The 57,671-nt window shown below is 58.2% G+C and carries 51 protein-coding genes and 1 tRNA gene (2 of these 52 cut by a window edge); 26 read left to right on the top strand and 26 right to left on the bottom strand.

Annotation, left to right across the window (positions count from 1 at the left end; translation table 11 throughout):
* A protein-coding gene (locus CWI75_RS11360) for a TonB-dependent receptor (RefSeq protein WP_101521608.1) crosses the window boundary here: on the bottom strand, positions 1-346 show its start. The gene continues 1,898 nt to the left of window position 1, outside the view; 346 of the gene's 2,244 nt are visible here — the first part of the coding sequence; it begins with the start codon at positions 344-346; the stop codon falls past the left edge of the window.
* Between the two features lie 174 nt (positions 347-520).
* Here CWI75_RS11360 and CWI75_RS11355 point away from each other — a divergent pair, with 174 nt between their 5' ends.
* Positions 521-1,450, top strand: coding sequence for a DnaJ C-terminal domain-containing protein (locus tag CWI75_RS11355; RefSeq protein WP_101521607.1), 930 nt, complete (start codon positions 521-523; stop codon positions 1,448-1,450).
* Between the two features lie 73 nt (positions 1,451-1,523).
* Here CWI75_RS11355 and CWI75_RS11350 read toward each other — a convergent pair whose 3' ends face one another.
* On the bottom strand, positions 1,524-1,895 hold the full coding sequence (locus CWI75_RS11350) for a VOC family protein (RefSeq protein WP_101521606.1): 372 nt from the start codon (positions 1,893-1,895) through the stop codon (positions 1,524-1,526).
* A gap of 166 nt (positions 1,896-2,061) precedes the next feature.
* On the opposite strand from CWI75_RS11350, the gene CWI75_RS11345 reads away from it, so the two are divergent.
* The 3 genes from CWI75_RS11345 (at position 2,062) to CWI75_RS11335 (ending at position 5,605) form a co-directional block, all read left to right on the top strand.
* Positions 2,062-3,396, top strand: coding sequence for a YihY/virulence factor BrkB family protein (locus CWI75_RS11345; protein ID WP_101521605.1), 1,335 nt, complete (start codon positions 2,062-2,064; stop codon positions 3,394-3,396).
* Between the two features lie 32 nt (positions 3,397-3,428).
* A complete protein-coding gene (locus CWI75_RS11340) occupies positions 3,429-3,689 on the top strand; it encodes a hypothetical protein (protein ID WP_101521604.1) in 261 nt (86 codons plus the stop codon).
* A 110-nt stretch (positions 3,690-3,799) separates the two neighbouring features.
* The gene (locus tag CWI75_RS11335; protein ID WP_146003583.1) at positions 3,800-5,605 is read left to right on the top strand and encodes a hypothetical protein; all 1,806 of its coding nucleotides are present in this window, start codon (positions 3,800-3,802) and stop codon (positions 5,603-5,605) included.
* A gap of 23 nt (positions 5,606-5,628) precedes the next feature.
* On the opposite strand, the gene CWI75_RS11330 is transcribed toward CWI75_RS11335, so the two are convergent.
* Positions 5,629-6,993: a wax ester/triacylglycerol synthase family O-acyltransferase gene (locus CWI75_RS11330; RefSeq protein ID WP_101521602.1), complete on the bottom strand. Its 1,365-nt coding sequence runs from the start codon at positions 6,991-6,993 to the stop codon at positions 5,629-5,631.
* Between the two features lie 207 nt (positions 6,994-7,200).
* On the opposite strand from CWI75_RS11330, the gene CWI75_RS11325 reads away from it, so the two are divergent.
* Positions 7,201-7,563: an SPW repeat protein gene (locus CWI75_RS11325; protein WP_101521601.1), complete on the top strand. Its 363-nt coding sequence runs from the start codon at positions 7,201-7,203 to the stop codon at positions 7,561-7,563.
* Between the two features lie 49 nt (positions 7,564-7,612).
* Here the strand turns inward: CWI75_RS11325 and CWI75_RS11320 are convergent.
* Positions 7,613-7,685 (bottom strand) — tRNA-Thr (locus CWI75_RS11320).
* A 148-nt stretch (positions 7,686-7,833) separates the two neighbouring features.
* Here CWI75_RS11320 and CWI75_RS11315 point away from each other — a divergent pair.
* Both CWI75_RS11315 and CWI75_RS11310 read left to right on the top strand, forming a co-directional pair.
* Positions 7,834-9,315, top strand: coding sequence for a glutamate-cysteine ligase family protein (locus tag CWI75_RS11315; protein WP_101521600.1), 1,482 nt, complete (start codon positions 7,834-7,836; stop codon positions 9,313-9,315).
* A complete protein-coding gene (locus CWI75_RS11310) occupies positions 9,312-10,346 on the top strand; it encodes a M14 family metallopeptidase (protein ID WP_101521599.1) in 1,035 nt (344 codons plus the stop codon). Before CWI75_RS11315 ends, CWI75_RS11310 begins: the two co-directional genes overlap by 4 nt.
* A 38-nt stretch (positions 10,347-10,384) precedes the next feature.
* Here CWI75_RS11310 and CWI75_RS11305 read toward each other — a convergent pair whose 3' ends face one another.
* On the bottom strand, positions 10,385-11,887 hold the full coding sequence (locus tag CWI75_RS11305) for a carboxypeptidase M32 (RefSeq protein ID WP_101521598.1): 1,503 nt from the start codon (positions 11,885-11,887) through the stop codon (positions 10,385-10,387).
* Positions 11,888-12,046: 159 nt separating this feature from the next.
* Between CWI75_RS11305 and CWI75_RS11300 the strand changes: the two genes are divergently transcribed.
* The 5 genes from CWI75_RS11300 to CWI75_RS11280 are packed head-to-tail and all read left to right on the top strand — an operon-like array spanning position 12,047 to position 18,968.
* Positions 12,047-13,849, top strand: a complete 1,803-nt coding sequence (locus CWI75_RS11300) for a long-chain-acyl-CoA synthetase (protein WP_101521597.1) — start codon at positions 12,047-12,049, stop codon at positions 13,847-13,849.
* 52 nt (positions 13,850-13,901) lie between these two features.
* Positions 13,902-15,548 (top strand): peptide ABC transporter substrate-binding protein, encoded by a 1,647-nt coding sequence (locus CWI75_RS11295; RefSeq protein ID WP_101521806.1) that lies wholly within the window; start codon positions 13,902-13,904, stop codon positions 15,546-15,548.
* Between the two features lie 3 nt (positions 15,549-15,551).
* Positions 15,552-16,484: an ABC transporter permease gene (locus CWI75_RS11290; RefSeq protein ID WP_101521596.1), complete on the top strand. Its 933-nt coding sequence runs from the start codon at positions 15,552-15,554 to the stop codon at positions 16,482-16,484.
* The gene (locus CWI75_RS11285) at positions 16,485-17,372 is read left to right on the top strand and encodes an ABC transporter permease (RefSeq protein ID WP_101521595.1); all 888 of its coding nucleotides are present in this window, start codon (positions 16,485-16,487) and stop codon (positions 17,370-17,372) included. It abuts the gene before it with no gap.
* A gap of 6 nt (positions 17,373-17,378) precedes the next feature.
* Positions 17,379-18,968, top strand: coding sequence for an ABC transporter ATP-binding protein (locus CWI75_RS11280; RefSeq protein WP_101521805.1), 1,590 nt, complete (start codon positions 17,379-17,381; stop codon positions 18,966-18,968).
* Between the two features lie 11 nt (positions 18,969-18,979).
* On the opposite strand, the gene CWI75_RS11275 is transcribed toward CWI75_RS11280, so the two are convergent.
* Genes CWI75_RS11275 through sufB form a run of 7 tightly spaced genes read right to left on the bottom strand, consistent with a single transcriptional unit; the run spans position 18,980 to position 25,141 of the window.
* Positions 18,980-19,420 carry a SufE family protein gene (locus tag CWI75_RS11275; protein ID WP_101521594.1) on the bottom strand — a complete coding sequence of 147 codons (441 nt, stop codon included), beginning with the start codon at positions 19,418-19,420 and terminating at the stop codon, positions 18,980-18,982.
* A 13-nt stretch (positions 19,421-19,433) separates the two neighbouring features.
* On the bottom strand, positions 19,434-19,976 hold the full coding sequence (gene sufT, locus CWI75_RS11270) for a putative Fe-S cluster assembly protein SufT (protein WP_101521593.1): 543 nt from the start codon (positions 19,974-19,976) through the stop codon (positions 19,434-19,436).
* A gap of 12 nt (positions 19,977-19,988) precedes the next feature.
* Complete coding sequence (locus CWI75_RS11265; protein WP_101521592.1) at positions 19,989-20,345, bottom strand: HesB/IscA family protein; 357 nt, start codon at positions 20,343-20,345, stop codon at positions 19,989-19,991.
* A gap of 12 nt (positions 20,346-20,357) precedes the next feature.
* A complete protein-coding gene (locus CWI75_RS11260; RefSeq protein ID WP_101521591.1) occupies positions 20,358-21,605 on the bottom strand; it encodes an aminotransferase class V-fold PLP-dependent enzyme in 1,248 nt (415 codons plus the stop codon).
* Positions 21,602-22,894: a Fe-S cluster assembly protein SufD gene (gene sufD / locus CWI75_RS11255; RefSeq protein WP_338152707.1), complete on the bottom strand. Its 1,293-nt coding sequence runs from the start codon at positions 22,892-22,894 to the stop codon at positions 21,602-21,604. Before sufD ends, CWI75_RS11260 begins: the two co-directional genes overlap by 4 nt.
* 11 nt (positions 22,895-22,905) lie before the next feature.
* Positions 22,906-23,652 (bottom strand): Fe-S cluster assembly ATPase SufC, encoded by a 747-nt coding sequence (sufC, locus tag CWI75_RS11250; protein ID WP_101521589.1) that lies wholly within the window; start codon positions 23,650-23,652, stop codon positions 22,906-22,908.
* Between the two features lie 49 nt (positions 23,653-23,701).
* A complete protein-coding gene (gene sufB / locus CWI75_RS11245; RefSeq protein ID WP_101521588.1) occupies positions 23,702-25,141 on the bottom strand; it encodes a Fe-S cluster assembly protein SufB in 1,440 nt (479 codons plus the stop codon).
* Between the two features lie 212 nt (positions 25,142-25,353).
* Between sufB and CWI75_RS11240 the strand changes: the two genes are divergently transcribed.
* The gene (locus CWI75_RS11240) at positions 25,354-25,728 is read left to right on the top strand and encodes a hypothetical protein (RefSeq protein WP_101521587.1); all 375 of its coding nucleotides are present in this window, start codon (positions 25,354-25,356) and stop codon (positions 25,726-25,728) included.
* On the opposite strand, the gene CWI75_RS11235 is transcribed toward CWI75_RS11240, so the two are convergent.
* Positions 25,729-26,166 carry an acyl-CoA thioesterase gene (locus CWI75_RS11235; protein ID WP_101521804.1) on the bottom strand — a complete coding sequence of 146 codons (438 nt, stop codon included), beginning with the start codon at positions 26,164-26,166 and terminating at the stop codon, positions 25,729-25,731. It abuts the gene before it with no gap.
* Positions 26,167-26,169: 3 nt separating this feature from the next.
* Positions 26,170-26,658, bottom strand: a complete 489-nt coding sequence (gene msrB / locus CWI75_RS11230) for a peptide-methionine (R)-S-oxide reductase MsrB (RefSeq protein ID WP_101521586.1) — start codon at positions 26,656-26,658, stop codon at positions 26,170-26,172.
* Positions 26,659-26,758: 100 nt separating this feature from the next.
* On the opposite strand from msrB, the gene CWI75_RS11225 reads away from it, so the two are divergent.
* The 9 genes from CWI75_RS11225 to CWI75_RS11185 all read left to right on the top strand — a co-directional run bounded on the left by CWI75_RS11225 (position 26,759) and on the right by CWI75_RS11185 (position 37,803).
* Positions 26,759-28,450 (top strand): acyl-CoA dehydrogenase family protein, encoded by a 1,692-nt coding sequence (locus CWI75_RS11225; protein WP_101521585.1) that lies wholly within the window; start codon positions 26,759-26,761, stop codon positions 28,448-28,450.
* A 98-nt stretch (positions 28,451-28,548) separates the two neighbouring features.
* Positions 28,549-29,199 carry an ATP-dependent zinc protease family protein gene (locus CWI75_RS11220; RefSeq protein ID WP_101521584.1) on the top strand — a complete coding sequence of 217 codons (651 nt, stop codon included), beginning with the start codon at positions 28,549-28,551 and terminating at the stop codon, positions 29,197-29,199.
* A gap of 9 nt (positions 29,200-29,208) precedes the next feature.
* The gene (locus CWI75_RS11215; protein WP_175580214.1) at positions 29,209-30,732 is read left to right on the top strand and encodes an inactive transglutaminase family protein; all 1,524 of its coding nucleotides are present in this window, start codon (positions 29,209-29,211) and stop codon (positions 30,730-30,732) included.
* A complete protein-coding gene (locus tag CWI75_RS11210; protein ID WP_175580213.1) occupies positions 30,729-31,703 on the top strand; it encodes an alpha-L-glutamate ligase-like protein in 975 nt (324 codons plus the stop codon). The genes CWI75_RS11215 and CWI75_RS11210 overlap by 4 nt, the downstream gene beginning before the upstream one ends.
* Positions 31,704-31,864: 161 nt before the next feature.
* Positions 31,865-33,172, top strand: a complete 1,308-nt coding sequence (locus CWI75_RS11205; protein WP_101521583.1) for a DEAD/DEAH box helicase — start codon at positions 31,865-31,867, stop codon at positions 33,170-33,172.
* 116 nt (positions 33,173-33,288) lie between these two features.
* Positions 33,289-35,016: an alkaline phosphatase D family protein gene (locus CWI75_RS11200; RefSeq protein WP_101521582.1), complete on the top strand. Its 1,728-nt coding sequence runs from the start codon at positions 33,289-33,291 to the stop codon at positions 35,014-35,016.
* A 97-nt stretch (positions 35,017-35,113) separates the two neighbouring features.
* Positions 35,114-35,479, top strand: coding sequence for a hypothetical protein (locus tag CWI75_RS11195; protein ID WP_101521581.1), 366 nt, complete (start codon positions 35,114-35,116; stop codon positions 35,477-35,479).
* Positions 35,480-35,558: 79 nt separating this feature from the next.
* On the top strand, positions 35,559-36,071 hold the full coding sequence (locus CWI75_RS11190) for a hypothetical protein (protein ID WP_146003582.1): 513 nt from the start codon (positions 35,559-35,561) through the stop codon (positions 36,069-36,071).
* A 73-nt stretch (positions 36,072-36,144) separates the two neighbouring features.
* Positions 36,145-37,803 carry an AMP-binding protein gene (locus CWI75_RS11185; protein WP_101521579.1) on the top strand — a complete coding sequence of 553 codons (1,659 nt, stop codon included), beginning with the start codon at positions 36,145-36,147 and terminating at the stop codon, positions 37,801-37,803.
* Positions 37,804-37,821: 18 nt separating this feature from the next.
* On the opposite strand, the gene CWI75_RS11180 is transcribed toward CWI75_RS11185, so the two are convergent.
* Positions 37,822-39,096, bottom strand: a complete 1,275-nt coding sequence (locus tag CWI75_RS11180; RefSeq protein ID WP_101521578.1) for an MFS transporter — start codon at positions 39,094-39,096, stop codon at positions 37,822-37,824.
* 138 nt (positions 39,097-39,234) lie between these two features.
* Entirely contained in the window at positions 39,235-39,915 is a 681-nt protein-coding gene (gene folE / locus CWI75_RS11175) for a GTP cyclohydrolase I FolE (RefSeq protein WP_101521577.1), read from the bottom strand.
* A gap of 240 nt (positions 39,916-40,155) precedes the next feature.
* On the opposite strand from folE, the gene CWI75_RS11170 reads away from it, so the two are divergent.
* The 3 genes from CWI75_RS11170 to ppc are packed head-to-tail and all read left to right on the top strand — an operon-like array spanning position 40,156 to position 44,836.
* On the top strand, positions 40,156-41,178 hold the full coding sequence (locus CWI75_RS11170) for a type I glyceraldehyde-3-phosphate dehydrogenase (protein ID WP_101521576.1): 1,023 nt from the start codon (positions 40,156-40,158) through the stop codon (positions 41,176-41,178).
* On the top strand, positions 41,178-42,176 hold the full coding sequence (gene gap / locus CWI75_RS11165; protein ID WP_101521575.1) for a type I glyceraldehyde-3-phosphate dehydrogenase: 999 nt from the start codon (positions 41,178-41,180) through the stop codon (positions 42,174-42,176). The genes CWI75_RS11170 and gap overlap by 1 nt, the downstream gene beginning before the upstream one ends.
* Before the next feature lie 17 nt (positions 42,177-42,193).
* Positions 42,194-44,836 carry a phosphoenolpyruvate carboxylase gene (gene ppc / locus CWI75_RS11160; RefSeq protein ID WP_101521574.1) on the top strand — a complete coding sequence of 881 codons (2,643 nt, stop codon included), beginning with the start codon at positions 42,194-42,196 and terminating at the stop codon, positions 44,834-44,836.
* A gap of 18 nt (positions 44,837-44,854) precedes the next feature.
* On the opposite strand, the gene CWI75_RS11155 is transcribed toward ppc, so the two are convergent.
* From CWI75_RS11155 to modA, 9 genes are all read right to left on the bottom strand, one after another.
* Entirely contained in the window at positions 44,855-45,559 is a 705-nt protein-coding gene (locus CWI75_RS11155) for a LutC/YkgG family protein (protein WP_101521573.1), read from the bottom strand.
* A complete protein-coding gene (locus CWI75_RS11150; protein ID WP_101521572.1) occupies positions 45,556-46,977 on the bottom strand; it encodes a lactate utilization protein B in 1,422 nt (473 codons plus the stop codon). The genes CWI75_RS11155 and CWI75_RS11150 overlap by 4 nt, the downstream gene beginning before the upstream one ends.
* On the bottom strand, positions 46,974-47,789 hold the full coding sequence (locus tag CWI75_RS11145; RefSeq protein WP_241521181.1) for a (Fe-S)-binding protein: 816 nt from the start codon (positions 47,787-47,789) through the stop codon (positions 46,974-46,976). The genes CWI75_RS11150 and CWI75_RS11145 overlap by 4 nt, the downstream gene beginning before the upstream one ends.
* 92 nt (positions 47,790-47,881) lie before the next feature.
* On the bottom strand, positions 47,882-49,768 hold the full coding sequence (locus tag CWI75_RS11140) for a hypothetical protein (RefSeq protein WP_101521571.1): 1,887 nt from the start codon (positions 49,766-49,768) through the stop codon (positions 47,882-47,884).
* A gap of 11 nt (positions 49,769-49,779) precedes the next feature.
* The gene (locus tag CWI75_RS11135; RefSeq protein WP_101521570.1) at positions 49,780-51,009 is read right to left on the bottom strand and encodes a saccharopine dehydrogenase family protein; all 1,230 of its coding nucleotides are present in this window, start codon (positions 51,007-51,009) and stop codon (positions 49,780-49,782) included.
* 40 nt (positions 51,010-51,049) lie between these two features.
* Entirely contained in the window at positions 51,050-52,600 is a 1,551-nt protein-coding gene (locus tag CWI75_RS11130) for a peptide MFS transporter (RefSeq protein ID WP_101521569.1), read from the bottom strand.
* Positions 52,601-52,667: 67 nt separating this feature from the next.
* On the bottom strand, positions 52,668-53,732 hold the full coding sequence (modC, locus tag CWI75_RS11125; protein WP_101521568.1) for a molybdenum ABC transporter ATP-binding protein: 1,065 nt from the start codon (positions 53,730-53,732) through the stop codon (positions 52,668-52,670).
* On the bottom strand, positions 53,729-54,415 hold the full coding sequence (gene modB / locus CWI75_RS11120; RefSeq protein ID WP_101521567.1) for a molybdate ABC transporter permease subunit: 687 nt from the start codon (positions 54,413-54,415) through the stop codon (positions 53,729-53,731). Before modB ends, modC begins: the two co-directional genes overlap by 4 nt.
* Before the next feature lie 24 nt (positions 54,416-54,439).
* Positions 54,440-55,222: a molybdate ABC transporter substrate-binding protein gene (modA, locus tag CWI75_RS11115; RefSeq protein WP_101521566.1), complete on the bottom strand. Its 783-nt coding sequence runs from the start codon at positions 55,220-55,222 to the stop codon at positions 54,440-54,442.
* A 170-nt stretch (positions 55,223-55,392) separates the two neighbouring features.
* On the opposite strand from modA, the gene CWI75_RS11110 reads away from it, so the two are divergent.
* A complete protein-coding gene (locus tag CWI75_RS11110) occupies positions 55,393-57,051 on the top strand; it encodes a M28 family metallopeptidase (protein WP_101521565.1) in 1,659 nt (552 codons plus the stop codon).
* A 53-nt stretch (positions 57,052-57,104) separates the two neighbouring features.
* On the opposite strand, the gene CWI75_RS11105 is transcribed toward CWI75_RS11110, so the two are convergent.
* Positions 57,105-57,671: the 3' portion of an SDR family NAD(P)-dependent oxidoreductase gene (locus CWI75_RS11105; RefSeq protein WP_101521564.1), read on the bottom strand. It continues 201 nt past the right edge of the window; 567 of the gene's 768 nt are visible here — the last part of the coding sequence; its start codon lies beyond the right edge, outside the window; the stop codon is at positions 57,105-57,107.

Here is a 57,671-nt window from a genome sequence, read left to right as displayed (position 1 = left end):
CGATGAACACGCCATCCAGATAGATGCCAACCGTGGGTTCCCAGGTGACGGCGGGGTTGATGGTAACCGAGCCGCGAATGGCGATGGTGGCGGCCGAGGTGTTGGAGGGTGAGCGGGTAATTTTCACATTGGGTACGGAAGTACCCAGGTCGTCCAGATTTGCCACGCCTTTTTGCTCCAGGTCGCTGGCATCAAAGGCGGCAATGGAAATCGGTGCATCCTGCAGTGACTGCTCGCGTTTCTGGGCGGTAACCACTACTTCTTCCAGCCCCTGTGCTAACAGGGGACCGCTGCCGGCGGCAATGCAGGCGGCTATGGCAAGTGACATGCGGGTACGTAAGTGCATAGATAAACCTCTGTTTATGCAGTTGGGCTATGATTATAGCTGAGCAGCTTAATGTGGTAGCGAAAAGGCGTCATACCTCATTTAAGTGATGCGCACCGGCTGCAGACATTTGCGTTTGCCGAGTGCCTTAACCGCGCCTACATTACTACATGAGCACTAAAGCGGGGCACGGGTATGGAGTTTAAGGATTACTATAAAATACTGGGTATTGAGCCCGACGCCGAGCTCAAGGATATCAAGTCCGCTTACCGCAAGCTGGCGCGCAAGTATCACCCTGACATGAACCCCGGCCCCGAGTCCGAAGAGAAATTCAAGGAAGTGGTGGAAGCGTGGGAGGCTCTGAAAGACCCGGGCCGTCGGGCTGAATATGACGAACTTCGCCGCGCGGGCGGGAGTCGGCAACGCTATGAACCGCCACCAGGCTGGCGCTCCGCCACAGGCGGCTTTGCCGAGTCGAATGGCGAGTTCTCTGATTTTTTCAATAGTATTTTCGGCAACCAGTTCCGGCAGGCGACCGGGGAGAGAAGAGCCCGGGGGCGGCCCGGACAGGATGTGGAGATGGAGCTGCCTGTGTTTCTGGAGGAGACGCTGGAAACCTTCAGCAAACCGGTGTCCTACCAGTTGCGGGGCGATGAGGCCGGTGGCCAGGGGCGTCCTCACCAGAAATCCCTCAAGGTCACCATTCCGGCTGGGGTAGGCGACGGCGAGAGAATCCGGGTGCGCGGGCAGGGTGTGCCGGGTACGGGTGGCGCACCGCCTGGAGATCTGTATCTCAACATACGCCTGGTGCCTCATCCGCTGTTTGATGTCGAGGGTCATAACCTCCTGGTCACGGTGCCTGTTGCACCCTGGGAAGCTGCCCTGGGCAGCAAGATCACTGTGCCCACGTTAACCGGCAAAATCAGCCTGACTGTGCCGGCCGGCAGCCAGTCCGGACAAAAATTGCGGGTACCGGGAAAGGGATTGCATGGCAAGGTTGGGCGGGGTGACCTTTATGCGGTTTTGAAGGTCGTCATGCCTGAGGACAGGTCTGAAGAAGTGACGCATCTTTGGCAGCGCCTGGCGGAGCAAGCTGCATTTGACCCACGGGCACAATGGAATTAGATGAGTTGTATCATTGAAACCGCCGCCGGCGAGGCGCCTGCAGCGGTGTGGAAGGCCAGTACAGGCCGGCTACTCAGCCGAACACGTAAAATGCCATTTTATTGCCATCTGCGTCCAGTACGTAAGCACCATAGAACATGTCCGGGATGCGCTGGCCGGGTTCACCATCACACGTGGCGCCCAGGGAAATGGCTTTCTGGTACATCGCATCAACGTTTTCTTTGCTGCCGGCATTAATGGCAAACATGTTGCCATTACCGGGGTGCGGGTCCGCTTCGTTATAGGGTACGCAAACGGCCAGCATGGGCTGGTCCATACTCTTGCCGATAAATGCGATACGATCCATTTCCATGAGGACAGATGCACCCAGATCCGCCAATAACTCCGCATAAAAGCTCTTGGCTTTGGCGATGTCGCGAACGCCGATAGTGATATATCCGATCATTATATTTTTCCTTTGCTGGTGGTTTGGGCAATCCAGCAGGCACAATAGCGGAAAATCACCTCGCATCCTATGACCTTATCAGGGGGAAGTGGAATTTTTAAGCCGGGATGGCCCGCTAATATGCGTTATCATTGCTATATCGGTTGGCAGGAGAGGGCACTGAATCATGCAAAGCCCAGTGGATATTTACGACAGCGCAAAGCAATTTGTGCTGGGGCGGTTATGGCGCGCGGACCTTGAGACGCTTAGTGCGCCCCGGCAGTACGTCTATCAGCTGCTGCGGTTTCTATTTGTCATGGCCCGGGAAATATCCACAGGCCAGTTGACACTCAGAGCCATGAGCCTCGTTTATACGACTCTCTTGTCCATGGTACCGTTGCTGGCAGTCAGTTTTTCAGTACTCAAGGCCTTTGGCGTCCACAACCAGGTGGAACCGTTGCTATTCAATCTCGTGCAGCCGTTGGGTGAGCAGGGCAATGAAATCGTGGATAAGGTGCTTGGCTTCGTGGAAAACATGAAGGTCGGCGTGCTCGGCTCTGTGGGCCTGGTATTATTACTTTACACAGTGATATCCCTGATCCAGAAGGTAGAACTGTCCTTCAACTACGTATGGCACACAAAATCAGCACGGCCCCTGTCGCGACGCTTCAGCGATTACCTGAGTGTGATCATGGTGGGGCCAGTGCTGGTTTTTTCTGCGCTCGGCCTTACTGCGTCGATGATGAACAGCGAGGTGATACAAGCGGTAATGGGCATAGAGCCTTTTGGCAGCTTACTGGTCTTTCTGTCCAAGCTGATCCCCTGGGTACTTATCGTGCTCGCCTTTACCTTTGTTTACATATTTGTCCCCAATACCCGGGTGAAGTTTTCTTCCGCCCTGGTAGGAGCGCTGGTCGGCGGTGCGCTGTGGCAGGGTACCGGATTGTTATTCGCCGAGTTTGCCTCTTCCTCAACAAAATATGCGGCTATTTATTCGGGTTTTGCGATTCTGATCATGTTCATGATCTGGCTGTACCTGAGCTGGCTGATTCTTTTGCTGGGCGCCCAGGTGGCTTTTTTCCATCAGCATCCGGAGCGAATCTGCCTGACCGACAAGCGCACGCCATTAAACGGCCGGTTTCGTGAGCAACTGGCGCTACTGGTGATGTATCGCGTGGCTTATCGCTTTATCCACGATGAAGGCCCGCTGTCGCTGGACGACCTGGCCGATGTCTTGCACATTCCGGTAGACCGCACTGCCGAGGTGGTCCAGCTATTGCTTGACAGGCATTTGTTACTGGAAACAAACAGCGAACCCGCGATGTATGCACTGGCAACGGATCCGGCGGGGCTGGAACTGGCCGATTTACTGCAGCTCATACGCAGTCCCGGCAATGAGCAGGCAGTACTTGAGAGCCAGATACTCGCAGGCGCTCCGGTTGACGCCGTGCTGGAACAGATGGAACGCGGCGGCCGTGAGCAACTCGGTGGCCAAACCCTGCGGGATCTGGCAGCCGGATAGCGAAAATCCGACGTTCGCTTGAGGGAGGCTCCATGGAAACGTCCCAACAACGCAAAATCCGCGAGCTGCTGGAGGAGCATGAGGGCAAAAACGAATCCAGTGATACGTCATTGCGTGCTCATGCCCTGGAGCACACCGCGGAAGACTATGTACCAAAAACACTGACACCCTACGAGTGGGAGCAATGGTACGCGGAACATGGTGTACCGGAAAGTCACCGCAAGCCGATGCCCGCAGCAAAAACGAGATCATCACTCTGGCAGCGCGCGCTGCGTTTTTTTGCCCGCCGCTGAGCTGTCTTATTGCAATTCGGGATATGCCGCTATCAATCTGCCGTAGTGGTACTTATTGAGAGAGTTGGGTATTCTGGCGCCCAGGCGTTCACAGGAAAAACCGGGTAGCTATGACACGAAATACGCCCTTGAAAATCAGGATTCCTCAGCAGCATATCAGCCGCTACTCACTGTTCAGTGCCACCGAATCGGCTGCGCGACAGTGGTGTCAGGAGCTGCCAATGGGAGATGCTGGTGGTCTGGCTCGGCAACTTGTCTCGGCCGTGGACGAATTCAACCGCGTGATCCTGCCCTCGCAGCCCCGCTACGCAGTTCTCGAAAGCCTGCGCCCTGTATTGCAACAGGCCTTGTCGCTGCTGTCCGCGCGGCTTACCAACCAACCGTTGGTGCTGCCGCCGGCCCAGCAAAAGCTTGCGGACCTTGTGGACCGGCTGTCAGGGCTGGCCAGTACTGCCTATTCACTGGCGGCAATTCATGCATTGCAGGAAACTGCTGATGCAACCGATACCCTACCGGCGAACCTGGTAGCTGAGGCCCTGCAGCGTAGTATCGGTTTTGCCGGCCATAAAATCATTCACGCTCACCAGTTGCATCAGCCGCTGGACCCACGGGCCTGGTCGGGTTTGCATAAACTCTATGCGCTGGCAGAGACCCAGCATCTTGAAGATAGGCCTGTAGAGGATGCCCCCTCCACGACGACCATAGCAGCGACTTATCTGAAACCCGTGCTGCTGTCCTGTTGCCAGCCAAATCAGCTGCGGCAACAGGATATTGTTGTGATTTGCGCCAGTCTTGATAGCTGGCTCCTGCGCGTCACCCTGAGGCAGGCCACAAATGCGACGGGTCTGTTTGCTGTGAATCTTGCCGGCGAGCGGCCTCCGGTATACACGTCAACCGTGCCTTCGTCGGCGCTTGTAGACCACAGGATTATCGACACCGCTCCTCTCTGCAGGCACCTCGAATCATTGCTGCGGGATGCCCGGCAAGCGAAACTGCCCAACGTCCTGATAGGTAAAAGTATCCGGCTACCGGTGCCGCTACTGGACCATGTAATCCAGTCATTGGAATCAGAGCGACTCCGTGGTGAAGAGCGCACACGCACGCGACAGTCGGTTGAAGTTGCGCTGGGTTTTCGGAATAGCCACTTTCATCTGGCGGGTCAACGTGGATTTGAAGAGTTACTGCAAGGCAACTGTGAAATAGCGGGTACACGCAAGCCCGTCTCCGGTAATCTTTTTCTGCTGGACCCGGATGCCGATGACGCCTGGTCGGTTGCGGTAGGCCGCGATCTCGATCGCAAAATAACGGGCGTGGCTGAGCCTGCGGCCGAAGCTGTCGTTGAATTTTCGGAAGAGAGTCCGGCAACGCCGACGGAGAGACCCGGGACAGGTGAGGGGTTTCCCCTGCAGCGTGTTACCGCCATTGATGCCAGCGCTGGAGGTTATTGCCTGGAATGGACCTCGGAGTTTCCAGAAAGAATCGGTAATGGCCATATTCTCGGCCTCCGCGCTACAGGAACAACGGAATGGAGGCTTGCTACGATTCGCTGGATCATTCCCCGACGTCATCAGGCTACGATGGCTGGCATTGAACTTCTGAGTTCCTGTGCGAGCCCTTGGGGCGCTTCGGTGCAGCGCAATACGCCGGAAAAACCGGTGCCGGTGCGTGTCTTTCTGTTGCCGGCGACAGCGCAACCTGCAGTCGGAGAAACGCTCGTTACGCCTCGCAGTGGGTTTGCCGAGGGGCAGCGGGTCCTGCTTGTGCGCGAGGGCGAAAGCCGGGTTGTGACCTTACTCAAGCATGTTGCGATGAATGCGGCATTCAGCCAGTTTGAACTTGTTACAGAGACTCCGCAGCCTTCCGACACAGCCTTTATGCAAAATACGCCAACCGATATCGATTTCGATTTCAGCTGACAAAAATCCTTCGGTACAGCTGTTCAGGTTGTCTTCCGCAATGCCTGGTAACTGGTTTTGATAAGGCCAGACAGGCTTTCTATTCCCGGTTGTGTCGAAGGGCAGCCCACGATGCCGAAGCAGAGCTTGCTTTGATGGCTGACCACGGTGATGTTCAGGCCCATGCCATGGGTAATGATCGACAGGGGATAAAAAGTCTCCATTTTTGCGCCTTCCAGATAGAGCGCGCTGCTGGCGCCGGGCACATTGGAAAAAATGGCGTTGATAACAGCGGGAATCCTGCCTGCATTACCCGTTAATGTAAGCAGTACGGCGGGAACCATCAGTAAGGCATAGAAATCCTCGGCAGCGGCTGTCGACACTTTGGCCATTTCGGATTTGGCGGCACGTGTTGTTTTGATAACGCGTTGCAGGCGTCGCAAATCGTTGGCTTCATCGGTAAAGAACGGACTCAGGATGTAGCTCAGTCGATTACCCGGTTCGTCCGGGGCGGTTTTAAGTGATACCGGCATGCCGCCTATCAGTGAGTCGCCGGGAAGCGTGCTGTGGGCCTGCAGGTAACGCCGTAGCGCGCCACCGCAAATGGCCAGCAATACATCGTTGATGGTGCCCCCGTTCCGGTGGGCGATCCTCCTGACGGTATTCAGCGGCAGATCACACACCGCCAGGGTGCGCCTTGAATCGAGCTCGGTGTTGAAAACGGTACGCGGCGCAGTGAACGGTAGTCGCATGGCATCGGGGTTGCCCTTGATGGCATCCGTAGCCATGTGCGCGAGCAGTCTGGATAGCTGGGGTAGGGCCCTGGATTGAGTGACTATGCCTTTTGCGTAGCTTCCGAGTTGGGCAACCAGTGACGGGTGGTGACGGTGCTTGCTGAAATCCCGATGGCTCTTGCGCAGATCAATTATCTGCTCCGGGTCGGTACTGAACAGGCTCTGGATCATTTGCATGGCGCCAATGCCGTCGACCAGTGCATGGTGTGTTTTGCAATACAGTGCGAAACGATTCCGTGGCAGCCCTTCAATAAGATGCAGCTCCCAGAGCGGGCGCGACCGGTCCAGGTGGCGCTCGTGCGCCCGGGCGACCAGGTGCATCAGGTCCGCCATGCGTCCGCCTTCGGGCAGCGCGTAGTGGAGTACATGGCTGTCGGGATTATAGTCATCTGCCGTTATCCATGCAGCCTTCAGCAGATTATCGGGGTTCTCCAGTTTCTTGTTGAATACGGGGAACAGCTTGTTCAGTCGCCTGCACTTGTCGGCAAGGTGGTTCAGGTAGCTGTCCGGCGCGCCGGGCGGCAATTCAAGTATGACCAGGCCCGCCACATGAAAGGGGCACTCGGGCGTTTCTATTTTGAGGAAACCTGCATCCTGGGAGCTTAATTTTTCCATGATATGCCTCAGCTGATCGCTGTGGAGTGAATCAGGTACAGGGTAAGGGATTTAGGAAAATCTGTTGAGGGACTGGATCAAGGAAAATGGGATTATTTTGCATGGTAAGTACGAGCAGGCCGTTATTTATAACCTGGTGAATTTGCATATCCCAAAATCACTGCTAGCTTAAAATTGAGGCCAGTCCGTCCCGAAGGAGTCCTGAAAATGACCGACCCTAACGAAGAAACAGTCCACTGGACCAGTGGAATTAATGTACTCGCAGGGTTGTGGCTGATACTGGCGCCTTTTGCTCTTGGATATTCGCAGTTCGAGCCAATTTTATGGAACGATGTAATCGTCGGTTTTGCGATTGCTGTTTTTGCAATGTTTCGCGCTGCCAGGCCTTATCATTTCGCGCCGCTGAGCTGGATAAACTTTGTTTTGGGGATATGGCTTGTCCTTGCCCCTTTCATCCTCAGTTACACGACTCTTGGAGGAGGCCGGGCAATCTGGAATGACGTTACCCTCGGTGTGATTATCCTGGTGCTGGCTGCCTGGAGTGCGGCTACTACCAAACCTGTAGCGTAGCGCGATATAAGACGGTCCAGATCGGATCTTTCGACCCTGTTGTTGTTTATGCCGGAGATAGGAGTCGAACCTACGACCTTCGCATTACGAATGCGCTGCTCTACCAACTGAGCTACACCGGCGTGGGCGCGAGTATAGCAAAATTTCCAGTGACGCTGACAACAGCTGGCGCCGAGGCTACAGCCGCTCCCGTGCCCATAGGGAGCCGCGATCTCCGGGCCACGTGAAGACTGTTCCTGCTCCGATGAATATCTGTGATATAAACACCTGATGGGCCTGGACATTCACCACACTCAGTTCACCTCCGGCGACTATCGCCGGTTTGGTGAGCGCCTGGAGCGCAACCTCGAGCGGCTGCGGCAAACGCTTGCCATACCCGGGTTTGGCGAGGGTGCAGGCTCCCTGGGGGCCGAGCTGGAGTTGTATATCGTGGATCGGCAGGGGCGCCCGGCACTGCTCAACACCGAGCTGCAGGCGGCGGCGGGAGACCCGCAGCTCACCCTGGAGCTTAATCGCTATAACCTGGAATACAACCTGACCCCGGTGCCCATCGCTGGCGACCCGCTATCGGTCCTGGAGCAGGAAATTCTGGGCAAACTGGATGGGTTGCGCCGCCTCGCAGCGGAGCGCGATGCCCGGATCGTGCCCATCGGCATACTGCCGACTCTGCAGCTGGAGGATTTCGGCCGCGCGTGCTTGACCGACAAGCGACGGTTCGCGGCGCTGGTGGAACAGCTTATCGCCCGCCGGGGCCGCCAGTTCAAAATCAACCTCAATGGCAAACATCCGCTGCAACTGGAAATGGATGACATTACCCTGGAAGGGGCTAATACCTCATTTCAGGTGCATTATCGGGTAGCCCCGCAACATTTTGCCGATACCTTCAATGCCATCCAGGCGGTCACCCCGCTGGCGGTGGCAATCGCGGGAAATTCCCCGACGTTATTTGGCCATAGCCTGTGGCAGGAGACGCGGATTCCCCTGTTCAAGCAATCGATCGATACCCGTCTGCTCGACCGCTACAACTGGCATGAACCGGCGCGGGTTAATTTTGGCCAGGGCTGGGCGCGGCGCGAAGCATTGGAACTGTTTGTAGAGGCGGTGCGACTTTACCAGCCGCTATTACCGGTGTGTGCCGAAGAACTCGCGGGTGGCGATGTTAGCGCGCAGCCGCCGCAGCTTCCTGAGCTGCAATTGCACCAGAGTACCGTCTGGCTCTGGAACCGGCCGGTCTATGATGCCTCCTGCGGCGGACATCTTCGGATCGAAATGCGCGCACTGCCGGCGGGACCCACTGCCGCGGACATGGTCGCCAATGCGGCTTTTCTGATTGGCATGGCGGAAGGGCTGCGGCCGACCATCAATACCTGGCTGCCGGCACTGCCCTTCAATTTCGCCGAATACAATTTTTACCGGGCCGCCCAGTTCGGTCTCGAGTCCCGCCTGGTCTGGCCCCGGGACAGGCAGTGTGCCTGCGAGGAACAGACCGCGGCAGCCATTGTTGCGGACATGCTACCGGTGGCGCGGCGCGGACTCATCGCAATTGGTATTGACGAAGTGTCGGTCTCCCGTTATCTGGGTATTATCGAACGGCGTCTGGAAAACGGCCAGACCGGCGCGCGCTGGCAGTTGGCTCGGCTGGCACGCACCGGGGCTGACAGCCGACCGGGTAGGGCTGACTTGCAGGCAATGCTGGACGCCTACCTAAAGCTCAGTGCCGGCAACAATCCGGTGGCAGAGTGGCCTTTATGAAGTACCTCCGCTTTCTCCGCAATCCTTCCGCAACCGAGATCGGAACCAGTGTGGAATCCTTCCTGCGCTATCTCGGCGGCCCCACCTGTATCTTTCTGGATGGCATGGACAGCAGCCGTACCCGCGCTTTCGTCACCCTGCTGCACGGCAACGAGCCATCCGGTGCAATGGCCCTGTTTCGCTGGTTGAAATCCGATCGTCAAGCGGCGGCCAATACGGTGTGCATTGTCGCCTCGGTGGAGGCGGCCCTGGCATCACCGTGTTTCAGCCAGCGAATGTTGCCGGGGTCCCGGGACCTCAACCGCTGTTTTCGGCCGCCCTTCGAGGGCGACCAGGGGCGCCTGGCCCGGGAGATTCTGGAAATCCTGCGCCTGTATCATCCCGAGGCCGTGGTGGATATGCACAATACCTCCGGCAGCGGCCCCGCATTCGGTGTCTGTACCCACATGGATCGGCAGCACGACGCTTTGGTGTCGCTGTTCACCCGGCGGATGATTGTGACCCGGCTCAATCTCGGCGCACTGATGGAGATCAGCGAACACAATTATCCCACAGTGACGGTGGAGGTGGGTGGACGCCTGGATGAATGCGCCCATGAACTGGCATGGACAGGGCTCTGTGAGTACCTGCAGAGACCGCGGGTACTGGCGGGGGATGAGGCGGACTGGGGGGTGGAGCTGTTGCGTAACCCTATTCGCCTTGAGCTCAACCCCGGGATTGGCCTGGCCTATTCAGAATACCCGGAGCCGACGTTTCCCGTGGTCCTGCGGCCTGATATCGAGCATCTGAATTTCGGTGTGGTACAGCCGGAGGTGCCGCTGGGGTGGGTCAACGACGAACTGCATACACTCTTTCGGGCCCAGGATGCGAGTGGCCGCTGCGCGGTCAGTCGTCTGCTGCGGGTGGAAGAGGGCCGCCTTTTTCCGGCCGCTCCCCTCAAGCTGTTCATGATTACCACCAATGCCGCGATCGCCCGCAGTGATTGCCTGTTCTACGCGATAGAGCAGGACGCGGCGGCTGTTACCGCCTGATCCACTGTTACAGAAAAGTCTCTCTCTTGCCGGTGCCGTTAAGCTGCACCGTCGAGGTAGCGGCCGCGCAGATGATTGCGAAAATGGCTGACATCCAGGGCGCTGCCGGTAGCTTCCTGAAGCAGCGCATCAAAGCCCAGGAATTTACCTTGCTGGTGTACATGCGTGCGCAGCCAGGCCACCAGGGTGCTGAAGTCCCCACTGGCGATCTGGCTCATCAGCCCCGGGATTTGCTCTCTTGCGGCGGCGAATAATTGTGCCGCAGTGACCGCACCCAGGGTATAGGTGGGGAAATAGCCAAACAGTCCCGCCGGCCAATGTACATCCTGCAGGCAGCCATCCCTGTAGTTGCCCTCGGTGGACAGTCCCAGATAACGTTGCATACGTTCGTGCCAGGCATCGGGTATGTGCCTGACTTCCATACGGCCCTCAATCAGGTCCCGCTCCAGTTCATAGCGCAGTATTACGTGCAGTGGATAGGTGACCTCGTCGGCATCCACGCGGATATACCCGCGATTGACCCGGGTATAAAGCTGGTGCAGGTTGTCTTCACTCGACGCCGGTCCGGCTGCATCTTCGCCGGCAAAGGCCTGCCGGATTTTCGGGGTCAGGTAGTGAAGGAATTCCCGGGTGCGGCAGGCCTGCATTTCCATTAGCAGGGACTGGCTTTCGTGCATTCCCGAACTCAGTGCCTGGCCCACGGGCTGGTCACGCCAGTCCGCGGGCAATCCCTGTTCGTAGAGGGCGTGACCGGTTTCGTGGATAACCCCCATGAGCGCGGGCACGAAGTTGTTGGCCTCGTAGCGGGTGGTAATGCGCACATCCGAGGGCACGCCGCCACAGAACGGGTGATGGCTGATGTCAAGACGCCCATGGTTGAAATCAAAGCCCATGGTCTGCATAACCTCCAGCCCAAACAGCCGCTGACTCTCGATCGGGAAGTGGCCGCCGGGGACCACCAGCGGCCGGGCTTCCTGCTCTGTTAGAATTTCATCCAGCAGACCAGGCAGAAAAGACTTGAGCTCGGCAAACATCGGGTCCAGGCGCGCGCTGGTCATGTCTGGTTCATAAGTGTCCAGTAAAGCGTCGTAGCGGGAGAGGCCGCTGGCATCCGCACGCACCGACGCTTCCTGCCGCGACAGGTTCACGACTTCGGTGAGCAGCGGCGCCATCTCCTGCCAGTTATTCTCTGCACGAAACCGGCGCCAGGCCTGTTCCGACCGGGAGGTTGCGAGGGTTTGCTGTTCGACCAGGTCGGCAGGCATACAGGTGGCATCGCGATAGAGTCGTGCAATCTCCCGCAAGTTGGCCTGCTGCCAGGGCTCAAGTTGCTCCTGCGCGGCGCCCGCCATCCAGTCCGCCACCCCGGCTTCGGTCACCATGCCGTGTATGAGTACGTCGAGTGTCGCCAGTGCCTGACCGCGTGCTTCACCGCCGCCGGCGGGCATCATGGCCGCTTCGTCCCACCCGGCTACGGCCTGGACGTGGTGTAAGTCATTTATGCGGGCAAAATGCTGGTGAAGTTTCTGGTAGTTGCTCATGATTATCTCGTTGATTCGTGGGCCGGTAACAGGTGCCAAGTGCCACAGATTGCGGTAGTGTACGAGGTTGCCGGCAAGGTGTCAGTGTTTCACTCCGGCAGTGATGGAAGCAAGTGATGCAGCCGCGGCGACATAGATAATTCAAGGAGCCCGATAGCGATGAAAGATGTTCTGGCCACTCTGGCTGAGCTGCCAACCCTGCTTGCGGCGAGCAAGTTGCTGAAGCCGCGCCCCGCGGACACGGTTGATTCCCTGGGGTTACGTGTCCAGAGCAACGCCGAGCGTTTTGCCCGGCGTTCGGCATTGGTGTTCGAGGGTCAGGCGCTGAACTGGAGCCAGTTTAACGCTGAGGCCAATCGCTACGCAGCCGTATTCAAGGCCCAGGGCCTGAGCCGGGGCGATGCCGTTAGTGTGCTTATGGACAACCGTATCGAATTTCTGGTTGTGGTGGTGGCACTGAATAAACTGGGGGTGGTCGCCTCCCTGATCAACACCAATCTTACTGGTCATGCCCTCGCCCATTGCGTGACCATTTCGGCTGCCCGCAAGTTCGTTTTTGGCGAGGAGCACATTGAGGCGGTAGCCGGCGTGCATGATGAGCTTGCGCTGCAGACAGGAAAGGATTATCTGTTTGTGCCCGACCTCGGTACCGTGGATGCACCGGATTGGGCACACGACATGGCGGCACTGGCAGTAAACGCAAGTAGTCAGAATCCGGTTGAAACCGCTGCCGTTACCATCTCTGATACCGCATTTCATATTTTCACCTCTGGTACCACCGGCTTGCCCAAGGCCGCTCTCCTGTCCAATCGCCGCTATCTGACTACCGCCGATGTGGTGCGCGTTGGTGGGCTCAAGTGCACCGAGAACGACCGTTTGTATCTGTGCCTGCCGCTGTACCACGGTACCGGCCTCATGGTGGGAGCGGGGGCGGCATTTATGGCGGGCGCCAGCATGTTTATCCGGCGCAAATTTTCCGCCAGCAATTTCTTGCCCGAGGTTCGCGAGCACCGTACTACCTGTTTTGTCTATATCGGTGAGCTCTGCCGCTATTTGCTGCACACGCCCAGCCAGCCCAACGATGCCGATAATCCGTTGCGTGCCGTGGTGGGTAACGGGCTGCGACCGGATATCTGGCACGAATTCAAGCGCCGCTTTGGAGTTCCTCGGGTAGCGGAATTCTACGGCTCCAGCGAGGGTAATGTGGGGTTCTTTAACCTGCTTAACAAGGACTGTACGGTCGGCATGTCGGGGTTGACCACGGCCCTGGTTCGTTACGATGTCGATCGGGATGAGATTGTGCGTGATGCCGCCGGACACTGTGTTCGGGTTGCCAATGGTGAGCCGGGTCTGCTTCTGGGCAAAATCACGCGCGAGACGGCATTTGAAGGCTATACCAGCGCCGAGGCCACCAGCAGCAAGATACTGCGCGATGTATTTGAAGCCGGGGATAGCTGGTTCAACAGCGGTGACCTTATGCGCACCGTTGACGTCGGCTTCAGTTTTGGCCTCAAGCACTACCAGTTTGTTGACAGGATCGGCGATACCTTTCGCTGGAAGGGCGAAAACGTATCGACCAATGAAGTGGGGGAAATCATTAATGCGCATCCACAGGTCGCGGTCAGTAATGTGTATGGTGTGGAAATACCGGGTGCCGACGGCCGCGCGGGTATGGCGGCCCTGCGCCTGGCGGAAGGTGTGGAAAAACTGGATCTCGATGACTTTTCCGCTCACGTATGCCGTGAGTTACCTTCTTATGCCCGGCCGGTATTTCTGCGTATACAGCGCGAGATTGACACCACGGGCACGTTCAAGATGCTCAAGGGAGAGCTGCGAAAACAGGGCTATGACCCGCAGCAGGTTGCTGATCAACTGTGTGTAATGAAGCCCGGCTCCTCTCGCTACGAGCCATTGGATAAGTCATTTTACAAACAGGTTCGCGAAGGCAAGGGCGGTTTTTGATCGCTGATTGGTTTTAGTGGCACTCTTTGATAAAACCGGGTATTTTCGCTGTATGCCAGCCTTTATTTCCAGACTATTTATTGTGTTCGTGGCGCTTTCCGCGCTCGCGGCGTGTTCTCCCGGTGAATCGAATGTTGCCCAGGGTAACCGCGATGGCATTCTTCATTTTGGTAACGGATCCGAACCCCAGGGGCTCGACCCTCACGTAGTTACCGGTGTGCCCGAGAGTAAACTGATTGATGCCCTTTACGAGGGTCTTACCCGGAAGAACCCCTGGACGCTGGAGCCCGAGCCGGGCGCCGCCGCGCGCTGGGAATTCAGTGAAGACCGCCGGGTTATAACATTTTACCTGCAACCCGAAGGCCGCTGGTCAAACGGGGATCCGGTAACAGCCGATGATTTTGTCTGGTCCTGGCGCCGCGCGCTGGATCCGGCGATGGGTAACCAGTATGCCTATATGTTGTATCCGGTAGCGAATGCGGAAGCCTATGCTACCGGCCAGATCACCGACCCTGAAGCGCTTGGTGTGCGAGCACTGGATGACCTGACCCTTGAAGTAACCCTGACCGAACCCACGCCGTACTTTCTGCAATTAATGGATCATTACAGTAGTTTTGCCGTGCCGCGCGCCACCATCGAAAAATACGGCAAGGCGACAGATCGCTTCACCCAGTGGACCCGTGTGGGGAATATCGTCACCAATGGTCCGTTCCAGCTGAAAGAATGGAAGCTGAACCGGCGTATTGTGGTTGAGAAAAACCCGCATTACTGGGATGCGGATACCGTTAAGCTCAATGGCGTGGTGTTTTACCCTACCGAGAATATTGTCAGCGAGGAACGCATGTTCCGGGTGAACCAGCTGCATTACACCGCGGATGTGCCGCTGGACAAGATTCCCGGTTACCGCGCGCAGGTTGACAGCCCGTTTGTTGAAGCCCCCTACCTGGGCACATATTTTTACCTTCTCAATACCAAACGTGCACCGATGGATGATGTGCGTGTGCGTCTCGCGTTGTCGATGGCGATCGACCGTGAGGCACTTACCGAATCCGTGTTGTATGGCAGTAATGATCCTGCCTGGTCTATCACGCCGCCCGGCACACTGGGTTATCAGCCTCCGCAGCTGTTCAGTTATGACCCTGGTAAGGCAAGGCAGCTATTGACTGAAGCCGGCTTCCCGAATGGCGAAGGCTGGCCCACTGTTGAACTGATGTACAACACCAGTGAAAGCCATCGCAAGGTGGCCGTCGCTGTGCAACAGATGTGGAAGGATGTCCTGAATATCACAGTGACGTTATCCAACCAGGAGTGGAAGGTATACCTGGATTCGGTATCGCAGATGGATTTCCAGATTGCCCGTCGCGGCTGGATCGGCGATTACGTGGATCCGAATAATTTCCTCGACATGTACATCACCGATGGGGGTAACAACAATACCGGCTTTTCTGACCCGGTATACGACGAGCTTATCCTGCGCGAGGCACCCCAGGCCCTTACCCGCGAAGAGCGCTTTGCGATTTTCCGGGAAGCCGAAACGCGGTTGATGACACAGATGCCCATCCTGCCGGTATATACGTACGCCAGCAAACACCTGGTACACCCTAGTGTTCATGGCCTGCCGCCAAACCTGATGGATTTTATCAATCTGAAATATGTCACTCTGGAAGCCGAGCCGCTGCCAGGGAACGGGGTGCAATAAGCCATGTGGCGTTTTGTAGGTTGGCGATTGCTGCAGGCGATACCCGTTATCCTGGCGGTGATTACAGTGACGTTCTTTCTGGTCCGGGCTGCTCCCGGCGGTCCTTTCGATAGTGAAAAGGCCGTTATTCCCGAGGTGAAGGCCGCACTGGAAGCGCAATATCGGCTGGATCTTCCACTGGCCCAGCAATATCTCGCTTATCTAGCGGATCTGGCGCAAGGGGAGTTGGGTCCCTCTTTCAAGTACCCCGGGCGCAGTGTTAACGAGCTGATTGCGGCGGGCCTGCCGGCCACCGCTGAACTGGGTGCCTATGCCCTGCTGGTGGCTATTTTCTTCGGTGGAATGGCAGGCGTGATAGCCTCACTGAAACCGAACACCGCCCAGGACTACATTCCCATGTCGTTGGCGATGATCGGTATCTGCATGCCCACGTTTTTGCTGGGTCCATTGCTGGTACTGTTATTCGGGATTCACCTGGAGTGGCTACCGGTTGCGGGTTGGGGCGATATGCCGGGCGACAAGATTCTGCCGAGTATCACTCTGGGCGCTGCCTATGCTGCCTATATTGCCCGGCTGAGTCGAGCGGGTATGCTGGAGATAATGTCCCAGGACTATATTCGTACAGCCCGCGCCAAGGGCTTGCCCGAGTGGCAGGTAGTCACCCGTCACGCCCTGCGTGGCGGCCTGATACCGGTGGTGGCTTTTCTGGGGCCGGCCTTTGCCGGCTTGCTGGCCGGTTCTTTCGTAGTGGAAACCATTTTCCAGATCCCGGGCCTCGGTCGCTTTTATGTGCAGGCCGCCTTTAATCGGGACTACACCATGATACTTGGTACGACCGTGTTTTTATCGACCCTGATTGTGCTGTTTAACCTGTTGTCCGATGTACTCGCCGCCTGGTTGAACCCCCGCCTGCGTGCTCAGTTTGGAGAGGCCTGAGTGAATACGGTGGTAGTAGACAGCATTAGCGCTGCGGAACAGGGCACGTCACTGTGGACCGACGCCTGGGCGCGACTGCGCAAGAACCGGCTGGCACTGTTCGGCCTCTGGGTACTGGTCCTGTTCAGTGTAATCGCACTGCTCACGCCCTGGCTTGCCCCTTATGCCTATGATGCCCAAAACCTGGATCTCGGTCCTACGCCGCCCTCGGCAGCTCACTGGTTTGGTACCGATATCTTTGGTCGCGACCTGCTGACCCAGATAATGTATGGCGGGCGCATATCATTGGCTGTCGGTTTTACCGCAACAGCGGTGGCACTGCTGATAGGGGTTACCTGGGGTGCCATTGCCGGCTACGTGGGTGGCCGCGTTGATGCGGTAATGATGCGGCTGGTGGATATCCTTTATGCACTGCCGTTCATGATTTTTATCGTATTGCTGATGGTCGTATTCGGCCGCAATCTGCTGCTTCTGTTTCTGGCAATAGGGGCGGTGGAGTGGTTAACCATGGCGCGTATCATGCGCGGCCAGGTGCAGTCCCTGCGTCAGCAGGAGTTCGTTGAAGCCGCCATCTCCCTGGGGCTTTCACCAACAACCATCGTTCGTCGCCACCTGGTGCCGAATGCGCTGGGGCCCATCATTGTCTACACCACGCTGACCATTCCCAGTGTCATGTTACTGGAGGCTTTCCTCAGCTTCCTCGGCCTTGGGGTCCAGCCCCCACAAACCTCCTGGGGCCTGCTGATTTCCTACGGCGCAGAAACAATGGAGGAGTTTCCCTGGCTGTTGATATTTCCCGGCGCGGCGCTAACGCTTACGCTGTTCGCGCTGAATTTTCTTGGTGATGGTCTGCGCGATGCGCTGGACGTTCGCGGCTCCGGGGACTGAATGCCCATGCCTCTATTGAGTGTTACTGATCTGCAGGTTGACTTCACGACTCGCAATGGCCGTACCACAGCAGTGAACAAGGTCAGTTTCGACGTTGAATCCGGCAAGATCACCGCGATTATCGGCGAGTCGGGCTCCGGCAAGTCAGTGGCCTGTTACAGCCTGCTGGGTTTGCTGCCTACACCGCCGGCGAGTATCGAGGGCGGTACCGCATTATTCGAGGGTCGCGACCTGCTGCAGATGAGCGAATCAGAACTGCGCCGGATTCGTGGACGCGATGTCGCGATGATTTTTCAGGACCCGATGACGTCCCTGAATCCTTACATGACTATCGGCGACCAGTTGGTTGAGCCGCTGGTCTATCACCACAAGGTCAGCAAGTCGGCAGCGCGTGAGCGCGCCCTGGAATTGCTTACGGAAGTGGGCCTGCGCGATCCCCATGCGACTATTGACCAGTATCCACATCAGTTTTCCGGTGGTATGCGGCAACGAGTGATGATTGCCATGGCCCTGATTAACGAGCCCAAACTGTTGATTGCCGACGAACCCACCACCGCTCTCGATGTCACCATTCAGGCCCAGATTCTGGCGTTGATTGCCGACTTGCAACGCAAGCGCAATATCGGTGTGATCTTCATTAGCCACGATTTGTCCGTGGTGGCGGATATCGCCGACGAAATCGTGGTGATGCAGCAGGGGCTGGTGGTCGAGCGCGGCGACCGTGCTGCTATCTTTGACCACGCCGAACACCCCTATACCCGCAAACTGCTGGACGCTATTCCTGCCGGCAGCAAGGCTGTTACTGCCGAACAGCGCGAAGACCTCATTACCGTCAGCAACCTGTGCACCTGGTTCGGGCAGGGTAAGGGCAAGGAACCCCTGCGAGCCGTTGACAACGTCAGCTTCACTATCCAGCGCGGTGAAATCCTGGGGTTGGTGGGCGAGTCCGGTAGCGGCAAGTCAACGATTGGTCGCTCGTTATTGCGGCTGTTGCCCATTACCAGTGGCGAGGTATTATTTGATGGCGTTGATGTCACCCAGCTGCAGGGCGTCGGGCTCAAGCAGATGCGTCGACGGATGCAGATGATTTTCCAGGATCCCTATGCGTCACTCAATCCCCGGATGTCGGTTTACGATACCCTTGCCGAGCCGCTTCTGCTGCACGGGATTGAAAGCCGCAAAACGGTAGAGCACGGTGTGCTGAGGTTGATGGATGACGTGGGCCTGCCGCGGGCCTTTGTACGCAAGTATCCCCATGAGTTCTCCGGGGGCCAGCGCCAGCGCATTGCCATCGGTCGCGCCCTGGCCACCCGGCCGGAGTTCATAGTGGCCGATGAACCGGTGTCGGCGCTGGATGTCACCATCCAGGCGCAGATCCTGGACCTGATGCTGGAGCTGGGAAGCGAGTATGGCCTCACCATGCTGTTTGTTTCCCATGACCTCGCCGTGGTGCGCCATATCGCCGATCGCATCCTGGTGCTATACAAGGGGCAGGTAGTGGAGCAGGGTACCGGGGAGGTCCTGTTCAACAATCCCCGGCAGGAGTATACCCGCCAGTTATTGCAATCCATTCCCGGTCGTGCGCTGATCAGTTGATGGGGGGAACGTCAGCTCGCAGCGGCCCCGGCAATGTCCCTGATCCGCGCCACCATGGCGCGGAGCCCGTTACCCCGGGTGGGGGAGAGGTGCTGCAGCAGATCCAGGGAGTCGAAGTAACCGTCGATATCAAACGCCAGCACCTCTGCCGGCGTTTTATTGTTATAGGCAGCCAGGACAATGCCGAGCAGCCCCTTGACGATAAACGCGTCGCTATCGACTGCGAGTTGAAGTCTGCCGTGTTCCATCTGCGTGTCGATCCACACCTGGCTCTGGCAGCCGCGGATTTTACGCTCCTCGGTATGCAGTGATTCGGGCATGGGCGGCAGCTCTTTGCCCAGGTCAATGATGTACTTGTAGCGATCTTCCCAGTCATCAAAGAACGAGAGGGTATCGACAATATCGTCACTGGTGATGCTGTGGCCAAAAGGGGTCTGGTTGGTATCCGACACGATCGGGTGCTCCTTAGTAAAACATACCCGTTTCGAGCTGGGCCTCTTCCGACATCATATCCCGGCTCCAGGGCGGGTCAAACACCAGTTCCACTTCCACTTCGCGCACATTCGGCACCTGCTCCACACGGTATTTCACATCGCCAACCAGAACCGGCCCCATGCCGCAGCCCGGTGCGGTAAGTGTCATACGGATCGAGACCCGGGCGGCGTTCTGGTCCAGCTCCACCGCATAAATCAGGCCCAGGTTGACAAGATCAACCGGTACTTCGGGGTCATATACTGTGCGCAGTGCGTCCCATACCTGCTGCTCATGAATCTGGCCGTCATCATGCGGCTCAAACTCGAGTTTTTGTGCGGTCAGGCCGAGGGCATCCGCGTCTGTGCCATCAACCCGTATCATGTTGCCGTTATGAATTACCGTGTAATTACCGCCCAGGGACTGGGTGAGAGTGACAAATGTGTGTGCGGGAATAGTGACCGGATCGCCGACCGGTACCAGTCGGCCCGGGCAGTCGCGCTGGGTGGTCAGCAGGGTTCGTTCCTGGGCGCTCATCAAGACTCCGGATTAGCTGATACTGAAACTTTCGCCGCAACCGCAGGCCGCGGTCACGTTGGGATTGTGAAATTTTATGGTGCGGTTAACGCCTTCTCTCTCGTAATCCACCCGGGTGCCATTCAACACCGGCAGGGAGCTCGGGTCGATAAATACATCGAGCCCGTTTTCAAGATGGACTTCCAGGTCGCCAGTGGCGCTTTGGTCAACTTCATCCATAACGTACATGAAGCCCGTACAGCCACTTTCCCGGACGCTGATCCGCACGGCCCGCTTGCCGGACTGTTCGAGTTGTTTCTTCAGGTGCGATGCCGCCGCGGGGCTTATCACCACGGCGTCAGTGGTTACGTCAAACGTTTCAACACTCATTCCATCAATCCTCTAGCCAAACAGGCGTTTTGCCTTGCGAATACCCGCGAACAACTGTTCCACATCAGCGGCGGTATTGTACAGGGAATAGGAGGCGCGCACGGTACCCGGCAAGCCGTAATGGCTCATCAGCGGCTGGGTGCAGTGATGGCCGGTGCGGACTGCAATACCCTGCTGATCAAGGAGCATGCCCAGGTCCGAGGGGTGAACACCGTCAATCATAAAACTGTAAATGCCGACCGACTGCGCCGGGCTGCCTATACGCTTGAGACCTTCAATGCCGGCGCCGAGTTCAATCGACTGCTGCAGGAGGTCGAGTTCGTGGGCGGCAGCAGCGGCCATGTCGATGCCCGAGATATAATCGATTGCCGCGGCCAGGCCGATGGCGCCGGCGATATCGGGGGTGCCGGCTTCAAATTTGAACGGCAGTGTGTTCCAGGTACTGCCGCTGAAGCTGACTGTGTCGATCATCTCGCCACCACCAAGAAAGGGCGGCATTGCCTCTAACACGTCTTCCTTGCCCCAGAGTACGCCGATTCCTGTTGGACCGAACAGCTTGTGCCCGGAAAAGGCGTAGAAATCGCAGCCGATGGCGGCTACATCAACCGGCAGGTGGGCGACGGCCTGGGCACCGTCAATCATTACCCGGGCGCCCGCGGCATGCGCCATACGGGTAATTTCGGTTACCGGATTGATGGTTCCCAGCGCATTGGATACATGGTTTATCGCAACCAGCTTTACTCTCTCATCGAGCAGTTCCGCCAGCGCCGCCAGGTCTATTTCACCGGCGCCGCTCACCGGCACCGGGACCACTTCGGCGCCGGTAGCAGCCGCTATCAATTGCCAGGGAACGATGTTGGAGTGATGTTCCAGCCAGGAGACCAGTATGCGGTCCCCCGGCTTCAACTGGCTGCGCCCCCAGCTGTTGGCGACCACGTTGATGGCCTCGGTGGCGCCACGGACCCAGATCACCTGGGACGATTTGGGACTGTTGATATACCGCGCAGTGGTTTCCCTCGCCTGTTCAAAGGCAAGAGTCGAGCGGTCACTGAGGGTATGTGCACCCCTGTGAACGTTGGCGTTATCGTGCCGGTAGTAGTGGCTGATAGCGTCAATGACCTGTTCCGGTTTCTGGGTGGTTGCGGCATTATCCAGATAGACCAGGGGATGCCCGTTCACTTCCTGTTGCAGAATGGGGAAGTCCCGGCGAATACGCTCTGGGTCAAAGCCCGCGGCGCTGATGCGCGCTGGCGTACTCACAGCAAATGCCTCGTTAGCCGGGAATCGCGACTGAAGCGCCTGGCCAGGAGCGGCTTGAGATAATCCTGCAAGCCGGGCTCCGCAATCGCTTCCACCAGCTCGTTGATAAAACCGTAGCTGAGCATGACTTCTGCTTCCTCCTTTGATATCCCGCGAGTCCGCAAATAGTAAAGCGTGGAAGGGTCCAGCTGGGCGACAGTGGCTCCGTGGGCGCACTGCACATCATCTGCGTAGATTTCCAGCTCCGGCTTGGTATTCACCTCAGCCTTGTTGCTGGTGAGCAGGTTCTTGTTACTGAGTTCCGCACGGGTTTTCTGGGCCTGGGGATGAATATGAATCCGGCCGTTGAATATCGCGGTAGCTTCGTCTGCAATGATGCCGCGGAAGCGCTCCCGGCTGCTGCAGTGTGGCACACTGTGCTCAATGCACGTGTGGTAGTCGACGATTTCGCGGTCCCGTGGTAAGTAGATACCATCCAGTTCACAGTGTCCGCCACTACCCTGGTGATCCACTACCACGTCGATTCGCTTGAGGGCACTGCCCAGGGCGATATGGAAACCGTTAAGCAGGCTGTCCTGGTCAAGACGCGCGTGAACGCCACCTATGTGCACAGCATTGCCCTGTTCGAGGTGAAGACGATAATGGTTCAGGCGTGCGCCGCGACCCACCAGCAATTCGGTAATGCCGTTGGTAAAAGGGGTGCCGCCGGTAGTGGCGTTGGCGAAGGTTTCAACCACTGTGGCCTGACTGTTGGCTTGCAGTGACACCAATAGTCTCTGGTTCATGCTGATAGCCCCCGACTGGCCGCTGGTGAGCCAGACAATCTGGATTGGGGCCTCTACGGTGATACCGGCATCGACTTGCAGAAAAACGCCATCTGCGAGGGTTGCGTCATTCAATGCCGCGAACACATGGCGATGCGGTAGTACCGCGGTACCCAGCTGCGCACTGATTAATGCGGCCTGTTCGGCGCTCGCATCTTCAAAGCGAACCAGGCTGATTCCCGCGGGCAGCTCGAGGCTGGACAGGTCTGCCCGGAACTGGCCGTCGGCAAATACCAGCGTCGGGCCACCGAGGGCGGGGAAGCGGATATCTGAGACATCGGTCGCTGTGACGTTGCGGCTACCGGGGGCAAAAGGCTGCTTCAACGCCTCCAGGCTGGTGTATTTCCAGGCCTCGGTCTTGCGCGTTGGCATCGGCGTCTGCTGCCAGGCAGCGCGCCCGCGAGACTGTATGTCCCGCAACCAGTCGGGGGCGGTAGCGGCTGCTGCGCTTACTGCTTGCTGCATGAAATCCGCCATCAGGCGACGTCCTCCAGCCAGCCATAACCACGCTCTTCCAGTTCCAGAGCAAGGGACTTGTCACCGGATTTTACGATCCGGCCACCAGAGAGTACGTGTACAAAATCCGGTTCAATAAAGCTCAGCAGACGCTGGTAGTGGGTGACCAGAATAAAGCTGCGGTCGGGGCTGCGCATCGCATTGATGCCGTTTGCAACTACTTGCAAGGCATCAATATCGAGACCGCTGTCGGTCTCGTCCATAATGGCAAGTTTTGGTTGTAGCAGCATCATCTGCATCAGTTCGTTACGCTTTTTCTCTCCACCCGAAAAGCCTTCGTTAACGCCGCGCTTCAGAAAAGAGATGTCCAGATCCACATTTTTGCAGGCCTCGCGGGCCTGTTTCATGAAGCTGACGCTGTCGATTGCGGGTTCCCCACGCCGTTCGCGAATGGAATCCACCGAGGCCTTGAGAAATTCCATATTGCTCACACCCGGAATTTCAACCGGGTACTGGAACGACAGGAAGACACCCAGGTGGGCCCGTTCCTCGGTTTCCAGTGCCAGCAAATCCTGTCCCTGGAATGTCACCGAGCCGGCGCTCACGGTGTAACCCGGCCGCCCTGCAAGCACATGCCCGAGGGTGCTCTTGCCGGAGCCATTGGGGCCCATGATGGCATGGATTTCCCCGGCCTTGATGTTGAGATTGAGACCTTTGAGAATAGCCTGGCTTTCAACCCTGGCGTGCAGGTTGTCAATTTTAAGCATTGTGTAGTCGCTCCACGGCACGGCCCGGAGCCGTGCGATTTCAGTTTGCTCAGCCTACGGATCCTTCGAGGCTGACTTCCAGTAACTTGCCTGCTTCCATGGCAAACTCCATGGGCAGCTGGCGGAATACTTCCTTGCAGAAGCCGTTAACGATCATGGAGACCGCTTTTTCGGCATCAAGCCCCCGTTGCTGGCACAGGTACAGCTGATCATCGCTGACCTTGGACGTGCTGGCCTCGTGTTCAATTATCGCGCTGGGATTGCGGCTTTCTATGTAGGGAAATGTATGCGCGGCGCAGGTATCGCCGATAAGTAACGAGTCGCACTGGGTATAGTTGCGCGCACCGTCGGCCCGGGGGCTCATGCGCACCAGGCCGCGGTAGGCATTGGAACTTTTGCCGGCGGAAATACCCTTGGAAATGATGGTGGACCGTGTGTTCTTGCCCAGGTGTATCATCTTGGTGCCGGTGTCCGCCTGTTGGGCGTTATTGGTCAGCGCGACAGAGTAGAATTCGCCGATACTGTTGTCGCCCCGGAGGATGCAGCTCGGGTATTTCCAGGTGATCGCGGACCCTGTCTCAACCTGTGTCCAGGAGATTTTGGCATCGCGGTGGGCTACACCCCGTTTGGTAACAAAGTTATAGATGCCGCCCTTGCCCTCGGCGTCGCCCGGATACCAGTTCTGTACCGTGGAATACTTGATTTCAGCGCCGTCGAGGGCCACCAGTTCAACCACCGCTGCATGCACCTGGTTTTCATCGCGCATTGGTGCGGTACATCCTTCAAGATAACTGACGTGGCTGCCCTCATCGGCAATGATCAGGGTGCGCTCAAACTGTCCGGTATTGGCTTCATTTATCCGAAAATAGGTGGACAGTTCCATCGGGCAACGTACGCCTTTGGGAATGTAGACGAAGGAACCGTCACTGAAGACCGCGCTGTTCAGGCCGGCATAGAAGTTGTCCTTGCGCGGCACCACGCTGCCCAGGTATTTGCGCACCAGGTCGGGGTAGTCCTTGACCGCTTCCGAGATGGAGCAAAAAATAACACCGGCCTCGTACAGTTTCTCACGGAAAGTGGTGGTGACCGACACCGAGTCAAACACGATATCCATGGCAACACCGGCCAGCACTGCCTGCTCGTGCAGGGGAATACCAAGCTTGTTGTAGGTGGCGATAAGCTCGGGATCCACCTCATCCAGGCTTTGGGGCCTGTCTTTCATCGCCTTTGGCGAAGAGAAAAATGATATCTCGTTAAAATCCACCGGCGGATACTGCACATGCGCCCATTCCGGCAGAGCCATTTCCCGCCAGCTACGATAGGCCTCCAGACGCCACTCCAGCAGCCATTCCGGCTCGTTTTTACGAGCGGAAATAAAGCGCACCACATCTTCGTCAAGCCCGGGTGGCAGGGTGTCCGACTCGATATCGGTGGTGAAACCCGCCGCATATTCCTTGTGGATTGCGCGATCAATCTGTTCCTGCGACATAATTCACTGACCTGTTGTGGGGGGTGTTGTCGTAATACCCGAGTATTTTAGTCGAGTATACAGGTGGGTGCAATGCCGCGGCGTCCGGGCCGCCCTTGCGGGCTTGCAACAGGTTCACAGCAAAGTCCGGATTATCAAATTCTGGCCATTAAAGGCCGGTTCATGCAACATTGACAGGATAACAGTTTATTAACCTCTGGAGAGTAATAACAATGACCACAACCTTACGGGTTTTTTCTGCACTGCTGGGTGTGATTTTTACGGCGATCTTCCTGCTCTGGTTGCTGGAGCCGGGGCGTGCCGCGGAAGCCCTGGGGATGCCGCTACTGGAAGGTGTCGCGCGCAATACCCAGGTGGGTGACTTTACCGCGTTCTTTTTTGCCCTGGCCGCCTTTATCGGGCTGGGTGTCGTTCGGCAGCAGCCTACCTGGTTATGGTCTGCCAGCCTGGTGCTCGGGGCCGCGGCCGTCTTCCGTTTGTCCGCTGCGGCGATGCACGATGCCACCCTGGTGTTGTCTTCGGTGATTATCGAGGGGGTCGGTGCAGCGATTCTGCTGGCCTATGCCTCCCGGCTTGAGCGCCGTTAATCAGGCCAGCTCGGGCTGGCATCGAATAATAGCCTCCCTGAACGATCCGGGGATAGGCATTGGGTTCCGGCTTTCCTTATCCACGAACACCTGGGTCAGGCTACCCCTGGCCAGGATGGTGTCGTCAGTGAGCTGCAGCAGGAAGGCCAGCTCGGCACTGGAAGTGCCCAGTCGGGTATAACCTACGCCGACCGTCACATTGTCGTAGGCCTTGCACTCGCCAACATAATCACAATTGATATTAACTGTGAAAATAAAGCAGGGAGCCTGTTGCGGGTTCATCGCATTCAGGCCCAGGGATTCCATATAAAAGCCGGCAACCTCGTCGGCATAGACCAGGTAGTTGGCGAAATAGAGGTGGCCCTGGGCGTCGGTATCACTGAAACGCACCCGGATTGAGTCCGTATAAGGGAGGCTGGGGCTACCCATGGTGACCATCAATCAATTGGCTCCAGGTGCTGGCTTTGCGTGCGCCTGATCTCCGCTGTCATCGCGTTTTTGTAGCGCGGCGGCATTCATGCAATAGCGCAGGCCACCCGGAGGTGGGCCATCGGGGAACACGTGGCCCAGGTGGGCGCCACAGGTGTTGCACAGCGCTTCTATGCGATTTCTGCCGAACGACGGGTCATTGTGGTAGGCAATTGCGTTTTCAGCCACAGGCTGGGTGAAGGATGGCCAGCCTGTGCCTGATTCGAACTTCTGATCGCCGGCGAATAGCAGCGTGTCGCAACATACACAGCTATAATCACCGGGTTCAAAGCGCGAGCACATTTCATTACTGAAAGCGCGCTCGGTGCCGGCCTGGCGGGTAACATGATATTGCTCGGGAGAGAGCAGGGCGGCCCACTCCTCATCGCTGCGCTCCACGGTCTGGTCGGGTGCCGGGTTACCCTCGTTGGCAAAGCGCAGGACATCATTCCAGGTGAGCATGTTAACTTCCTCTTTGGCATTGGACAGAGTGACTTCGGGCTGGAAATGGTAATATCAACCCGTTTTGGATGCTACTGATACTGTTTTTACGGAGATCAAGATGACAACCAGTGACATTTTTTCCCCTGATCCACACCTGGCCAACACGCACGACGTGTTCAACCAGGCCGACCTGCTGGTGGACTACAACCTGTATCAGGGCGATGTGGCGCTGCGCGAGGCGGTTCACCGCCACGGTGCCGGCTGGGCAGAGGCTGAGATCAGTGCTCATGGCGCCCGTTGTGGTTCCAGCCAGGTCTATGAGTGGGGTTTCCTCGCCAATGAGTACAAGCCACAGTTCTATTCCCACGATCGCCAGGGACACCGTATTGACCAGGTGCGATACCACGAAGCATACCATGCATTAATGGCAATGGGCCTTGAAGCCGGGTTGCACAGTAGCCCGTGGACAGATCCGGGCCCTGGCGCTCATGTCGCCAGGGCGGCGAAGTATTTCATGCAGGCGCAAATAGAGTCCGGGCACGGTTGCCCGTTGACCATGACTTTTGCAGCGGTTCCTTCTTTGCGGCTGACACCGGCTGTGGGCGAGCAGTGGATCCCGGGCGTATTGGCGAATGCCTACGACCCGACCAATCGACCACACACTGAGAAAAAGGCGCTCACTATTGGTATGGGCATGACCGAAAAACAGGGCGGCTCCGACGTTCAGGCCAATACCACCCGCGCCGAGCCCGTTGGGGGTTCCGGCCCTGGCGCCGCCTATGAACTGGTGGGCCACAAGTGGTTTACCTCCGCACCCATGTGCGATGGCTTTCTGGTGCTCGCCCGAACTACCGCCGGGCTTTGTTGTTTTCTGGTGCCGCGCTGGCGTCCCGATGGCAGCAAAAACCCATTACAGGTACAGCGCCTGAAAAACAAAGTCGGGAATATCGCCAATGCCTCATCCGAGATAGAACTGCGCGGTGCGCTTGGGTGGATGATCGGCGAAGAGGGGAGAGGTGTGGCAGCCATTATTGAAATGGTTGCCATGACACGGTTTGATTGCATGATCGGCTCGAGCGCGGCGCAGCGCCAGGGAGTCAGCCAGGCGGTTCACCACGCGCGGGGCCGCAGTGCATTCGGCAAGCGGCTGTTTGATCAGCCGCTGATGCGCAATGTGCTTGCGGATCTTCAGCTGGAGGTGGAGGGCTCGCTGGCCTTCACCATGCGTATGGGCGAAGCGCTGGATCGCAGTCTCGCCAGGGGCGGAGACGACCATGAAAAACTTCTGCTTCGCCTGGGTTTGCCCACCGGCAAATACTGGATCTGCAAACGCACCCCCCAGCATGCCTATGAGGCAATGGAGTGTATGGGGGGCAATGGTGTTACTGAAGAATTCATTAGCGCGCGGCTGTATCGCGATGCCCCGATAAACGCCATCTGGGAAGGCTCGGGCAATGTGCAGGCGCTGGACATGCTGCGAGCTCTCAAGCGCAGCCCCGAGGTGCTCGATACGTGGTGGCAGGAGCTCGACAAGAGCCGTGGCGAGGACGCCACTCTTGATGCGGCAGTGGCGAAGCTACGCAGTGAACTTGCCGATACCGGCGAGATCGAATACCGCGCCCGCCACCTGGTTGACCAGTTGGCGCTGGTGATGCAAGCCAGTTTGCTGATTCAGGCGGGCAATCATGCAGTTGCCGACGCCTTTGTCAGCTCCCGAATTGCACAAACCGGGGCACGCAACTATGGCACCCTGCCGCGCGGTGTTGATATGGATGAGCTGCTTGGGCGTGCGCTGCCGCTCGCGGGTTGAATGAGGTATGAACGGGAGCATGATTTATCCTGTCGCGCTGCAGTATACTGGGACCTCGCGGCCTCGGGCCGGTATGTCACGTTAAAGTAAGGAACCTCATGTCGGCTTCGTTAAAGGCTTTTGTTGTTGTCTCCGTACTGGTACTTGCAGGCTGTCAGTCAATTCCTGGTTTTGAACCCGAGCCGGCTCCCGCCTGCCCGGTTATCGAACCTCGGGAGTGCCCCGCCTGTGAAGTACAGCAGTGTCCGGAGCCGGTGGTGATAGAGAGAATCGTGTTGCAGCCTGCACCGGTACCGGAGCCGTTACCCGAGCGTCCGGTTACGGGTGGCGAGCTGGACCTGCCGATAATCGGCAGGGTCGAGTTTGTACAGGTGGAGCCGCCGGGGTTGCGCCTGGAGGGGTTGATCGACACGGCAGCTGCCATCAGCACCATCAGTGCCAGCGACATCAGCCTGCTGGAAAAAGACGGTGAGCGGTATGTAAGCTATAGCCTGCTCGATCCCGATACGGGCGAGGCGCACACACTGGAGGCCCCGCTGAGGCGACGCAGCATGGTGCAACATGCGGATGGCAGCACGACCCGCAATTATGTCGTGTTGATGTGGCTTGCGCTGGGCGACAGTCGCGCCCGGGTAGAGGTCATTCTTTCCGAAAAAACCGGCATGGCCTATCCCCTGCGGGTAGGTCGTAACCTCCTTACTGACTTCGCGATAGTAGACGTCAGTCGACAGCACGCCCTTGATAAATAAGCAGCCATCATGATTGCATCGCGAACCAAAGTCGGGCTCGTTGCCGGCGCTCTCATCCTGTTTGGCCTCGGCCTGACGGCATACAAGGTTATCAGCCTGGATCTGCCGTTGTGGCCGGGTGAATCCCGAGAGGTCTGGACTATTGAATCCAAGATCAGTTTCAAGCCTACCGATGGGCCGGTGGAGGTAGAGTTGCAGATGCCCCAGGCCCTGGGGGGCTGGGTGTTACTGGAGGAACATTTTGCCTCGTCCGGTTTTGGCTTTTCGGTGCTTGAGCAGCCCTCGGGGAAAATCGCCCGCTGGAGCCGGCAAACACTGGAATACCCAACCACCCTGTATTACAAGATACAGGGATATCGGGCGCACCAGGACGACTTGCCGGACTTGCCGGTAACCGAATCGGCTCCTCCCTTGCTGGAACCTGACCAGGACGCGGCCATGGAGCGACTGGTTGCTGACCTGCGTGAGCGCTCCAGTGGGGCTTTGACATTTACCTCCCTCCTTATACAGGCCTTGACGCAACCAGAGCCAGGCCAGGATGCCGAGTTCCTGTTGGGTACCTATCGGCAAACTCCGGTGCAGGTGATGCTGGATGTGCTCGCCTACGCCGGAATTCCGGCCCATACGGTGCGTGGCATACGACTGCAGGACGGGCGTCGGCGCCAGACCCTGAGTGCATTACTGGAAGTTCACGACGGCGAGGACTGGCAGTTGTTTGATCCGGAAACCGGAGCCAGTGGTCTGCCAGATGACTTCTTTATCTGGCAGCGTGGTGACGGTGCGGTGCTGCGGGTGATGGGCGGTCGCGACTCCCGGCTTGAGTTTGCGCTTTTAAGCAATAGCCTGCCAGCCAAGACCGTAGTCAGTATGGAGCAGCGCAGCGACGACTTTGCCCTGCTCAACTTTTCGATATATGCACTGCCAGTAGAACAGCAGGGTATTTTCAAGGGCATCCTGTTGTTGCCGGTGGCGGCATTTGTGGTCGTCCTGATGCGGATCCTCGTGGGCATACGCACCTCGGGGACGTTTATGCCGATTCTCATCGCACTGGCGTTTTTGCAAACCACGCTATGGGTCGGGCTGGGTATCTTTCTGACCCTGGTGAGTGTGGGGCTATGGATACGCTCCTGGCTCAGCTACCTCAATCTGCTGTTGGTGGCGCGGGTCTCGGCGGTGGTTATCGTGGTGATTCTACTGATGGCTGCTCTGGCTCTGGTCAGTTACAAACTGGGTGTCGACCAGGCACTTACCGTCACCTTTTTCCCAACCGTTATCCTTGCCTGGACCATAGAGCGAATGTCGATTCTGTGGGAGGAAGAGGGCGGACGTGAAGTCCTGATGCAGGGCGGCGGTAGTCTGCTGGTTGCTGTCCTGGCCTATCTGGTGATGTCGATATCAGTGGTTGAACATCTCACCTTCAACTTTCCCGAGTTGCTGGTCAGCCTCCTCGGCGTGATTCTGCTGGTGGGCAAGTACACTGGTTACCGACTCTCAGAGCTGTACCGTTTCCGCAACATGGTAAACATGAAGTGATCCGTCTGGTATCGCCTGCCACGCTGCGTCGCCTTGGTATTCTGGGAATGAACGGCCGCAATATCACGTATATCGGTGGCAACAACCCCCGGCGCAATTATCAGCTGGTCGATAACAAGCTGTTGACCAAACAGGCGGCCATCGAACGCTCTATTGCCGTCCCTGAGCTGTATGGTGTTATAGACCACCAGTTCCAGATTGATGGAATGCTGGAGCAACTCGAAGGCCGGTCTGCGTTCGTGATCAAGCCGGTGCAGGGCAGCGGCGGCAAGGGTATTCTGGTCATTACCGCGCGCGATGGTGACCGGTTTATAAAATCCAGTGGCGCTGTGATCAGTGCCCATGACCTTCGTCGCCATACATCCAATATCCTGGCGGGACTGCACAGTCTGGGCGGACGCAACGATTTTGCGATGATCGAGGCACTGATTGATTTTAATCCCGCACTTGCGGAATACAGCTACGAAGGGGTGCCTGATATTCGTGTGATTGTTTTTCGCGGCGTGCCAGTGATGGCGATGATGCGTTGCGCGACCCATACCTCGGACGGCAAGGCAAATCTGCACCAGGGTGCGGTAGGGGTGGGGATAGATATCGCTACCGGCCGCAGTATTGCTGCCGTACAGAAAGGTTCGCTGGTGACTCACCACCCCGATACCGGTGCCTGCTTCAAATCCCTGCACCTGCCCGACTGGGAAATCATTCTTGACCTGGCTGCAAGCTGTGCCGAAATGAGTGGTCTGGGTTATCTTGGTGCAGACATTGTGCTGGACCGGCAGCGGGGGCCCATGTTGCTGGAGCTCAACGCGCGCCCGGGGCTGGCGATTCAGGTCGCCAACCAGGAGGGCCTGGTACATCGCCTCCGAATCGCCGAGGAAATCGCCGCCAGCGCGCCGGATCACGATGCGCGGATCCGTCTGGCAAAGGAGCATTTTCATGTTCCCCAGGGTGCGGCTATAGCGCCTCCCTGAGACGCTGCAAGCGCCTGGTTTCGACTGCCAGGACTAAACACCGCTTGCAAAATCGGCCGGTTTTGTTAGTATGCTCGGCAACGCACCCGCTGACGGTGCAGTACGTCTTCGTCAGCATCCGTTACCCCTCTACATTACATTCCTCCACGAGATTGCTGATAATGACCTTTGACACCCTTGGGCTGTCCGACAGCCTGTTGCGCGCTATTGTTGACCAGGGCTATACCACGCCCTCACCCATTCAGGCGAAAGCCATCCCTCTTATCCTTGACGGCAAGGACGTCATGGCCGCTGCCCAGACCGGTACCGGTAAGACCGCTGCCTTTACTCTGCCGTTGCTGCAGCGTCTTATGGGCGGCAAGGCTGTGCGGCCGAACCGCTGTCGCGCGCTGGTGCTGACGCCTACCCGGGAACTTGCCGCGCAGGTTCAGGAAAGTGTTCGCGACTATGGAAAATACGACGAATTCAGTTCTGCCGTAGTGTTCGGCGGTGTCAAGATCAACCCTCAAATCGCCCTGCTCAAGCGCGGCGTTGATGTCCTGGTGGCAACCCCCGGTCGCCTGCTGGACCTCCACGGGCAGGGTTTTGTTGACTTCAGTGACGTTGAAGTTTTGGTCTTTGATGAAGCCGACCGGATGCTGGATATGGGCTTCATCCACGACATCAAGCGCATCGTCAAGCTATTGCCTGTCCGTCGCCAGACACTGATGTTTTCAGCAACGTTCTCTGCCGAGATCACCAAACTTGCCCAGGGTTATATGCAGGATCCGCTGAAGGTTGAGGTGAGTACACCCAATGCAACGGCCGATACGGTGGTGCAATGGGTGTATCCGGTGGACAAAAAGCGTAAGTCGGCACTGCTCAGCCATCTGGTGCAGTCGCATTCCTGGCACCAGGTACTGGTATTTACCCGCACCAAACACGGTGCCAACAAGCTTAGCCAGCAGCTTGAAAAAGATGGTATTCGCGCTGTCGCGATACACGGTAACAAGAGCCAGAATGCGCGTACCAAGGCGCTGGGCGACTTCAAGAAGGGCAGGATACAAGCCCTGGTGGCAACCGATATTGCCGCCCGCGGCCTGGATATCGAGCAGCTGCCCCAGGTAGTCAACTTTGACCTGCCCAATATCGCCGAGGACTACGTGCACCGCATCGGTCGCACCGGCAGGGCCGGCGCTGCCGGTCACGCGTATTCACTGGTGAGCGCGGATGAAGCCGATTACCTCTACGGTATTGAAAAGCTGATCCGTAAAACCCTGCCACGGGAAGAAGTGGACGGGTTTGAACCAGAGCACGCAGTGCCTGAAGGACGTCCGGGCACCAGTGCCCGCCCCGCGTCCCGGAACCGGCCCCAGGCGCGACGTGGTAATGCCGACGCAGCCGGCCGCAGCCAGTCTCGTGGCCGTCGCGGCGGCGGCAGCGGTGGTAGTGCTAATGGTACTGCCAACGGTAATCGCACGGCGCGTTAATGCTTCCGGGAGACCCCGGAACTGTATCACGGCGTGACCCTCGTGCTTGCGCCAGCACCCTCTTCCTGTAATGCTGTAAGTCACAGGCAGCGATCTGCTGCACAGGGGAAGAAAAAATGTCCGACAATAATGATTTTCGCCGGCGCACCCTGGTAAAAGGTATTGCCGCGGCGTCACTATTACCACTTCTTGGCAGCAACCTTATTGCATGTTCCGACAGTAGGGATCTGGTGCCGGAGCCCGCCGGTGTGGCGGCTCAATTCAACCACGGTGTGGCGTCCGGTGATCCTCTGGCGGATCGTGTGATTCTGTGGACGCGGGTTACTCCCGATGAGGAGGGCTTCGTTGATGTCGAGTGGGAAGTCGCCAGTGATGAAGACTTCACTGATATTGTACGTAGTGGCGCCGGGGTTACCGACGCTGCGGTAGACTTTACCGTCAAAGTCGACGTGGATGGTCTCGCTCCCGGCACTTCCTATTTCTACCGGTTCCGGGTTATCGACCGGGTTTCTCCGGTCGCGCTTACCCGAACGGCACCCGCCGGTGCTGCGGCGAGCGCGGTATTCGCAGTGGTTTCCTGTTCCAACTATCCTACAGGCTTCTTTAATGTCTATCGTGAAGTCGCCCTTCAGGAGGTAGACGCTGTGCTTCATCTGGGCGATTATATCTACGAATATGCCCCCGATGGTTATGCCAGTAGTAATGCCGAGGCCCTTGACCGGGTGGTAACACCTGCCACTGAAATCGTGACACTCAGTGATTATCGCGCGCGCTATGCCCAGTATCGTACTGATCCTGACTTGCAGGCAGCGCACGCGGCGCACCCGTTTATCGTGGTGTGGGATGACCACGAAATCGCCAATGATACCTGGCGGGAGGGCGCGGAAAACCACGACCCCGACAGTGAAGGCGAGTTTTCCGAACGCCTGGCCTCGGCTATTCAGGCCTGGTATGAGTGGCTGCCGGTGCGACCGCCAGCTAATGAGCAGGAGATTATTTACCGCCTCCTGCCCTATGGCGACCTGCTTGACCTGGTGATGCTTGATACCCGGGTTATCGGCCGTGACCAACAGTTCGTGTATCCGGATTTTGTCACCGGTGGCGTCATTGACGTTGCGGCTACGCGAGCTGCGGTCAGCGACAGCCGCCGCACGCTGCTCGGCGAGACCCAGCTCACCTGGCTCAAGGATAAACTGACCAGTTCAAATGCCCGCTGGCAAGTGCTGGGGCAGCAGGTGCTGATGGGTCGCTACGATCTGCCGTCTCCGGTACTCCAGGCCCTGGAGCCGAGTATCGCCGGGGATGATCCCCTGGCCGAGGGTGTTGCAGCGGTGCTGGCTGCGGTGGCTGCAAAGAACAAACCACCTGCCGAACGCACTCCCGAAGAGCAGGCGCTGCTGGATTCCGCCATTCCCTACAATCTTGATGCCTGGGATGGTTATGGCTTTGAGCGTGATGAGGTGCTGGAATTTGTCGCCCAGCTCGACAAGCGGATGATAGTATTGGCGGGTGATACCCACAACAGCTGGGCGTCACAGTTGCGCACGACTTCGGGACAGGTCGCAGGCGTCGAATTTGCCACATCGAGTGTTACCTCGCCGGGTCTCGAGCTGGTTCTTGGCGCCGATGCCGCCGCTTTCTTTGCGCCGCTGATGACGACCCTGGTGGATGACCTGGTGTATGCGGATTTCAATAACAGGGGCTATCTGACGGTTCGCTTTGAGCCCGAGACAGTGACAGCGGAATGGCGCTATGTATCCGCCATAGACAGCCGCGATTACGTGTTGAATGAAGAAGCATTCCACCAACGCATAGTGAATCATAGCGATCTGGTATTGAGCTGATACCACCGGTATATTCCTGAAACGATCACATTACCCGGCATACCGTTATTCTTGCGGGACTATGGCGCGGGTATACCACCTGAAGATGAGAGATGTCATGAAACCCAGTATTCGAATCCTGTTGCCCGCTCTGTTGCTGGCACTCACGGCGGGCTGTGCCCAGTATGAAAACCGGCGCGGTGTTGAGGCCACCTGGGCATACGCTATTGCAGATATGAAACCCGGGGAAACCACGCGCAGTGAAGTGTTGGGGCTATTGGGGCCGCCGTCACAATTAATCGCTCTGGAGGAAGAGACCGTACTTTATTACCTGTTCGAACGCTCCGACGGTGAAGCGCTTATCCTGGTATTTTACAACCGGATGCAGATCGATACCCGCTACGATCGTGCAATCTTCTTTTTTGACGAAAATGATGTACTGACTGATCTTGCCAGTCATGTCGCTGTGCCAGCGAGTGCTTAGTATGCGCTGCACTGCGTTGCTTCTGATGTGCGTCTGTCTTGCCGCCTGCACTCAGTGGCGATATGACCTCGGCGAACCCTTGTCGCCGGCCGCACCGCAGATTGCCGCCGAGACAGCGTTACCGCTGGGTGAAGTTCTGGCGCGGCTGGGGCCGCCGTTGCGTATCTCTGCCCTGCCGGGAGGATTTGCCCTGGCCTGGGAATATTGGGAGATTCGGGAAAACCTGCTGGGTTTCAGCCTCGGGGCCATGGGGGTCGATTTTCTGTCTATTGACTGGGGTGAAGCGCATGCGCGGTCACAGTTCCTGTTGCTCAACTTTAACGATGAGCATCGACTCACTGGCGGCAGTTACCAGGCGAGGGAAGGCGTGGCGGGGGGAGGCGGTTCGGTGCAGCCCTTTGTCAGTATTGTGCCGGTAGTCGATATAGAAGACATGGTTGAGCATCTTCCCCAGCACGCCTGGGGTCGCGGGCAGCTGGAGCCTCTTCCGATCAGCCTTAATCGCAAACAGTCTCCCGACCAAGGGCAGGGCGGGGTCTCCCAACGCGACACACCGGTTGGCATTGGCCAGCAAGCGCTTGAATTGCGTTAGTATTGGTAACCGTTTCAGGATTCCGTAAAATCAGACAAGATTTTTACCTACTATAAAAAAGGACATCTTCACTATGGTGCACGATACCCTACCTGCAATACTCGGCCACTGGGCACAACACTGTCCGGATAAGGTCTGGTTGAAGGACCTGTTACCGGAAGGTTCTCGCGATATTACCTGGGGCGACGCTGCCGCTGATATTGCAGCAATGGCGGCGATGCTGGAGCATCATTTTGGCCATGGTGAACGGATGGTGTTGCTGTCGCGTAATTGCGCCCACTGGTTCCTCGCCGATCTTGCCATTATCAGTTCCGGCAATATTACGGTCAGTATGTTTACAACCCTGCCGGCGAGCACGGCCCGGTATATTCTCGACTTTACCGGGGCTTCGGTCGTTGTGGTCGGTGAAACCAGCAACTGGGCGGGTGTTCGCGAGGTGTTGCCCGAGGGCGCCACCCTGATCACTCTGCCGGGAGTAGATCTGGAGGAACCACACCTCAAATGGGAGGAGCTGCTGGCGGAATGGCAGGGCAAAAAACCCAGCTACCAGTGTCAGGCGGATGATGTCATGTCACTGGTCTTCACCTCGGGCACCACCGGCTTGCCCAAGGGCGTTATCCAGACCCATGCGACCAATATTGTCCCCATTACCCGCTTTCAGGATGCCTTCGGCATACGGTCGGAGCCACGCTATTTTTCCTACCTACCGCTGTCGCATATCGCCGAACGCCAGATTGTTGAATTTTCCTCAATCGTCTCCTGTGGCGAGGTGAGCTTCAACCAGAGCCTGGAAACCCTGGCCGCTGATTTGCAACGCGTTCATCCACACATGTTTTTCGGCCCACCCCGCGTGTGGGAGCAGCTCAAGCAGGCGGTAATCGCCGGGTTTGGCGGCAACGAGGCGCTCGAACAGGCACTGGCGCAAAATGGGGAAGCCATAGGCGCCGCAGTACTGGCCCAGCTGGGGCTGGACGAGGTGGAGTATTGCCTGGTTGCCGCCGCGCCAACCCCGCCCGCGCTGATCCATTGGTGGGACCGCCTGGGTCTTACCTTGATGGAAGGCTTCGGCCAGACTGAAGCCATGGGGGTGATCTGCAGCAGTGCTGACAGGCGCCGGATAGGTTCGATTGGTATGCCAGTGGGTGATGTCGAATACCGCATCAGCGAAGAGGGAGAATTGCTGATACGCGCGGGTGGTTGTACACCGGGATATTATAAACAGCCTGAGAAAACAGCCGAACTGGTTCAGGATGGCTGGCTGTACACCGGTGACAAGGCGAGAGTCGACGAAGACGGCTTTATCTACCTTACCGGCAGGGTCAAAGACTATTTCAAGACCATTCAGGGAAAGTTTGTTGCGCCACCACCGATAGAGGGCGAGTTTGCCAAAAATCCGCATACGGAGCAGCACTGCCTGTTGGGCCGCGGTTACTCGAAAACGGTGATGGTGGCCGTATTGAATGAAGCGGCTCGCTTGCGCGCGGAACACGAGATCGGCGATGTTATCCAGCAAATGGTGCACGGTATCAATGAAACACTGGAAAAACATGCACGCATTGGCGCGGTGATTCTCACGGCCGACACCTGGACGATCGAAAATGAGGTGCTCACTCCGACCCTCAAGATCCGCCGGGAAAAAGTTGAGGAACGTTTTGGCGAACTGGCAGAAGCCCTGGCCCGGCGTTCCGCGGAGGAGCGCGAACTGTTGCTGCACTGGATGGAACGCAGCTAGCCCGCTCCCCGGAGGCCTTTAGCTGGCGGGCGTCACATCAGGCACCACGGGCTGCAGGTCACCCTCGTAATCTTCCGGGCCACGAGGGTCCAGGCCAAAGCCGGTCGGCGCCACTTCCGTAGCGGCCGCCGAGAAAGGCAGCTGGTCCTCGGCGGCAACGATTTGTTCACGGTCGCGTGTCTGAACGGCGAAATAGACCGAAAACAGCGCGCACAAAGAGGCAAATGACCAGAATAAAGCGGTGGCATCAAAAAAGCCCATTAACTGGCCCAGCACCAGCGGGGCACTGGCGGCGCCGAGGGCGTTGAGTAACAACACCGAGGTACCGATTTCCACGAATTCCTCGACGCTCGAGTTGTCCGCCGCGATCGCCAGCGATATTGCGTAAACCGGCATGGTTACTGCCCCGAACAGGAATACCATCAACAGGTGTATGTTGGTGCCTACTGTCAGTGCCACGGCCACGGCAGTGGCGACCCCGGCGAGGGCCAGAAACAGTATTACATAGCGACGATCAACCCTGTCCGAGACCCAGCCAAATGGGTACTGGAACAGAGCTCCACCGGCAATGGCCGCAGTGATGAACCAGGTAACATCGGCGACAGTGCTGCCGTAACGGCGGGCGAACAGAGCCCCCAGGGCCCAGAACCCCCCCACCACGAAGCCGGATAAGAGAGTGCCGGCAAATGCCGTGCGCGAGCGGTGGTAGAGCAGACCCAAACGTATCCGGGTTGATTCAACAGGCGCGGGCGCCAATCTGCTGGTCAGCCCGACCGGCACAATAGCCAGGGCCATGAAAATCGCTGCGAGTGTAAAGGGTGTTGAGCTGTCAGCGGAGCCGACATTAATCAGAATCTGCCCCATAGCCATTGAACCGAGAATGATAAAGGTATAAATGGCCAGAACCTGGCCCCTGGAATCTGATGAGGTCTGGTCGTTGAGCCAGCTTTCTATGACGGTATAGAGCCCGCAGATCACCGCTCCGGTCAAAAACCGCAATATCAGCCAGGGCAGCCAGCCATCGAGCATTTCAAGGCAGAGAATGGCAGTAATCATTAACGCGGTGAGCACTGCAAAGCTGCGAATGTGACCCACTTTCGCGATAATCCGCGGGTTCAGGAAAGCCCCCGCCAGAAAACCCAGGAAATAACAGGAGGCACTCACGCCGATAAGGAAGTCGGACAACCCATTGCTGGTTCCCCGGAGCGGGAGCAGCGTCAGCTGCATGCCCTGGCCAATCAGCAATAGCGAAGTGGATAACAGCAGCGAAGTAAGGGTAAGCAGCGCTCTCATGGTGAACTCGGTGTGGGTCAGGACAGGTATCTCAGGGCGCGCAGAATACACCCTTTACCAGCACCGCAAAACCATAATGAGCATAAAAAAGCCCGGCATGTGGGCCGGGCAGGGGTACCGTGTTCCTCGAGGGGGGGGTTAGTTGAGGAACTCGGCTCTGGTGCTTGGGGTTTCCTTGAAGGCGCCACCGAGTGAAGTGGTCCGGGTGCGTGAATTGCCATCCATTACCCCTCTGGACTTTACGCAATAGTGAACGGCATTGATGCTGACCGCTACGTCTTCCGTTTCCAGCAAGGTTTGCAGTGCCACGAGAATCTGCTGGGTGAGACGCTCCTGTACCTGGGGCCGTTGGGCGAAAAAGCGTACGATACGATTGATCTTCGACAGGCCGATAATCTTGTTGCCGGGAATATAGGCGACCTTGGCAGTGCCATCGATGGTAACAAAATGGTGCTCACAGGTACTTACCAGGCCAATGTCGTCAATCTGCACCATTTCCTCAACCTGCATTTTGTTGGCGATGACGGCTATTTTGGGAAAGTGACTGTAATCGAGCCCGGAAAAAATCTCATCCACATACATGCGTGCTATGCGACTCGGTGTGTCGCAGAGGCTGTCGTCGGTAAGGTCCAGCCCCAGGGTCTGGGTAATGTCGGTGAAAGCGGCGGCAATTTTCAGGTATTTTTCGTCGCGCGTGAGGCCATTATCGACCAGCGGCGTTTCCAGCCCCTTGTCCAGAAGCGCCTGACGGACACTCGCGGCCTCCGGCGAGAGAGTGTGGGAGAAGGTGATATTTTTCTTGGCCAGGGCAGGTGTCATAGGGTCTCTCCAGTGCGTTTGCGATAATTACGCACCCTGCGCAAGGCTGGATTGGTGGCCCCGGTATTGAATCCAATGCCTGTCCATCTATTTGTAGACAATAAGTGGACAGACTATGGGATGGATAGTATTCACAAGCCCGGTTGGTCTGCTCTCCACCTGCAGAATATGAAGCCTTTTGCACGCCATTGGACTATGGTTGAGGAGTTGCTTCACTTCATTTTGGGAAGGAGACTCATAATGCCACAACAACAGCCTGTTCGGGTGGGGCTGGTGGGTTTTGGCCAGACAGGTCGCCAGATCTACGACCTGGCGTCCCGCAGTAACGATGTGGAGGTGGTCGCTATTGCTGATATCGGTCAACCGGATATTCTGCACTATCTGCTCTGTGCGGAAACCCGGGATGCGGAGCGCCATACGCTGGAAGGTAATTTTCTGGTTAATCCGCGTTTTCGCGCCCGTCTGATGCACATGAACGAGCCCCGGGAAATGCCCTGGGACCTGTTCGATGTGGATATGGTTATTGATGCCACAGGCAACTTTCGCCAGCGCCATTTTATGGAGGCGCACCTGAATAATGGTGCGCGCCGTGTGTTGTTACGCACCTTGCCAGGGGATGACATTGATCGCATTGTGATGCCCGGAATCAATGGCGGCGACGCTCGGGTCGAAGATCGCATGCTTTCCGCCGGTTCCGCAACAACCACGGCCCTGTGCCTGTTGTTGCATGCCCTGTCCCGGGAATTTGCCATCAATTGCGGCAGCATGACCAGTATCCACGCATATACCTCTGACCAGGCACTCCAGGATTATGCGGGCAGTGACTACCGCCGCAGTCGCTCTGCCGCAGAGAACATTATCCCCAACAGTCACGAAGCCGGGCTCTGGCTCGGGCGTATTCTCCCTCAGTTTGAGGGCAAGATCGTTACTTCCGCTCTCAATGTCCCCATTCACGAAGGCTGCCTTCTGGACGTGAACCTGGTATTTGCCGACAGCGGAGTGACTGCGGATGCAGTCAACGATGCCATGCGCCGGCAGGCGTCATCTTACCCGGGAATTCTCGATGTTGTGGAAGATCCCGTGGTTTCTTCGGACATTATCGGCAATGCCCACTCGTTGGTGTTCGATACCCAGGGAACCCTGAAGGCGGGAAGCTACACGGTCAAAACCCTGGGTTGGTACGAGACTCTGGGTCATGCGGCCCGGCTACTGGATGTGGTGCGTTTGTACGCAGCACTGGATCAGCAGGGAGGGGCGGCGTAATGAAAATTGCAATTAATGGTTTTGGTCGTATCGGTCGCTCCGTATTCCGGATCCTGGAGGATGTGCCGGGTATAGACGTGGTGGCAATCAATGACCTGTTTGACTTTGGGGCGCTGCGCTACCTGCTGGATTACGACACGGTAATGGGGCCTTTTGGCAAGGCGCTGGCGCTTGAGGGCGATGAGTTTGTCACCGCCAAGGGCCGGGTGAAACTGCTTAGTGAACGCGACCCCAGTGCGTTGCCATGGGCTGCAATGGGTATCGATGCGGTAGTGGAATCCACGGGCGTGTTCCGCAAACGATCACAGCTGGAACAGCATCTTCAGGCCGGGGCCGGGCGTGTGGTCCTGACGGTGCCGGCGAAAGATGCGATCGACTACAGCGTCGTACTCGGGGTTAACGACGATGGCCTGAAGCCGGAGCATCGTCTTATTTCCAATGCCAGTTGCACGACCAATTGCCTGGCGCCGATGGCCAGTGTACTCGACCGCGCCTTCGGTATTGAGGAGGGAGTCATCAACACGGTGCACGCCTACACCAACGACCAGCGTCTGGCGGATGTCCCTCATTCGGACTGGCGGCGCAGCCGCGCAGCGGCGGAAAATATCATTCCGACATCCACCGGTGCGGCCAAAGCCGTGGGCGAGGTGCTTCCGCAGCTCAAGGGAAGGCTGCACGGCATGGCTGCCCGGGTCCCGGTGCCGGACGGCTCGGTGGTCGATCTGTTTGTTACGCTTGCGCGCCCGACCACCGTACAGGAGGTGCATGATGTGGTGCGGACGGCCGCGCTATCATCTCAACTCAAGGGCATCCTCCAGTATTGTGACCGGCCGATTGTGTCCTCTGATATCATTGGCAATCCTCACTCTTCAATTTACGATGCCGGGTTCACCGCGGTGGTTGAGCAGCGCTATCTGCGAGTACTTAACTGGTACGACAATGAATGGGGTTATTCCAGCCGTGTCTGTGATTTGCTGGCGCGTCTTGACCAACTGTAAAAGGAGCTACAGCGATAGTGGAACAACGGGAGGACTACAGTCTTTTACGCAGTAATGTCAGCTTTCTGGGGCGCCTGCTGGGCGAGACCATTGCCACTGCCAATGGTGACGCTTTTCTGGAACTGGTGGAAAAGATACGGCGTTTGTCCAAATCAGCTCGCAGTGATGCGGGGTCTGCCAGTGACGGCTCGGCTCACGAGGAATTGCTGGAGGTACTGCGAACGCTGGATAATGCACAGCTGGTGCCGGTGGCGCGCGCCTTCAGCCAATTCCTGAACCTGGCCAATATTGCCGATCAACACAATACCGTATCCCGGCAGATGGATCCGCTGTTTTCAGCATCGCGGAACCTGCAGGGTAACTTTGCGGAGTTGTTGGCGGAGGGCGTGTCCAACGAGGCGATTGTGAATGCGGTCAACAAACTCAGCATTGATCTGGTGCTGACCGCCCACCCGACCGAGATAATGCGACGTACACTGATCCACAAGCACACCGAGATTGGCCGCTGCCTGTCCCAGCTTGAGCTTCAGGGACTTACCGAGCGCGAGCAGGAAGCCTTGCAAAACCGGCTGCGTGAGCTTATCACGCAGATCTGGTATGGCGATGATTTCCGCGTTGAGCGACCAACCCCGGTGGCAGAGGCCAAATGGGGTTTCGCCGTGGTTGAAGATTCGCTGTGGCGAGCGGTGCCGGAATTCATGCGCCGGCTTGACAGCGCACTGTTCCAGGCCTGTGGAGCGCGCCTGCCACTGACTGCCGCACCGGTCGCTTTCGGCTCCTGGATGGGTAGCGATCGCGACGGTAATCCGAATGTTACGGCGGTGGTTACCGAGGAAGTACTCTGGCTGAGTCGCTGGCAGGCTACGGAGCTGTATCTCCGGGACGTGAACCAGCTACTGGAAGAGCTGTCGATGACGGCTTGTAACAAGGCCCTGCGCGCTCTGGCTGGTGACTCCCACGAGCCATACAGGGCAGTATTGAGGATGCTACGGGAGCGCCTGCGCAATGACCTGAAGATGATTGAGGACGCGCTTGCAACCGGCGAGCCGCCGGAGCAACCACTGCTGCGTGAGGCTGACATCTGGCAGCCTCTGGAGCTGTGCTACCAGTCCATGCTGGAGTGCGGGATGCCCAGTATCGCCGATGGCGGTTTGCTTGACCTGCTGCGCCGGGTCCGTTGTTTTGGGGTGCATTTGCTGCGTCACGACGTGCGCCAGGACAGCGCACGGCATACCGAAGTGCTGTCGGAATTAACGACTTACCTTGGCCTGGGTGATTACGCGGCATGGGATGAACCGGCGCGGTGTGCGTTTCTGACCCGCGAACTGGCAAGCAGGCGACCACTGGTACCACCGCGCTGGCAGCCCTCCGCCGACGTTGCCGAAGTCCTGGCCACATTCGCGGTTATTGCCCGGCAGTCCCGAGAGACCCTGGGTGCTTACGTTATTTCCATGGCACGGCAGGCGTCTGATGTGCTGGTAGTGCATCTGCTGCTGCGCGAGGCCGGGGTGCCTTTTGATCTGCCCGTTGCGCCCTTGTTTGAAACGCTGGACGACCTGGCACGCGCCCGCGAAGTGGTTTCTTCGCTGCTTGCGGACCCCTGGTTCCGCGGTCATATCGGCGGCCAATTGATGGTGATGATCGGTTATTCCGATTCCGCCAAGGATGCCGGCGTCCTGTCTGCGGCCTGGGCACAGTACCGTGCCCAGGAAGACCTGCTGGCGGTTTGCCAGCAGCACGACGTTAAACTGACCCTGTTTCATGGCCGCGGCGGCACCATTGGTCGCGGTGGCGCACCGGCGCAGGCAGCACTGCTTTCGCAGCCACCGGGTTCGCTGGAACAGGGGCTGAGGGTGACAGAGCAGGGTGAAATGATTCGCGCCAAGCTCGGCTGGACCTCACTCGCGGTGAAGACACTGGCCCTTTATACCTCTGCCATTTGCCGAGCCAACCTGCAAACTCCTCCTGCGCCGGAGGCAAGCTGGCGCGCAATGATGGATACCCTCGCCGTTAAATCCTGTGAGGACTACCGGCATATCATTCGTGAAGAACCTGATTTTATCGACTATTTCCGTCATGCCACACCGGAACAGGAACTGGCGGGCCTGCCCCTTGGGTCGCGACCCTCGCGGCGGCGTGGCGGCGGCGGTATTGAGAGCCTGCGCGCCATTCCGTGGATTTTTGCCTGGTCGCAAAACCGGCTGATGCTGCCGGCCTGGCTTGGTGCCGGGAGTGCATTGCAGGAGGCGCTGGATCGCGGTGACGCAACCTTGTTGCGGAAAATGGCAGCGGCCTGGCCTTTCTTCGCGACGCGCCTGTCGATGCTGGAAATGGTTTATGCCAAGGCGGATGTAGGCCTGTCAGCCTATTATGACGAGTGTCTCGTTCCGGCCCCGCTGCGTCATCTTGGCGATACCCTGCGCGGGCAGTTACAGCAGGATATCGCCACGGTATTGAAGATCAGCGACAGCGATACACTGCTGTCGGACTCGCCCTGGATCCGGGAATCCATCCAGTTGCGCAATATCTATACCGACCCCTTGAACGTACTGCAGGCAGAACTTTTGAAGCGCCAGCGTCAGCAGCCTGAGCCTCTACTCGAGCAGGCTGTTATGGTGACCATTGCCGGTATTGCCGCGGGGATGCGCAATACCGGCTGAGTTTATTCCGACAGACTCTCAGGTGAGCGTGGCAGCCAGCTTGACGGCATCCACCAGTGCCTGGGGCGGGGTGTCGCCCACCAGGATCACATGCCATCGGCGTGGCCCGTGGGCGCCCATCACCAGCTGTGCCTCTACATCGGCTGTGCTGGAGGGGCCGGCGATAAACTGGATCCCGCGCGGCCAGTGATCCGCTGGCTGGTCCCGGCGAATCCGCTGCCAGGCGTCCTCCAGCGAAACCACAAGGTCCTCGGTGTTGACGAGCACCAGATGGTCTTCCGGTAACAGATTGTTGCGCCCGGGGTTGGCCCTTCCGGTATAGGTAACTACTGAGCCGGTTTCAGCAACCGCCAGCCGGGCATAACTGAGCGCCGCAGTATCACCATTCTCCGCAGCACCGAATCGTGGCAGCACGCCGGCATCCCGCCAGGGCATGGCCGCTATTCGTGGATCATTGCCGGCCACCAGTTTGTAGGTACGAAAGCGCTGGTACAGATATTTGCCGACCATTTGCACTGCAATTTTACGATCTGCTGCGAGCTCGGCACTGCCCTTGTTGGCCAGTACATTGGCGAGAAAGGCGGTGCGTGGGTCGGCGCTGGGCATGCGCGCAGGGGCAGCATAGCCCAGGGCCTTGAGCTTGCGGGCGATTTGTTCCGGGGTGGCACTGGCACTGGTGCCGCGCAGCCGAGCCAGTATGTCATTACGGCTTGCTTCGCTCATGCCTTTTTACGCCTTTGTGCCGCCTGGTAGCGTTTCATGAAGGTCCCCCCTTGCGGCGCCGGGAAGTCCCGGTGGCCGGTCCAGCCGCCGGCAAAGGGCAGCGTGTGGAATGCTCCCCGGCGCCGGCCCAGCCACGCCAGCAGGGGCATCAAAAAGCCGGTGAGCTGGTGGTAAAGGCGTGGTTTACCGAGCAACCAGGCGTGCACTCGCAGGCCACGGCGCCAGCGTATCGGTGACAGCTTGCGCAGGGTTTCCTCGTGACGCAGGTCTCGCAACAAGTCGGGGAGGGGAATATTAGCCGGGCATATTTCCGCGCAACGCCCGCAGCTGGTGCAGGCATTGGGCAGCGCGTTGCTTTCTTCCAGCGATGTCAGCAGCGGCGTCAGCACTGATCCCATGGGGCCCGGATAAACCCAGCCATAGGCATGGCCACCGACGCCAACATAGATCGGGCAGGCATTGAGGCAGGCACCGCAGCGGATACAGTCGAGTATCTCCCGATAATCACTGGCGAGGATATCGCTGCGCTTGTTATCCAGCAGCACGATATGGGTCTCAAGGGGGCCATCGATTTCATCCTCGCGCCGGGGACCCGAATAAAAGCTCGTATAGCAGGTCTGTGGCTGGCCGGTAGCCGAGCGCACCAGCAATCGCTGCAGCGCCATCGCATCCTCTGCCCTGGGCAGGATACGCTCCAGTGTCGTACAGATGATCAGTACCGGAGGCAGGTTGGCACACAGGTCACCATTGCCCTCGTTGGTCACCAGCATCGATGTGCCCGATTCCGCGACCAGGGCATTGGCACCGATAATGCCTATGTCCGCCTTGAGAAAGTGATCACGCAACACACTCCTTGCCTCGGTAACAATATCGGTTACCTGCTCCAGCGCACGCTCGCCGAGTGAGTGTTTTTCCAGGAACAGCTGGCGAATTTCCGCCAGGGATTTGTGCAGTGCCGGGCCTACGATATGGCTGGGTGTTTCGCCCGCCTGTTGAATGATGTATTCGCCCAGATCCGTCTCGGTGACATCAAAGCCACCCAGTTGCAGGTGCTCATTGAGACCGGTTTCCTCGGTGACCATGGACTTGCCCTTGGCGATGCGACGCGCACCGTGCTGCTGGCAAATATCCAGGACAATGTTGTTCATCTCATCGCCGTTGCCGGCATAGTGAACCTGGTTGCCATTGCGCAGGGCGGTTTCTTCAAACTGGCCGAGATAGTGATCCAGGTGTTCCATGGTATGGCTGCGAACGCGCTTCATGTGCGCACGCAGCGCATCAAAATCACCGTAACGCTCCGCGGCCGCGTCCCGTGCCAGCGGCAAAAACAGGCCCAAGAGATCCCGGCGTTCCACCTTGTCGCTATCGCGCAGGGCTGCACTGGCCTGTTCCATAAAGTCAGGACTTGCGACTTTCACTGTTGCGGTTCCCCTATGCCCGGCCCTGTCGTCTCACCCACCAACAGCTCCGCAATGTGCCGCACTTCCAGGGTCAGGTCTCGCCTGGTAGCACGCCCGGCAATATTCAGCAGGCAGCCCAGGTCTCCGCCCACCAGCATATCCGCTCCGGTGGCTATCGCATGGTCCAGTTTGTCGTCCACCATCTTGCCGGAGATGTCCGGCATTTTTGCGCAAAAGGTACCGCCGAAACCGCAACAGACTTCGCTTTGGGATAATTCACTGACAGTAACACCGCAGTGGTCCGCCAGAAGCTTGCGCGGCTGTTCCCTGATCCCGAGTTCACGCAGTCCGGCGCAACCATCGTGATAGGTGACAGTGCGGCTCAGCGGTGGCCGTTTGCTGGAGCGGGGCAGGGGGGCCACTTCGGTCAGGAAGCGCGTTAGCTCCCAGGTTTTGGCTGCCAGTGCCAGCGCCCGTTCGCGCCATTCGCCCTCCAGCAGGGAGGGGTAGTGCCGGCATAACATGCCCGCGCAGGACCCCGAGGGCACCACCACGTAGTCATAGGGTTCAAAGGCGGCGATCACCGCCTTTGCCACCGGTACGGTGGCTTCAAGATCACCGCTGTTATAGGCGGGCTGGCCGCAGCAGGTTTGTTGTTCCGGTACCACTACCGCGCAGCCCGCACGTTGCAGCAGGCGGAGGCTGGCGAAGCCTACCGAGGGCCGCATCAGGTCAGCCAGGCAAGTGACCATGAGGGCAACCTCGCGCGATGGCGGCATACGTTTGCGTTTTCGCTTTGGCGGTGCCTGGTGCATTGGTTCATGGTCCATCGGTGGCAACTGCTCCCTGCTTTCCTGGCCGCGAAAGGGCCAGTGGCGACTGCAAACGTCGAGTATAACGAAATATCGATGCAGACGTCGCCTCAGGCAGCGAGGGTAAGAATAACGGTCACGGCAATAATTAGAACAATACTGCCCGCAACAGCCAATGGGTGACGTGCCGCTACCAGGGATACCAGTATGGTGGCCGTATCTACCCGGTCTGCTTCCGCCAGTGCGGCGGTCAGTAATGGCCATGACCTGGTATCAAATTCGGGCAGTGCGGTGGGCCCGGTATAGAGAACGACATCGTCAATCATCAGGAATAAAGGATGCCAGCGTAGTTGCTTGCCTGTGCCGGTATGATAAATTCCCCGGTGGTCCACGAGGATCAGCTGTTGTCCGAGCACACCGATATGGCCGGGCAAGACACGCAGTTTTTGCAGTATATGCCGCAGGCGTAGCCCTGATTCCCCAGCTCCCGGCAGCCACTGAATATCCTTTGCATGTCGACCCAGAAGCGGAGCGTTACGGTAGTGCAGACTTTGGCATACGCGCAATCGCAGGCGCTGCCAGCCGGCAAACCCCAGTCCCAGAAGAGCGATCATCAGCAGTGCTACCAGCAGTAGATGCCCTCGAACCGAGCGTGCAACCTGTTCTTCCTGGTAATCTGCCAGCAGGTTTTGTAAATGGTTGACCTGCAGCGGCACTTCCGCCTGGCCCTGCGCATTGAATCTCAGCACCTGTGTTTGTTCGGGGTCGAGGATCAGCAGTTTCTGCTTCCAGCCCAGCAGTTTTTGGGGATAATGCCCGTCGGGTAGGCGCGCGACTGCTACCAGGTTCCATAGACTGTCGTAACGGAACAGGCCGGTTGCGCCGGTTTCGGGGTTTTCCATGCTTACCCACCACTGATCGCCGACCCAACTGAAGTCCAGGGTTCGGGAGAGTCCGGATCTGACAGCGTCAGCCGGCAACAGCAGTATTTCATCAAGCTGCTCGGCAAAGGCTTCGGGTTCATAGCGCAACACACTGATTGATGGCGCATCGATGCCGTTTATCAACAGCAGGCCTGCCTCCACCCGCAGTACCGGCTGCGATGGCAGTTGCCGTTCCGCCGAGGCCAGCAAGCGGCCCTCGGGGCTGTGCAGGGTCAACAGGTTGTTGGTCGGGTCTGCCAGAATCAGGTTGCCGCTGGCGGTCACTCGCGCAAAAGCCCTTGCCTCTGGTGTGGCCGTTTCACCGAATACCGGCTGGCACTCGCGGTTGGAAAAGCTGCATCGGTACAACGTTGTCGCTGCCGAAGGCTGTGCAACCAGTAACAGGACTTCATCAGGAGTGTTATAGGCTAACGCGGTGATGATGCCCGACAGCCCCATTTCCTGCAGGCTGGTGACATCGCGTTCAGTGCCCGAGCGGTCATGTCGCAGTAGCAGTTGGTCGGTCGCCAGCACCAGCTCGCCAGTGTCGTGGCTGGTGCCGGCGATTACCTGTGGTGGAGGTGCCGGTGGTGGAAGAATGGCACTGCTCACGGCCAGCACAAACAGCCCTGCCAGGGCGACTGCCGCGGTGATGACTCCCAGTCGACGCAAGTGCAGGGCCTGGGCCTCGCGCCTACGGGGTGCATGGCGATCGTGAAAGGGGCGCAAGGCATAGGGGTTGGGCGCCCGGCGACTGTTATGGTACGGGGACTTGGTGGCAGTGGTATCGGAGAGGTTATCCGGTATGCTGACGCTGTCTTCGCTGGGGCTTGTGGTTTTGGGTGCCACTTTGGCGAGCGCAGGCAGTGCACCCAGGCCGCGCAGCCGCGCATAGAATTCAGCGGCTTCCCTGGGGTCAAGGTTGCGTCGCAAGATAATTTCCTTGCCCGAGAAAAATTGCTCGACACGGTCGGGATCGCCAATACCAAACAGTCTGCCAAACCGGGCCTTGACAACCGCCGGCGCCTTGCCCGGCAGGATTTCGCCACTGAACGTAAGGTTAAACCGTTGCACTTTGGGGCGCCTCAGGTGATAGCCACTTCCTCAAAGGTCAGGCTCGCGTTGTTGATCAAACGTTTTAGCAAGTGTTCATTCATTGCCGAGGCCGGTGTCCAGAAGCCGCCGGCTACAGTGAGAGGATCCAGTGCCAGGCACACAGCCGCCTCGGCGAGCATGCGGGAGGTAGATCCATAACCGGGGTCAAGGTCGCCGGCAACTCGCACCCGGACATCCAGGTCGCGGTTTTCCGGGTGGCTGCCGTGAAAGAACAGTTCGTAGTAGCCCGCCTCGCGCTGTTCCGGGTCAGGACCTTCTCCCGGCGCCGGCAGGAAGCGCTGGATCAGCTTGCGTCCGGGCCCCGTAGCCAAGCCGAGCATCAGGCCGCCCAGGCCCAGGGTGTTGCGCAATGCTTCGGCGCGTGACCCGCAGAGCAGGGCCTCGTCATAACGGAATCCTCCACCCCAGGGTTTGCCCATCAGACAGTGACTGCGGCGAACGACACGTGCATTGATCGCAGCCATTATGAACGGCGAAGTCCAGCGCTCGAAATCGCTGTCATAACGTGCCCCGAATTGATCCGGTCCATCAGGGCCGGTAGTGCCGGCGGGGCAGAGCGAGTAAGGGTCAGTGAGCGCCTTGCGCGCCGCGGGGTCACTCCGCGCTTCCTCCATGGTTGTCATCATGCTGGCCACGGTACCGCCGCTGGCAGCGCCCCGATTGCGGCCCACCCGCGCAGCGACCGCATTTGCGGGGACTCCGTGGTGCTCGATCATGCGTTGCTGCAGGTACCAGGTTCCCATGTCGGAGGGAATGGAGTCGAAACCACAGGTATGTACCAGCCTGGCACCGCTGGCGTTGGCTGCGGCCTCGAAGATGGGAATCACCCGGGCCATCCACTGGACTTCTCCGGTGAGGTCACAATAGTGGGTGCCATTATTGGCGCAGGCAGCGACCAGGGGAGTGCCGTAGCGGGCATAGGGGCCTACTGTGGTGCAGACGACCCGAGTGCGCTGCGCCATGGCCACCAGACTGGCCTCATCGCTGCTGTCGGCCAGTACCAGGGATAGCTGCTCCGGATCCGTATCCGGTAGCAGGTGTCTGCGCAGGTGCTCCAGTTTGGACTGGTTGCGCCCGCCCAGTGCCCAGCGCAGGTCGCCGCCGACGCCGTAGTTCGTTACCAGGTACTCGGCAACCAGCTGCCCGGTAAAACCCGTGGCACCCCAGATGATGATGTCAAATTCACGCTGTGTAGCCATGGTATGGGCTCCTTTTACTATCAGGTCATTCGGGCATTACTCAGCGGATGCCGTGCATCATCCGGGTCAGCAGCGGCGAAAGGATCAGCTGTACTACCGCAATACCCATACCCACGTAGAACAGTGTGGTGAACAGATCCGTATAGGCCGCCAGGGCACTGCTGACGTCGGCAATACCGCCCTCGGTGATTTCCAGTGCAGCCAGTTTCGACAGCTGCGCGGCGACATGCTGGGAGTAGGCCGTAGCGAGGAACCAGGCCCCCATCATAACGCCGACAATGCTGGGTACCGCGAGCTTGGTGACGGCGGACAAACCCACCGGCGACAGGCACAATTCACCACCGGTATGTAACAGGTAAGCGAGCACCATCCAGTATCCTACCACCAGGCCGGCTTCATTCGGCGAAGCCGCTCCCACCACCAGGGCGCCAAAGCCAAGCCCGGCCTGACCGATACCCAGGGCAAACTTGACCGGGGTGCTGGGTTCAAGTCCGTGCCGCCCCAGGGTGGTCCATAGCCATGCAAATACAGGTGCCAGCAGGAAGATGAAAAAGGCGTTAAAGAACCCGAACTGGGCTGCGGTAAACTCAATGCCAAAGACATTGCGGTCCATGACCCGATCGGCAAAAAGCGTCATGGAGGCGGCACTTTGTTCGAACAGCGACCAGAACACGACGCTGGCCATGGTTAGAGCTACCAACGCGATCATTCGGCTGCGCTCGATGGCATTGCACCTGAAGGTGATAAACCAGGCGAGGGAAAGCAGCACGATGACAGCCAGGGTGTTGAGCAATACCCCTACTGCGCCATGGAATTGCAGCATCTGCCAGGCTGCGACTACGGCCGCGAAGCCACTGAGATAAATGGTCCACTCCTTGTTGATGCCCAGAGGTGATTTTTCCAGCAGCTTCGCGGGTTCGGCGGGCTCTGCATGGCCGTGCAGATACTTTTGCCCGCGCAGGAAAGTGACCAACCCAAAGAGCATGCCAATGCCTGCAGCGCCAAAACCGTAACCCCAGCCATAAGTGACACCCAGGTACCCACACAGCAGGGTGGCGGAGAACGCGCCCAGATTGATGCCCATGTAAAAAATTGTAAAACCCGCGTCCCGGCGCGGGTCATCCACCGCGTACAGGCGGCCCACAATAGTGGAGATATTGGGTTTGAGAAAACCGACCCCAACCACGATCAGGCCCAGTGAAAAGTAGAAGACCTGCAGGGCGCGGTCATCGCGGATAACGGTATCCCCTACCAGCCGGGCCTGCTCACCTTCAACGGCCATCCCCAGGTGGCCCAATACCAGCAGCAGGCCACCAAAAATAACCGACTTGCGCATACCCAGGTAACGATCGGCCAGGAGGCCGCCGATCACCGGCATGGCGTAAACCAGCGCGGCATAGCCACCGAGTACTTCCAGGCCGTTGACATCGGAGAACAGGTGATACTTGGTGAGATACAGCAGTAAAAGATACTTCATGCCGTAAAAGGAAAATCGTTCCCACAATTCGGTGGTGAAACAGACAAAAAGCCCTGCGGGATGACCAAAAAAACCGGTATCTGTAACAGGGTCAACGGTACTTGTTATTGTCATTCAAACTATCCTTTTCAGCGCTGTAGTTGAATATGCGAATGTGATATTGGGCAAGGGTACCACCGTTTCAAAGCAGCAGCGCCACCGATTTTACCAGTGCATACAACTTGAGACCGGGCTGCAATCCCAGCCGTTCTGCGGACCAGGGGGTGACCTCGGACAGCAGCAACTGGCCATCGGCCATGTGGCAGGCGACAAGGCAACGTTGTTCATCCAGTCGGGTGATGGTGGCGATCGTCACCGCCAGTTGATTCTGGATACTGATCTGTTGCGGTAACGCCAGCGCCAGGCTGACATCCCTTGCAAGTACCCGCAGGCGCAGGCGCTTGCCGACAGGTTCATCACTGTATACCCAGAGCTGTGCCGCGGGCAGTCCCAGGGGACGCAGGCCGTGCCTGTTCACAGGGCCGAGTTCACCTTCCAGCAATGAGGTGGCACCGTTGTCTTCAAACAGGGGTGAGTCTGGCCTGCTCAGTGTTGCACGCAACGATTCGATGCGTTCAATCGTGCCCGCGCGTATGAAAGCGACCCGGTCCGCAAGGCGGGTGACCTCATCGGGAGCATGGCTGACCATGATAATGGGCACGCTTGACTGTTCAGCCATGCGGGCGAGAAACGGCATGATCTCGCGTCGACTTGCGGTATCCAGTGCCGATAGCGGTTCGTCCAGTAGCAGTAATTGCGGACTGATCAGCAGCGCCCGCCCGAGTGATACCCGTTGCCGCTCGCCACCGGACAGCTGATCAACGGGGCGTGCCAGTAATTCGGTAAGCCCCAGCATTTCTGCGACTTCGGGTAAATGCAGCCGGCGCTCGGCAGTGGGGGTTCGATTGTAGCCATACGCCAGATTGCCGTGGACCGAGAGATGTGGGAGCAGGCTGTGCTCCTGAAATACGAGGCCGATACGCCGCCGATGCAGCGGCACAAAAACGCGGCCATGCTGCCAGCACTGGTCGCCGAAATAGACCTGCGCATCGCGCGTACGCTCAAGGCCCGCGATGATGCGCAGCAAGGTGGTCTTACCGCTGCCGGAGGGCCCGAATAGCGCGCTCACGCCCTCCAGGGGCAATGTGATATCGATGCTGAGCTGAAAGTCCCTCCGGGTGAGGCTTGCCCGTAGCCGTAGTGTCATATCCTGGCAATCTCCGCCCGCCGGCTGAAGGTGTAGACAATGAAGAGAGTGAAGAATGAAAACAATAACAGCAGCAGCGACAACCGGTGCGCACCATCATAGTTCATGGCTTCGGTATGGTCGTATATCAGCACCGAAAGCACCCGGGTCTCGCCGGGGATGCTGCCGCCCAGCATCAGGATGACACCGAATTCCCCGAGCGTATGGGCGAAGGTCAGGGTAGCCGCGACGACAAAGCCGCCCCGGGTCAGTGGCAGGGTAACTGTAAAGAACCGATCAAGTGCACCGGCCCCGAGTGAGCTGGCGACTTCCACCGGGCGTCGCCCCAGGTTACTGAAAGCCTGGTGCAGGGGTTGCACGGCGAAGGGCAGGGAGTACAGTACCGAGCCGACCAGAATACCACCGAAAGAGAAGGCAAGATGGTTCAGTCCGATAGCTTCAAGCGCTTCGCCCACAGGTCCGCGCGGGCCCAGCACTATCAGTAAATAAAAGCCCAGCACCGTCGGCGGCAGTACCAGCGGCAGGGCCACAACGGCCTGCAGGGCCACCCTGCCGGGCGAGCGACCCGAGGATAGCCACCAGGCCAGTGGGGTAGCGATAAACAGGAGGATCACGGTGGTATAGAGACACAACCGCAATGTCACTGTAATGGCTTGCCAATCCTGGGGCCCCAGCTCAAACATGACGGCTCCGGGGTTCCCGGGAAATCACAAAGTGGGCTCGCCGGGTGGGGCGAAACCGTATCGGGCCATGACAGCGCGGGCAATATCGGTGGTCATGAAACGGGCGAAGCTCAGGGCCGCGGCGTTGTTATCCGCTCGACGGGTAACAACGTAGGCCTGGCGTAAAGGCTGGTGCTTGCTGGCCGGAATCAGGTGATACGGGTGTTGCGCCAGGCGCGGGAATTCTGCCAGTGACAGCGCGATGATGCCCACGGTGGCGGCACCGGATTCTGCCATTTGCGCGGCTTGCGCTATGTTTTCGGCAAATACCAGCCTGGATTGGACCTGCTCCCAGATGCCGGCAGCCTGCAACGCTTCCTGTGCCCGCAGCCCGTAGGGTGCGTGAGCGGGTTGGGCGATCGCAATGTGCTCAATATCACTGCCAGTCAGGTCGGCGAGGGTGAGGGCACTCGCGTCCAGGATACTGCTCCAGAGGACGATGCGGCCTGTTGCATAGGGTACCGGGTCCGTTGCTGTGAAACCCTGTGCCTGTAATTGTTGCGGGTAGCTGATGTCGGCGGAAAAAAACAGGTCGTAGGGTGCCCCGTTACTGATTTGGGTACTCATCTTGCCGGACGAACCATAGACCACACGCACATCCTGGTCCGGATTCTGTTCCCGCCAGGCGGTGACTATTTCCTCCAGCGCAAAGCGCAGGTCGGAAGCGGCGGCAATGGTAAGGCTGTTGGCGCGTGCAGTGCAGGCAAACACCGACAACAACAGGATGGCGAGTAGGCGGGCGCTGACGGCGGTAGGGCGGTAAATCATGACGGGCACCGGTGGATTCTGGTAATTACCAGGACAAGCGAGGCAGTATATCGGCTGATTCGCCAACTCGGCAATGCGAGCGCGGCGTCCTGTCATTATGCCCTGATAGGCGCCGCCGGTATTACGCGGTATGATCGGCAGCCTATCGGTAATAGCCTAACGGAAATAGTATGATCAAATTCAGTAGCGTATGGGCCGGAGGGTTGCTGATGGCGGCCGCGACGGTTTTTGCCGAGCCTTCCACAGCGACGGTCGAGGCACAAATAGTCAAAGACCTGCATCTGCATATCGCAGAGCTGGCGGACGATTCCTACGCGGGTCGTGAGCCTGGCACGGCGGGTGAGGAAAAAACCATTGCCTGGCTGGAGGCTGCGTTCACGGACCTGGGCACCACGCCCGGTAATAAAGGTAGCTGGTTCCAGGAAGTGCCCATTACCTCGGTCACCAGCGCCTCTTCTGCGGTGCTGGCCATTCGGGGCCCCGATTTCAGTGCTGACTGGGCGTATGGTGAGGAAATGATGGTGGCGACCCAGCAGCAGGTCGCCGCCACCGGTATCAGCGCTTCCGAACTGGTGTTTGTGGGCTATGGTATTAACGCGCCGGAACGTGGCTGGAACGATTACGCCGGCATCGATGTAACCGGCAAGACCGTGGTGGTGCTGATCAATGACCCGGGCTTTGCGACCCAGGACCCGGCGCTGTTCAACGGCAATGCCATGACCTATTACGGGCGCTGGGACTACAAGTACGCGGAAGCGGCGCGCCAGGGTGCTGCGGGCGTACTGATCGTGCACGAGACCGATGCGGCAGCCTATCCCTGGGAAGTTGTCAGAAACAGCTGGTCCGGGGCCAATATCGGTCTTACGGCCGACAACGGCAACCGGGACAAGGTGGCAATAGAAGGCTGGATTCCGGTGCAACAGGCAGAGGCCCTGTTTGCCGCCAGTGGACGGGATTATCATGCCAGCAAGCGCGCAGCGTTGGACGCCAACTTCAAGGCCGAGCCACTGCAGGGCTTCACGGCTTCCGTGCAGCTGCAGAATACGCTCGGAAGCAGCCTGTCGCGTAACGTGGCGGCGCTGATCCCGGGGTCTGAACACCCCGAGGAAGTGATTATCTACACAGCGCACTGGGATCATCTTGGCGTGCGTCCGGATGATGCCGGCGATAATATTTACAATGGTGCCAGTGATAACGCCTCGGGTATCGCCGGGCTGTTTGCGCTGGCCAGGCAGTTCATGCAGGCCGAGACCGCGCCCGCGCGTTCAATCCTGTTCCTCGCGGTTACCGCCGAGGAGTCGGGTTTGCTCGGTTCGAAGTATTACAGCGAAAACCCGATCTTTGCGCCTGCCCATACCGTGGCCAATTTCAACATGGACAATATCGCTGCCGGCAATATCGGCAAAACCCGCGATGTCGCGGTAGTCGGTTTCGGCAACAGTGAACTGGAAAATTATCTCGCGGCGGCGGCAACTGCCCAGGGGCGGACGCTGGTGCAGGAACCCTATCCTGAAAAAGGCTCCTATTACCGCTCGGATCACTTTTCCCTGGCCAAGGTCGGCATTCCGGCGCTGTACCTGACCAATGCCACCGACAGTGTGGAACATGGCAAAGCCTGGGGAGACGCCCGGCTCAAGGACTATACAGCCAACCACTATCACAAGCCCTCCGACGAGTACGATCCTGCCTGGGATTTGTCGGGCGCGGCGCAGGAAGTATTGTTGCTACTGCACATGGGCAGTGAACTTGCCGGCAATCGGGATTTCCCACGCTGGCACCAGGGGGTGGAATTTGCACCTGTTCGCGAGCAGTCCCTGAACGAAAAGTGACTATGGTTCCCGGGAGCCTGTCGCGCTTTCCCGGGCTATGAGCGTTTAAGCCCTTAAGTCTCCTGGCGCCGTGCGATATTGAACGGCGACCAGGACTGGCTCACTGCCATCATTTCCAGGGAATTGACATTCAGGTGGGCGGGCAACGTCGCCAGCCAGAAGATGGTAGCGGCAATGTCCTCCGGTTGAATGGGATCGGCGCCGGCATAAAGCGCATCGTGTGCGTCCTGGTTGCCACCCGTGCGTACCAGGGTGAATTCACTTTCTGAAAGCCCTGGCGCAAGGCAGCTCACCCTGACACCGGTTCCCTGAAGATCGCTGCGCAGAGCCAGGGAAAACTGCTCGACAAAGGCTTTGGTGCCGCAATAGACATTGCCGCCGGGGTAGGGCCAGTGGCCCGCGACCGATCCGATATTAATGATACTGGCACCGCGCCCTGTGCGAATCAGCGCAGGCAGCAAGGCGTGGGTAACGGTAGTCAGGCCACGCACGTTGGTATCGATCATCTGGTGCCAGTCGCTGAGCCGGGACTCGCTCGCGGGTGCGGTACCCAGCGCCAGGCCCGCATTGTTGACCAGGGTGTGGATGTCGCAAAAGGGCGAAGGCAGCGTCGCGAGGGC

Origin of the sequence: Kineobactrum sediminis (assembly GCF_002868715.1) — a bacterium.
Lineage (GTDB): Bacteria > Pseudomonadota > Gammaproteobacteria > Pseudomonadales > Halieaceae > Kineobactrum > Kineobactrum sediminis.
Note: the sequence above shows the minus strand (reverse complement) of the source record. Positions and strands in the feature narration are given on the sequence as shown.

What these genes read in the sequence shown, in the direction of transcription:
- modA (WP_101521566.1), bottom strand. Translation starts at nt 55,222, where the DNA reads ATGATTTACCGCCCTACCGCCGTCAGCGCCCGCCTACTCGCCATCCTG.
- CWI75_RS11195 (WP_101521581.1), top strand. Translation starts at nt 35,114, where the DNA reads ATGAAACCCAGTATTCGAATCCTGTTGCCCGCTCTGTTGCTGGCACTC.
- CWI75_RS11130 (WP_101521569.1), bottom strand. Translation starts at nt 52,600, where the DNA reads ATGACAATAACAAGTACCGTTGACCCTGTTACAGATACCGGTTTTTTT.
- CWI75_RS11145 (WP_241521181.1), bottom strand. Translation starts at nt 47,789, where the DNA reads ATGGACCATGAACCAATGCACCAGGCACCGCCAAAGCGAAAACGCAAA.
- sufT (WP_101521593.1), bottom strand. Translation starts at nt 19,976, where the DNA reads ATGAGCGCCCAGGAACGAACCCTGCTGACCACCCAGCGCGACTGCCCG.
- CWI75_RS11215 (WP_175580214.1), top strand. Translation starts at nt 29,209, where the DNA reads ATGATTGCATCGCGAACCAAAGTCGGGCTCGTTGCCGGCGCTCTCATC.
- CWI75_RS11135 (WP_101521570.1), bottom strand. Translation starts at nt 51,009, where the DNA reads ATGGCTACACAGCGTGAATTTGACATCATCATCTGGGGTGCCACGGGT.
- msrB (WP_101521586.1), bottom strand. Translation starts at nt 26,658, where the DNA reads ATGCTCACCTGGAATGATGTCCTGCGCTTTGCCAACGAGGGTAACCCG.
- CWI75_RS11220 (WP_101521584.1), top strand. Translation starts at nt 28,549, where the DNA reads ATGTCGGCTTCGTTAAAGGCTTTTGTTGTTGTCTCCGTACTGGTACTT.
- CWI75_RS11300 (WP_101521597.1), top strand. Translation starts at nt 12,047, where the DNA reads ATGAAAGATGTTCTGGCCACTCTGGCTGAGCTGCCAACCCTGCTTGCG.
- CWI75_RS11330 (WP_101521602.1), bottom strand. Translation starts at nt 6,993, where the DNA reads ATGGAAAAATTAAGCTCCCAGGATGCAGGTTTCCTCAAAATAGAAACG.
- CWI75_RS11345 (WP_101521605.1), top strand. Translation starts at nt 2,062, where the DNA reads ATGCAAAGCCCAGTGGATATTTACGACAGCGCAAAGCAATTTGTGCTG.
- CWI75_RS11290 (WP_101521596.1), top strand. Translation starts at nt 15,552, where the DNA reads ATGTGGCGTTTTGTAGGTTGGCGATTGCTGCAGGCGATACCCGTTATC.
- CWI75_RS11355 (WP_101521607.1), top strand. Translation starts at nt 521, where the DNA reads ATGGAGTTTAAGGATTACTATAAAATACTGGGTATTGAGCCCGACGCC.
- CWI75_RS11185 (WP_101521579.1), top strand. Translation starts at nt 36,145, where the DNA reads ATGGTGCACGATACCCTACCTGCAATACTCGGCCACTGGGCACAACAC.
- CWI75_RS11335 (WP_146003583.1), top strand. Translation starts at nt 3,800, where the DNA reads ATGACACGAAATACGCCCTTGAAAATCAGGATTCCTCAGCAGCATATC.
- gap (WP_101521575.1), top strand. Translation starts at nt 41,178, where the DNA reads ATGAAAATTGCAATTAATGGTTTTGGTCGTATCGGTCGCTCCGTATTC.
- CWI75_RS11305 (WP_101521598.1), bottom strand. Translation starts at nt 11,887, where the DNA reads ATGAGCAACTACCAGAAACTTCACCAGCATTTTGCCCGCATAAATGAC.
- folE (WP_101521577.1), bottom strand. Translation starts at nt 39,915, where the DNA reads ATGACACCTGCCCTGGCCAAGAAAAATATCACCTTCTCCCACACTCTC.
- CWI75_RS11280 (WP_101521805.1), top strand. Translation starts at nt 17,379, where the DNA reads ATGCCTCTATTGAGTGTTACTGATCTGCAGGTTGACTTCACGACTCGC.
- CWI75_RS11205 (WP_101521583.1), top strand. Translation starts at nt 31,865, where the DNA reads ATGACCTTTGACACCCTTGGGCTGTCCGACAGCCTGTTGCGCGCTATT.
- modC (WP_101521568.1), bottom strand. Translation starts at nt 53,732, where the DNA reads ATGACACTACGGCTACGGGCAAGCCTCACCCGGAGGGACTTTCAGCTC.
- CWI75_RS11325 (WP_101521601.1), top strand. Translation starts at nt 7,201, where the DNA reads ATGACCGACCCTAACGAAGAAACAGTCCACTGGACCAGTGGAATTAAT.
- CWI75_RS11170 (WP_101521576.1), top strand. Translation starts at nt 40,156, where the DNA reads ATGCCACAACAACAGCCTGTTCGGGTGGGGCTGGTGGGTTTTGGCCAG.
- CWI75_RS11295 (WP_101521806.1), top strand. Translation starts at nt 13,902, where the DNA reads ATGCCAGCCTTTATTTCCAGACTATTTATTGTGTTCGTGGCGCTTTCC.
- CWI75_RS11180 (WP_101521578.1), bottom strand. Translation starts at nt 39,096, where the DNA reads ATGAGAGCGCTGCTTACCCTTACTTCGCTGCTGTTATCCACTTCGCTA.
- sufD (WP_338152707.1), bottom strand. Translation starts at nt 22,894, where the DNA reads ATGCAGCAAGCAGTAAGCGCAGCAGCCGCTACCGCCCCCGACTGGTTG.
- CWI75_RS11235 (WP_101521804.1), bottom strand. Translation starts at nt 26,166, where the DNA reads ATGGTCACCATGGGTAGCCCCAGCCTCCCTTATACGGACTCAATCCGG.
- CWI75_RS11155 (WP_101521573.1), bottom strand. Translation starts at nt 45,559, where the DNA reads ATGAGCGAAGCAAGCCGTAATGACATACTGGCTCGGCTGCGCGGCACC.
- CWI75_RS11240 (WP_101521587.1), top strand. Translation starts at nt 25,354, where the DNA reads ATGACCACAACCTTACGGGTTTTTTCTGCACTGCTGGGTGTGATTTTT.
- CWI75_RS11350 (WP_101521606.1), bottom strand. Translation starts at nt 1,895, where the DNA reads ATGATCGGATATATCACTATCGGCGTTCGCGACATCGCCAAAGCCAAG.
- CWI75_RS11265 (WP_101521592.1), bottom strand. Translation starts at nt 20,345, where the DNA reads ATGAGTGTTGAAACGTTTGACGTAACCACTGACGCCGTGGTGATAAGC.
- CWI75_RS11310 (WP_101521599.1), top strand. Translation starts at nt 9,312, where the DNA reads ATGAAGTACCTCCGCTTTCTCCGCAATCCTTCCGCAACCGAGATCGGA.
- modB (WP_101521567.1), bottom strand. Translation starts at nt 54,415, where the DNA reads ATGTTTGAGCTGGGGCCCCAGGATTGGCAAGCCATTACAGTGACATTG.
- sufC (WP_101521589.1), bottom strand. Translation starts at nt 23,652, where the DNA reads ATGCTTAAAATTGACAACCTGCACGCCAGGGTTGAAAGCCAGGCTATT.
- CWI75_RS11315 (WP_101521600.1), top strand. Translation starts at nt 7,834, where the DNA reads ATGGGCCTGGACATTCACCACACTCAGTTCACCTCCGGCGACTATCGC.
- sufB (WP_101521588.1), bottom strand. Translation starts at nt 25,141, where the DNA reads ATGTCGCAGGAACAGATTGATCGCGCAATCCACAAGGAATATGCGGCG.
- CWI75_RS11225 (WP_101521585.1), top strand. Translation starts at nt 26,759, where the DNA reads ATGACAACCAGTGACATTTTTTCCCCTGATCCACACCTGGCCAACACG.
- CWI75_RS11340 (WP_101521604.1), top strand. Translation starts at nt 3,429, where the DNA reads ATGGAAACGTCCCAACAACGCAAAATCCGCGAGCTGCTGGAGGAGCAT.
- CWI75_RS11200 (WP_101521582.1), top strand. Translation starts at nt 33,289, where the DNA reads ATGTCCGACAATAATGATTTTCGCCGGCGCACCCTGGTAAAAGGTATT.
- CWI75_RS11110 (WP_101521565.1), top strand. Translation starts at nt 55,393, where the DNA reads ATGATCAAATTCAGTAGCGTATGGGCCGGAGGGTTGCTGATGGCGGCC.